The 57,671-nt window shown below is 62.0% G+C and carries 44 protein-coding genes and 1 tRNA gene (1 of these 45 running past the window's edge); 23 read left to right on the top strand and 22 right to left on the bottom strand.

What is annotated here, in order from left to right:
* The 7 genes from ACQ4WN_RS23625 to ACQ4WN_RS23595 all read left to right on the top strand — a co-directional run.
* Positions 1 to 1,016, top strand: the 3' portion of a protein-coding gene (locus ACQ4WN_RS23625) for a CHASE2 domain-containing protein (RefSeq protein WP_436553717.1). Its footprint begins 1,258 nt before the window's first position; only the last 1,016 of its 2,274 coding nucleotides appear in the window; its start codon lies off the left edge, out of view; it ends in the stop codon at positions 1,014 to 1,016.
* Between the two features lie 210 nt (positions 1,017 to 1,226).
* Positions 1,227 to 2,843, top strand: coding sequence for a ShlB/FhaC/HecB family hemolysin secretion/activation protein (locus ACQ4WN_RS23620; protein ID WP_436553716.1), 1,617 nt, complete (start codon positions 1,227 to 1,229; stop codon positions 2,841 to 2,843).
* Positions 2,844 to 2,859: 16 nt separating this feature from the next.
* Positions 2,860 to 7,980, top strand: a complete 5,121-nt coding sequence (locus tag ACQ4WN_RS23615) for a two-partner secretion domain-containing protein (RefSeq protein ID WP_436553715.1) — start codon at positions 2,860 to 2,862, stop codon at positions 7,978 to 7,980.
* On the top strand, positions 7,949 to 8,683 hold the full coding sequence (locus tag ACQ4WN_RS23610) for a FecR family protein (RefSeq protein ID WP_436553714.1): 735 nt from the start codon (positions 7,949 to 7,951) through the stop codon (positions 8,681 to 8,683). Before ACQ4WN_RS23615 ends, ACQ4WN_RS23610 begins: the two co-directional genes overlap by 32 nt.
* A gap of 104 nt (positions 8,684 to 8,787) precedes the next feature.
* Positions 8,788 to 11,211 (top strand): heavy metal translocating P-type ATPase, encoded by a 2,424-nt coding sequence (locus tag ACQ4WN_RS23605; protein ID WP_436553713.1) that lies wholly within the window; start codon positions 8,788 to 8,790, stop codon positions 11,209 to 11,211.
* Between the two features lies 1 nt (position 11,212).
* A complete protein-coding gene (gene cueR, locus ACQ4WN_RS23600; RefSeq protein WP_436553712.1) occupies positions 11,213 to 11,632 on the top strand; it encodes a Cu(I)-responsive transcriptional regulator in 420 nt (139 codons plus the stop codon).
* Between the two features lie 21 nt (positions 11,633 to 11,653).
* Positions 11,654 to 12,376 (top strand): glutathione S-transferase, encoded by a 723-nt coding sequence (locus tag ACQ4WN_RS23595; protein WP_436553711.1) that lies wholly within the window; start codon positions 11,654 to 11,656, stop codon positions 12,374 to 12,376.
* A 49-nt stretch (positions 12,377 to 12,425) separates the two neighbouring features.
* Here the strand turns inward: ACQ4WN_RS23595 and ACQ4WN_RS23590 are convergent, their stop codons facing one another.
* Both ACQ4WN_RS23590 and ACQ4WN_RS23585 read right to left on the bottom strand, forming a co-directional pair.
* Positions 12,426 to 12,626: a heavy-metal-associated domain-containing protein gene (locus ACQ4WN_RS23590; protein ID WP_436553710.1), complete on the bottom strand. Its 201-nt coding sequence runs from the start codon at positions 12,624 to 12,626 to the stop codon at positions 12,426 to 12,428.
* An 83-nt stretch (positions 12,627 to 12,709) separates the two neighbouring features.
* Positions 12,710 to 13,651, bottom strand: a complete 942-nt coding sequence (locus ACQ4WN_RS23585) for a bestrophin family protein (protein WP_436553709.1) — start codon at positions 13,649 to 13,651, stop codon at positions 12,710 to 12,712.
* A gap of 457 nt (positions 13,652 to 14,108) precedes the next feature.
* Between ACQ4WN_RS23585 and ACQ4WN_RS23580 the strand changes: the two genes are divergently transcribed.
* Positions 14,109 to 15,791, top strand: coding sequence for a serine hydrolase (locus ACQ4WN_RS23580; RefSeq protein ID WP_436553708.1), 1,683 nt, complete (start codon positions 14,109 to 14,111; stop codon positions 15,789 to 15,791).
* Between the two features lie 156 nt (positions 15,792 to 15,947).
* Entirely contained in the window at positions 15,948 to 17,315 is a 1,368-nt protein-coding gene (locus ACQ4WN_RS23575) for an NAD-dependent succinate-semialdehyde dehydrogenase (protein WP_436553707.1), read from the top strand.
* 113 nt (positions 17,316 to 17,428) lie between these two features.
* On the opposite strand, the gene ACQ4WN_RS23570 is transcribed toward ACQ4WN_RS23575, so the two are convergent.
* From ACQ4WN_RS23570 to ACQ4WN_RS23520, 11 genes are all read right to left on the bottom strand, one after another.
* Positions 17,429 to 17,689 carry a hypothetical protein gene (locus ACQ4WN_RS23570; RefSeq protein WP_436553706.1) on the bottom strand — a complete coding sequence of 87 codons (261 nt, stop codon included), beginning with the start codon at positions 17,687 to 17,689 and terminating at the stop codon, positions 17,429 to 17,431.
* A gap of 201 nt (positions 17,690 to 17,890) precedes the next feature.
* The gene (locus ACQ4WN_RS23565) at positions 17,891 to 19,696 is read right to left on the bottom strand and encodes a PhoH family protein (protein ID WP_436553705.1); all 1,806 of its coding nucleotides are present in this window, start codon (positions 19,694 to 19,696) and stop codon (positions 17,891 to 17,893) included.
* A gap of 311 nt (positions 19,697 to 20,007) precedes the next feature.
* Positions 20,008 to 20,478: a peroxiredoxin gene (locus ACQ4WN_RS23560; protein ID WP_436553704.1), complete on the bottom strand. Its 471-nt coding sequence runs from the start codon at positions 20,476 to 20,478 to the stop codon at positions 20,008 to 20,010.
* Positions 20,479 to 20,553: 75 nt separating this feature from the next.
* Complete coding sequence (locus tag ACQ4WN_RS23555; RefSeq protein ID WP_436553703.1) at positions 20,554 to 21,513, bottom strand: polysaccharide deacetylase family protein; 960 nt, start codon at positions 21,511 to 21,513, stop codon at positions 20,554 to 20,556.
* On the bottom strand, positions 21,513 to 22,565 hold the full coding sequence (locus ACQ4WN_RS23550) for a bifunctional UDP-4-keto-pentose/UDP-xylose synthase (RefSeq protein ID WP_436553702.1): 1,053 nt from the start codon (positions 22,563 to 22,565) through the stop codon (positions 21,513 to 21,515). Before ACQ4WN_RS23550 ends, ACQ4WN_RS23555 begins: the two co-directional genes overlap by 1 nt.
* A 21-nt stretch (positions 22,566 to 22,586) precedes the next feature.
* Positions 22,587 to 23,504 (bottom strand): formyltransferase, encoded by a 918-nt coding sequence (locus tag ACQ4WN_RS23545; RefSeq protein WP_436553701.1) that lies wholly within the window; start codon positions 23,502 to 23,504, stop codon positions 22,587 to 22,589.
* Positions 23,504 to 24,499 (bottom strand): glycosyltransferase, encoded by a 996-nt coding sequence (locus ACQ4WN_RS23540; protein WP_101484665.1) that lies wholly within the window; start codon positions 24,497 to 24,499, stop codon positions 23,504 to 23,506. The genes ACQ4WN_RS23545 and ACQ4WN_RS23540 overlap by 1 nt, the downstream gene beginning before the upstream one ends.
* A gap of 11 nt (positions 24,500 to 24,510) precedes the next feature.
* Positions 24,511 to 25,647 (bottom strand): DegT/DnrJ/EryC1/StrS family aminotransferase, encoded by a 1,137-nt coding sequence (locus tag ACQ4WN_RS23535; RefSeq protein ID WP_436553700.1) that lies wholly within the window; start codon positions 25,645 to 25,647, stop codon positions 24,511 to 24,513.
* Between the two features lie 203 nt (positions 25,648 to 25,850).
* Positions 25,851 to 27,524: a glycosyltransferase family 39 protein gene (locus ACQ4WN_RS23530; protein WP_436553699.1), complete on the bottom strand. Its 1,674-nt coding sequence runs from the start codon at positions 27,522 to 27,524 to the stop codon at positions 25,851 to 25,853.
* Positions 27,521 to 27,913 (bottom strand): Mth938-like domain-containing protein, encoded by a 393-nt coding sequence (locus ACQ4WN_RS23525; protein WP_436553698.1) that lies wholly within the window; start codon positions 27,911 to 27,913, stop codon positions 27,521 to 27,523. Before ACQ4WN_RS23525 ends, ACQ4WN_RS23530 begins: the two co-directional genes overlap by 4 nt.
* Positions 27,910 to 28,152 carry a hypothetical protein gene (locus ACQ4WN_RS23520; protein ID WP_436553697.1) on the bottom strand — a complete coding sequence of 81 codons (243 nt, stop codon included), beginning with the start codon at positions 28,150 to 28,152 and terminating at the stop codon, positions 27,910 to 27,912. The genes ACQ4WN_RS23525 and ACQ4WN_RS23520 overlap by 4 nt, the downstream gene beginning before the upstream one ends.
* A 182-nt stretch (positions 28,153 to 28,334) precedes the next feature.
* On the opposite strand from ACQ4WN_RS23520, the gene ACQ4WN_RS23515 reads away from it, so the two are divergent.
* Together ACQ4WN_RS23515 and ACQ4WN_RS23510 are read left to right on the top strand one after the other, a co-directional pair.
* Positions 28,335 to 29,564 (top strand): pyridoxal phosphate-dependent aminotransferase, encoded by a 1,230-nt coding sequence (locus ACQ4WN_RS23515; RefSeq protein WP_436553696.1) that lies wholly within the window; start codon positions 28,335 to 28,337, stop codon positions 29,562 to 29,564.
* Positions 29,565 to 29,650: 86 nt separating this feature from the next.
* The gene (locus ACQ4WN_RS23510) at positions 29,651 to 30,973 is read left to right on the top strand and encodes a homoserine dehydrogenase (protein ID WP_436553695.1); all 1,323 of its coding nucleotides are present in this window, start codon (positions 29,651 to 29,653) and stop codon (positions 30,971 to 30,973) included.
* A gap of 64 nt (positions 30,974 to 31,037) precedes the next feature.
* Here the strand turns inward: ACQ4WN_RS23510 and ACQ4WN_RS23505 are convergent, their stop codons facing one another.
* The 4 genes from ACQ4WN_RS23505 to ACQ4WN_RS23490 form a co-directional block, all read right to left on the bottom strand.
* Positions 31,038 to 31,403, bottom strand: a complete 366-nt coding sequence (locus tag ACQ4WN_RS23505; protein WP_436553694.1) for a ribonuclease E inhibitor RraB — start codon at positions 31,401 to 31,403, stop codon at positions 31,038 to 31,040.
* A 142-nt stretch (positions 31,404 to 31,545) separates the two neighbouring features.
* Positions 31,546 to 32,106 (bottom strand): outer membrane beta-barrel protein, encoded by a 561-nt coding sequence (locus ACQ4WN_RS23500; protein ID WP_436553693.1) that lies wholly within the window; start codon positions 32,104 to 32,106, stop codon positions 31,546 to 31,548.
* Between the two features lie 168 nt (positions 32,107 to 32,274).
* On the bottom strand, positions 32,275 to 33,774 hold the full coding sequence (locus tag ACQ4WN_RS23495) for a sensor histidine kinase (protein WP_436553692.1): 1,500 nt from the start codon (positions 33,772 to 33,774) through the stop codon (positions 32,275 to 32,277).
* A complete protein-coding gene (locus ACQ4WN_RS23490; RefSeq protein WP_436553691.1) occupies positions 33,771 to 34,505 on the bottom strand; it encodes a response regulator in 735 nt (244 codons plus the stop codon). The genes ACQ4WN_RS23495 and ACQ4WN_RS23490 overlap by 4 nt, the downstream gene beginning before the upstream one ends.
* Before the next feature lie 202 nt (positions 34,506 to 34,707).
* Here ACQ4WN_RS23490 and ACQ4WN_RS23485 point away from each other — a divergent pair, with 202 nt between their 5' ends.
* From ACQ4WN_RS23485 to ACQ4WN_RS23465, 5 genes are all read left to right on the top strand, one after another.
* A complete protein-coding gene (locus ACQ4WN_RS23485; protein WP_436553690.1) occupies positions 34,708 to 35,772 on the top strand; it encodes a porin in 1,065 nt (354 codons plus the stop codon).
* 3 nt (positions 35,773 to 35,775) lie between these two features.
* Complete coding sequence (locus ACQ4WN_RS23480) at positions 35,776 to 36,756, top strand: Bug family tripartite tricarboxylate transporter substrate binding protein (RefSeq protein ID WP_436553689.1); 981 nt, start codon at positions 35,776 to 35,778, stop codon at positions 36,754 to 36,756.
* 45 nt (positions 36,757 to 36,801) lie between these two features.
* On the top strand, positions 36,802 to 37,899 hold the full coding sequence (locus ACQ4WN_RS23475; protein ID WP_436553688.1) for an ABC transporter substrate-binding protein: 1,098 nt from the start codon (positions 36,802 to 36,804) through the stop codon (positions 37,897 to 37,899).
* Positions 37,900 to 37,968: 69 nt separating this feature from the next.
* Positions 37,969 to 39,759 carry an ABC transporter permease gene (locus ACQ4WN_RS23470; RefSeq protein WP_101482233.1) on the top strand — a complete coding sequence of 597 codons (1,791 nt, stop codon included), beginning with the start codon at positions 37,969 to 37,971 and terminating at the stop codon, positions 39,757 to 39,759.
* A gap of 21 nt (positions 39,760 to 39,780) precedes the next feature.
* Positions 39,781 to 40,854 carry an ABC transporter ATP-binding protein gene (locus tag ACQ4WN_RS23465; RefSeq protein WP_436553687.1) on the top strand — a complete coding sequence of 358 codons (1,074 nt, stop codon included), beginning with the start codon at positions 39,781 to 39,783 and terminating at the stop codon, positions 40,852 to 40,854.
* 75 nt (positions 40,855 to 40,929) lie between these two features.
* Here the strand turns inward: ACQ4WN_RS23465 and ACQ4WN_RS23460 are convergent, their stop codons facing one another.
* The 3 genes from ACQ4WN_RS23460 to ACQ4WN_RS23450 are packed head-to-tail and all read right to left on the bottom strand — an operon-like array spanning position 40,930 to position 42,578.
* A complete protein-coding gene (locus ACQ4WN_RS23460) occupies positions 40,930 to 41,715 on the bottom strand; it encodes a DUF2145 domain-containing protein (RefSeq protein ID WP_436553686.1) in 786 nt (261 codons plus the stop codon).
* Positions 41,716 to 41,719: 4 nt separating this feature from the next.
* Positions 41,720 to 42,130, bottom strand: coding sequence for a hypothetical protein (locus ACQ4WN_RS23455; protein WP_436553685.1), 411 nt, complete (start codon positions 42,128 to 42,130; stop codon positions 41,720 to 41,722).
* A 25-nt stretch (positions 42,131 to 42,155) separates the two neighbouring features.
* Positions 42,156 to 42,578 carry a hypothetical protein gene (locus tag ACQ4WN_RS23450; protein WP_436553684.1) on the bottom strand — a complete coding sequence of 141 codons (423 nt, stop codon included), beginning with the start codon at positions 42,576 to 42,578 and terminating at the stop codon, positions 42,156 to 42,158.
* A gap of 161 nt (positions 42,579 to 42,739) precedes the next feature.
* On the opposite strand from ACQ4WN_RS23450, the gene ACQ4WN_RS23445 reads away from it, so the two are divergent.
* The gene (locus tag ACQ4WN_RS23445; RefSeq protein ID WP_436553683.1) at positions 42,740 to 43,483 is read left to right on the top strand and encodes a helix-turn-helix domain-containing protein; all 744 of its coding nucleotides are present in this window, start codon (positions 42,740 to 42,742) and stop codon (positions 43,481 to 43,483) included.
* A 22-nt stretch (positions 43,484 to 43,505) separates the two neighbouring features.
* On the opposite strand, the gene ACQ4WN_RS23440 is transcribed toward ACQ4WN_RS23445, so the two are convergent.
* Both ACQ4WN_RS23440 and ACQ4WN_RS23435 read right to left on the bottom strand, forming a co-directional pair.
* Positions 43,506 to 44,966 (bottom strand): DUF3999 family protein, encoded by a 1,461-nt coding sequence (locus ACQ4WN_RS23440; protein ID WP_436553682.1) that lies wholly within the window; start codon positions 44,964 to 44,966, stop codon positions 43,506 to 43,508.
* Positions 44,963 to 48,145 carry a DUF2339 domain-containing protein gene (locus tag ACQ4WN_RS23435; RefSeq protein ID WP_436553681.1) on the bottom strand — a complete coding sequence of 1,061 codons (3,183 nt, stop codon included), beginning with the start codon at positions 48,143 to 48,145 and terminating at the stop codon, positions 44,963 to 44,965. Before ACQ4WN_RS23435 ends, ACQ4WN_RS23440 begins: the two co-directional genes overlap by 4 nt.
* Positions 48,146 to 48,390: 245 nt before the next feature.
* Between ACQ4WN_RS23435 and ACQ4WN_RS23430 the strand changes: the two genes are divergently transcribed.
* The 6 genes from ACQ4WN_RS23430 (at position 48,391) to ACQ4WN_RS23405 (ending at position 57,428) form a co-directional block, all read left to right on the top strand.
* Complete coding sequence (locus ACQ4WN_RS23430; protein ID WP_436553680.1) at positions 48,391 to 50,277, top strand: MFS transporter; 1,887 nt, start codon at positions 48,391 to 48,393, stop codon at positions 50,275 to 50,277.
* Positions 50,278 to 50,732: 455 nt separating this feature from the next.
* Positions 50,733 to 51,941: an efflux RND transporter periplasmic adaptor subunit gene (locus tag ACQ4WN_RS23425; RefSeq protein ID WP_436553679.1), complete on the top strand. Its 1,209-nt coding sequence runs from the start codon at positions 50,733 to 50,735 to the stop codon at positions 51,939 to 51,941.
* Positions 51,942 to 51,956: 15 nt separating this feature from the next.
* Positions 51,957 to 55,121, top strand: a complete 3,165-nt coding sequence (locus ACQ4WN_RS23420) for an efflux RND transporter permease subunit (RefSeq protein ID WP_436553678.1) — start codon at positions 51,957 to 51,959, stop codon at positions 55,119 to 55,121.
* Position 55,122: 1 nt separating this feature from the next.
* The gene (gene adeC, locus ACQ4WN_RS23415) at positions 55,123 to 56,571 is read left to right on the top strand and encodes an AdeC/AdeK/OprM family multidrug efflux complex outer membrane factor (RefSeq protein WP_436553677.1); all 1,449 of its coding nucleotides are present in this window, start codon (positions 55,123 to 55,125) and stop codon (positions 56,569 to 56,571) included.
* A gap of 62 nt (positions 56,572 to 56,633) precedes the next feature.
* The gene (locus tag ACQ4WN_RS23410) at positions 56,634 to 57,248 is read left to right on the top strand and encodes a TetR/AcrR family transcriptional regulator (RefSeq protein WP_436553676.1); all 615 of its coding nucleotides are present in this window, start codon (positions 56,634 to 56,636) and stop codon (positions 57,246 to 57,248) included.
* A gap of 103 nt (positions 57,249 to 57,351) precedes the next feature.
* A tRNA-Pro gene (locus ACQ4WN_RS23405) sits at positions 57,352 to 57,428 on the top strand.
* The last annotated feature ends 243 nt before the right edge of the window (positions 57,429 to 57,671 follow it).

Here is a 57,671-nt window from a genome sequence, read left to right as displayed (position 1 = left end):
CCTTGACTATCGCCATCAACCTGGTCCTGTACACCGTGCACGATCTGGTGCTGGGCGGGGCCGTGCAGCTACTGCTGATTGTTGCGCTGTTCATCGCCAACCTGGCCTGGGGTTACTTTTTCGAAGTGCGCAAGGGACGCGCGCTGGTGGCGCGCTTCGGCGAATATGTGGCGCCCGAGCTGGTGGCCGAGATGGCCGACGATCCGCAACGCTACACCATGGAGGGCGAGAACCGCGAACTGACGGTGCTGTTTGCCGACGTGCGTGGTTTCACGGCCATTTCCGAGCAGCTGGCACCGGCCGCGCTGCGCGAATACATCAATCTGTACCTGACGGCCATGTCGGAAGATATCCGCGACAGCCATGGCGGCACCCTGGATAAATACATCGGCGACGCCGTGATGGCGTTCTGGGGCGCGCCCGTCGCCTTTGCCGACCACGCCCGCCGGGCCGTGGCCAGCGCCCTGCTGATGCAGCGCAGCGCAGCGCAGCTGAATGGCGAGTTTGCCGCGCGCGGCTGGCCGGCGCTGTGCATCGGCATTGGCATCAATACGGGTGCCATGCATGTGGGTGACATGGGCTCGCGCATCCGCCGCGCCTATACTGTGATGGGCGACAGCGTCAACCTGGCCGCGCGCCTGGAAGGCGCCAGCAAGCTGTATGGCGTGGGCATCGTCGTGGGCGAAGCCACGCGCGCCGCGGCGCCGGACTTCCTGTACCGCGAACTCGATCGCATACGCGTGCTGGGCAAGCAGGAAGCGGTGGCCATCTTCGAGCCGCGCTGCCTGCTGGCCGACGCCTCAGCCGCCGAGCTGGCGCAGCTGGAGCGCTGGCATGCAGTGCTGGCATGGCTGCGCGCGCGCGACTGGGCGGCCGCTGGCGCGCAGCTGGCACGCTTGCAGGCGGACTTTCCCGGCGACAGCCTGTACCACCTGTACGCGGCACGCCTGGAGCGCTATCGCAGCATGCCGCCGCCCGCCGACTGGGATGGCGTGACCGTATTGCATACCAAGTAAGCCTGACGTCGTGGCGGGAAATGCACGCAACGGCGGCATTTTTCAGCATGGTGGCACACTGTTTGCTGCACTGCGATGAAATTCAGCGAGAAATATTAGAAATTTCTGACTGGAAACTAAAAGCCGTCTAAAATTTGCCTTCAATCCATTGCCGGATACGCTGGCGCCTGCGGGCCGCGCGCTTGTCCGGTTACACAAGAAATCCTACACATGAGATATCGTTTGGTGCACCTGCTAGCGGGTTCCGCGCTGCTGTTCGCCGTCGGCGCCGCCGACGCTGCCGCTGCCGTTCCTATGGATGATGCTGCTCCTGCCGTGCAGGAGGACGGTGTGCCGCGCTTTGATATCCGCCGCTTCGACGTCCAGGGCAACACCCTGCTCACGCAAGCGCAGATGCAAGTCCTGCTGGCACCCTATGTGGGAACGCAGCGCGATTTTTCCGACATTGCCCGCGCCGTCGAAGTGCTGGAGGGGGCTTACCGCGAGCGTGGTTACAGCGCTGTGCGGGTGCAAGTGCCCGAGCAGGAACTGGAGCGTGGCGTGGTGCGCCTGAGCGTGCTGCAAACGCCACTGGGCAAGCTTGCCATCAACGGCAATGCCTATGTCGATGAGGCCAATGTGCGGCGCGCCTTGCCGGCCTTGCGCGAAGGCGAGACGCCGAACTTGCCGACCCTGTCGCAAAGCCTGAAGCTGGCCAATGAAAACCCGGTGCGCAAGATCGAAGTGCGCCTGCAGGCCGACGAGCCGGCAGGCGCCATCGACGCCATCGTCACGGTGGCCGATGAAAAGCCCTGGAAAGCCATGCTCAACGTGGACAACACGGGCAATGCGCAGACGGGCAAGACGCATGTGGGCGTGGTGCTGCAGCATGCCAACCTGTTCGGGCGCGATCATGTCGCCAGCCTGCAATATACGAGCAGCCTGGAAAAGCCGGACAAGGTGAGTGTATATGGCGCCGGCTACCATTTGCCGCTGTACGCGCTGGGCGACTCGATGGATTTTTTTGCCAGCTACTCGAACGTCGATTCGGGCAGCATTTCGGCCGGTATTTTCGATCTGGCCGTCAGCGGCCAGGGCAGCATGGCCGGCATCCGCTACAACCAGAACTTTGCCCGCAGCGGCGATTTCGAACCCAAGCTTGTGTATGGCATCGATTACAAGGCATACCGCAACAGCGTGCAATGGTTCGGCATGGAACTGGGCGCCGACGTCAGCGTGCACCCGCTCAGCGTCAGCTACATCGGCAACTGGACTTTGCCCACGGGCGAGACCAGCGTGGCGCTCACCTTCGCGCACAACATTCCCGGTGGCAAGCATGGCGCGCAAGCCGATTTCGACCGCGTGCGCGCGCATGCCAAGGCGGCCTACAATACCGTGCGCCTGAGCGCCAGCACAGGACGCGTCCTGGCCGACGACTGGCAATGGCGCGCGCTGCTCAACGCGCAAGTTACGCCGGACGCGCTGGTGCCGGGCGAGCAGTTCGGCGCCGGTGGCGCCGCGTCCGTGCGCGGCTTTGCCGAGCGCGAGGTAGCCAATGATTCGGGCGTCAACCTGAACCTGGAACTGTATACGCCGAACTGGTGCGGCCAGGCGTTGGGCTACCAGTGCCGCGCGCTGGCTTTCTATGACACGGCCTGGTTGCGCCGCAACCATGCGCTGCCCGGCGAAAGCGCTTCGCAAGGCATCAGCAGCGGCGGCCTCGGCCTGCGTTTGCTGCTGAGCCGCTACGCCAATCTGCAACTCGATTACGCGCATGTCGTCAATGGCGGCGACACGCGAAAGCGGGGCGCCAAGCGCCTGCATTTCCGCCTCGCCCTGGCCTACTAGCATCAGGATGAACACCATGCACAATCACATCCAGCACGCCTCCGCTTTCATCCTGACGCCATCCTTTTCGTCACCGTTTGCGCCGCCCCTGCGCCGCACGGCGCTGGCGCTGCTGCTGGCCGGCTGTTTCGGCGTGGCGCAAGCCAACCCCGTCTTGCCACAGGTGGTGAATGGACAGGCAACGTTCAACCAGCAGGGCAATGTGTTCTCGATCACGAATACGCCCAACACCATCATCAACTGGCAGAGTTTTTCCATCCATGCGGGCGAAATCACGCGCTTCATCCAGCAAAACGGCAATAGCGCCGTGCTCAATCGCATCACGGGACAAGACCCCAGCAAGATCCTGGGCGCGCTCGAATCGAATGGCAAGGTCTTCCTGATTAACCCGAACGGCATCGTCTTCGGCCAGGGCGCGAAAGTGGATGTGAACGCACTGGTGGCCTCCAGCCTGGGCATGTCGAATGACGATTTCCTGGCCGGCAAGCGCCAGTTCGCGGCAGGCAGCGTGGCCGGCGGCGTCAGCAATGCGGGCGTGATCAATGCGGGCAAGGGCGGGCAAGTGCTGCTGATCGCACCGAACGTGGAAAACACGGGCATCATCACGGCGCCGAACGGCGAAGTGATCCTGGCCGCCGGGCGCAGCGTGCAGCTGGCCGACCCCGGCAATCCGCAATTGCGCGTGCTGGTCTCGGCGCCAAACGACCAGGCGCTGAACCTGGGACAGATCATTGCCCAGGGCGGCAGCATCGGCATGGCCGGCGCGCTGGTCAGCCAGCGCGGCGTGCTCAACGCGAACAGCGCCGTCGTCGGCGAGCATGGCAAGATCGTCCTCAAGGCCAGCGGCAAGGCCTTGCTCGAAGCGGGCAGCGTCACCAGCGCCACGGGCGCGGCCGGCAAGGGCGGCGAGGTCATGGTGCTGGGCGAACAGGTAGGTTTGCTGGGCAATGCGAGCATCGATGCCAGCGGTGCCACGGGCGGCGGCACGGTCTTGCTGGGCGGCGATTACCAGGGCAAGAATGTGGCCGTGCAAAATGCGCGCCAGGTGCTGGTCGGCAAGGACGCCAGCGTGCATGCCGATGCCATCGACAGCGGCAACGGTGGCAAGGTCATCGCCTGGGGTGACGAGTCGGCGCAGGTGCACGGCAGCCTCTCCGCGCGCGGTGGTGCGCAGGGCGGCGACGGCGGCTTCGTGGAAACTTCGGGCTATCACTTGGCGGTCGATGGCATCCGCGTCGATACCAGCGCCCGCTCCGGCAGAGGCAAGCGCGGTAGCTGGCTGCTGGACCCATTCGATATCGATGTCGTGCAGGGTAGTGGCGGCAGCCTCGAAGACGTCGACCAGTTCATGGAGGGCCTGCCCGCCAGCAGCACCAGCATCGGCGCCGATACCATTTCCGCCGCCAGCAGCAATGTCATCTTGCAGGCCCAGCACCGTATCAATTTCAGCGCCGTCGTCGACATCCTCAAGCCGGGCGTCGGCCTGAGCGCGACGGCCGGTGAAACGATCAACGTGTACGCGTCCATCACCACCAATGGCGGCAACGTGAGCCTGTCGGCGAACGACGCCAGCAGCGGCGCTGCAGCTGGTCCCGGATCGAACGTCAACCTGTACGCGCCCATCACCAGCAAAGGCGGCAATATTTCGCTATCCGGTGCCAGTGTGGCGGGGGCCGCTGTGGTCAATGCCGGCAATGGCAATCTGAGCTTGCGCGCGAATGAAGCGCTGGGCAGTATCAGCCTGTCAGGCGGTGCCAAGCAGCTCCGCGGCAGCGGCATCGCCGGCCAGACGGTGACCTTGCAGGCCGACAATATCACCCTTGACGGCGGTATCGATGTCGGCGGCACGGCTGGCGGCGCGCATGTCATCATCAAGCCCCTGAGCAGTTCGCGCAGCATCGACCTGGGCAGCAACTCCGATGCCGGCCTGGGCCTGACGGCAGCCGAGTTGGCCGGCATCTCGGCCTCGAAACTGAGCATCGGCGATGGTCCAAATACAGGCGGCATCCACATCACGAGTGCGCTCGCCTGGACAGGAGATCTGCACCTCAATGCAGGGTCCACCATCACGGCCACGGGCGCCGTGACGGTGGGCGGCAGCTTTGTGCTGGACGGCGGCAGCTGGGTGCAAAACGCGGCGGGCCTGCCAGGATTTAGCGCCAGAAACTTTTCCATCGGCAGCGGCGCCAGTTTCCTGCGCGTGGCCGGTGGCGACGGCGGCACGTCCTCACCCTATCTGATCGCCGATATCTATGGCTTGCAAGGCATCGCCAGCCTTGGCCTTGGCAACAGCTATCGTCTGGCCGGCAACATCGATGCCAGCGGCACCGCAAACTGGAACAATGGCCTGGGGTTTGTGCCGGTTGCCACCAGCGGCAGCGGTTTTTCCGGCGTGTTCGATGGTGCAGGATTTACGCTCAGCAATTTGAAAATCGACCGCAGCCTGGCCCCCGGTTCGGCCGCTGGCCTGTTCGGCACCGTACAGGGCGGCACCTTGCGCAACCTGACCCTGAGCGGCGGCAGCGTCACCGGCACGGCGAACGTGGGCGCGCTGGCGGGTAATGTCGTCAGCGGCAGTGTCAATGGCGTGAACAGCAGCATGACCGTCAGCGGCCAGCGCAATGTCGGCGGCCTGGTGGGCAGCAATGGCGGCGCCATCACCTTGTCCGCCAGCAGCGGCGCGGTCACCGGCGTGAATGCCGATGGCGGCGGTGCCATCGGCGGCCTGGCGGGATGGAATGTGTCTGGCGCCAGCATCGCGACCTCGTACGCCACCGGCGTGGTGACGGGCGCGCGTGAAATGATTGGCGGCCTGGTGGGCAACAACCAGGGCGCGCTGAGCCAATCGTATGCCACCGGCAATGTCAGTGGCGCGCGCAGTATCGGCGGCCTGGTGGGCCTGAACGGCGGCAGCATCAATGATGCGTATGCCAGCGGCGCCGTGGGCCGGGCAGGCATTGCCGATTCATCGTTGGCCTGGGAAAATATGGGCGGACTGGTTGGTGAAAGTACGGGCAGCGTCAGCCATGTCTTCAGTAGCGGTGCCGTGAACGGCGACGGCTACGCGGGAGTCGGCGCGGTAGCCGGCCGCGTGTCTGCCGGCTCCCCGTTCGGCTATGGCTTTTTCAATGCCGATACCTCGCTGGTGCAAATCGGTGGCGGTGGCTCCAGCGGCCGCAGCACGGCGCAGATGAAGCAGCAAGGCAGTTTCAACGACTACAATTTCAGCAGCGTGTGGCGCATCTACGAAGGCTATACGACGCCGATGCTGAAGGTTTTCCTGAAGCCGCTGCAAGTGAACCTCGCGGGCAACGCAGCGGGCAAGGTCTACGATGGCCAGCTGGCCGCCTTCCTCGGGTCGCTAGCCTATGTGGGGCTGCTCGACGGTGATACGGGCGTGAATGGCAGCCTCGGCTACGGCAGCAACGCGCGCAATGTGGGCAACTATGCAGCGACGGGCCTGTGGTCGACCAAGTACGACATCAGCCTGGGCGGCACGACGACCTTCGCCATCACGCCGCGCGCGCTGACCCTGGCAGGCGTGAGCGCCGCTGGCAAGGTGTATGACGGCAGTCGCAGCGCAGCCGTCAGCGCGTCGGTGAACGGCGTGCTGGGCCAGGATGTGGTCAGCGTGGTGGGCGGCAGCGGCAGCTTTGCCGACAAGAATGCGGGCGCGGGCAAGCTGGTGACGGCCAGCGGTTTCCACCTGGCCGGCGCCGATGCGGGCAACTACACGCTGGAGACGACGGGTGCTACGACGCAGGCAACGATTGCGCAAAAACAATTGTCCACCTGGATCGGTAGTGGCAACGGCTTGTGGAGCGATGCAGCCAACTGGGACGGCGGCGTGGTGCCGGAAGGCGCAAACGTGCTGGCAGTGGATTTCTCCCGCAGCAAGGGCATCGTTACCTACAGCGCGGCGGCCGGCAGTACCATTCTGAAAAACCTGACTTCCGCAACGGGCTTGCTGCTGACGGGCGGCAGCCTGACCCTCGGTGAAAGCGCGCTCGACCTCTCCGCGCTGAGCGGCCTGGCCGGCCTGGAAATCAACGGTGGCAGCTTGCTGCTGAACGGCAGCCTGTCGGCGGACCGTTACGCGCAAGGTGGCGGCGTGCTGAGCGGCAACGGCAACTTGCTTGTCGCCAACAGCTTCAGCCAGGCGGCCGGCGCCATCCGGCTGGCGGGCCAGCTGGCCATCACGCAAGCCCAGGGCGACTTGCGCTTTGCCAGCCTGGCGGCGAACGATGTGCGGCTGAGCGCACTGAACGGCACCATCGGCCAGGTCGGTGCGCTGCGCGCCAGCAGCCTGACGGCGCAGGCGAGAAATGGCATCGTGCTGGGCAATACGGGCAACGAGGTGGGCAGTTTTACTGCCAGCAATAGTGCAGGGGGCGGCATCGCGCTGAACAATACCTCGGCGCCGGGCACCTTGACTTTGGGCACGCTGACCACGGGGGCGGGCAATATCGCCATCGACAACACGGGCGGCATCGCGGCTGGCAATATCCATGCGAATGGCGGCAACGTGAGCTTGACGGCGCACAGCCCCGTCACCGTCAACGGCAAGATCGAGGGCAATGACATTGCGCTCAATGCCAGCACGGACGTGGTGCTGGGCGATGGCGCGCAGCTGGCGGCGGCGCGCGATATCAGCCTGGTGGCGGGAGGCGATATTCGTGTCGAGGGCAATGCCAAGGTCCTGGGCGGCGGCAATTTCAGCGCCAGCGCGGGGACCAGTGTGCGCTTTGCCGACACGGCCAGCGTCGCTTTACCGGCTGTGGCCAGCATGAGCGTGCTGGCGAAAACGGGCAGCCTCACGGGTGGAGCGGGCGTGCGCATCAACCGTCAGCGGGCGAACGTCAGCTTGCTGGCGCCGAACGGTGCGGTGGCCATGCCGGACGTCATCTTCCTGCCCGCGACGAGCGTCGACAAGTCCATCGTCAACGTCATCAACGTCGGCATCAATGAGACCTTGAGCATCATCAAGCAGGCTGAGCGTGCGAACGGAACGTCCATTTTCACGTCATCAGTCAAGCCCGATGACAAGGTGAAGGACGACAGGGATGTCGCTACCTCCCCAGGTAACTCAACAGGATATACAAAAAATGGCACTGCTAAAAAAACATACTGCAACTAAGGCCCTGTTATGGCTGGTCCTGACGTGCCTGGGCGCGCACGCCTGGGCCGGGCAGGTGGCGGGCACGGTGATGCAGTTGAGTGGTCCGCTGATGGCCAGGAAGGCGGATGGCAAGGTGAAAATCCTGGCCATCAAGTCCGAGGTCGAGCAGGGCGATACCTTGTTGACGGAAAAAGAGACCTATGCCTTGATCAAGCTGATCGACAATAGCGAAATCACCTTGAAACCGAGTACCAGTTTCGTGATCGAGCAATTCAGCTACACGGCCGAGCAGCCCGATGGCGACCATGCCATCTTCAGCTTGCTCAAGGGGGGCTTGCGTTCCGTCACGGGACTGCTGGGCAAGCGCAACAAGGAGCGCTTCGAGATGAAGACGCCGGCGGCTACCATCGGTATTCGCGGCACAATATTTATTGCCGAGTATATTGCCCCGTCGACGCCTGCATCGTCGGCGCCAAAGGTTCCCGGCCTGTATGTGCAGGTGCTCGATGGCCTGATTCATGTGACCAATCCTGCAGGTTCGCAAAATTTTGCCGCCGGCCAGTTCGGCTTTACGCCCAACTTCAAGCAACCGCCCGTGTTGTTGCCCGTCGATCCTGGCATCAAGTTCACGCCGCCGCCAGTCTTTTCAGCATCGCCATCGAGCTCAGGCAGCGCTGCAGGCGGCAGCAAGCCTGCCGCCATCGATTGCGTGGTGCGCTAAGCTGTTTCCTGCAAGTCCGGCACAGCTGACAAATAGGGCTTGACCTTCCCATCGTTGGATAGCAGATCCTGATCCTATTCGTTAATCTTCGTACAGGATCTGCCATGAACCAGAGTGCACTCGCTCCCGCTACTTCCCCTCCCGCCGCCGCGCATGCGCAGGCGCTGGCTATCGAAGGCATGAGCTGCGCCTCGTGCGTGGGCCGCGTGGAAAAGGCGCTGGCCGCCGTGCCCGGCGTGATCCAGGCCAGCGTCAACCTGGCCACCGAAGTGGCCAAGGTCACGTCCAGCGCGCCAATTCCCCTGGCCACCCTGCAGGCGGCCGTGGAAAAGGCTGGCTATACGGTAGCGCAGCGCGAGATCGACCTGAATATCGCCGGCATGACCTGCGCCTCTTGCGTGGGCAGGGTGGAAAAAGCCTTGCTGAAAGTGCCGGGCGTGCTGGCCGCCAGCGTCAACCTGGCCACGGAAAGCGCGCGCATCAAGGTGACGGGCGCCCTGGAGGCAGGCACCCTGATCGCCGCCATCGACAAGGCCGGCTATGCCGCCACGGTGCCCGCCGCCAGCCAGGCCAGCGCGCCTGCCGCAGCGCCCAGCCGCGACGGCATGAAAGTGGCTTTTGCGGCCGTGCTGGCTTTCCCATTGATGTTGCCCATGCTGCTCGAGTGGGCCGGCATCCATTTGATGCTGCCCGGCTGGCTGCAATTCGCGCTGGCTACGCCCGTGCAGTTTTACTTTGGCGCGCGTTTCTACAAGGCTGGTTGGAAGGCGGCCCGCGCGGGCAGCGGCAATATGGATCTGCTGGTGGCGCTGGGCACGAGCGCCGCGTATGGCTTGTCCGTCTACCAGTGGCTGACGGCGGGCGAGATGCTGCCGCACCTGTATTTCGAGGCATCGGCCGTCGTCATTACCCTGGTGTTGCTGGGAAAATGGCTGGAAAGCCGCGCCAAGCGCCAGACGGCTTCTGCCATCCGCGCGCTGCAAGTCTTGCGTCCCGAATCGGCCCGCGTGCGACGCGACGGTGTCGAGATCGACTTGCCAGTGGTGCAGGTGAAAGTGGGTGACCTGGTGGTCATCCGCCCTGGTGAACGGGTGGCCGTCGATGGCGTGGTGGTGGAAGGCGCCAGCCAGATCAACGAATCGCTGATCACGGGCGAAAGCTTGCCGGTCGACAAGCATGTGGGCGACAGGGTCACGGGCGGCGCCATTAATGCCGATGGCTTGTTGCTGGTGCGCACGCAGGCCGTGGGTGGCGAGACGACCTTGTCGCGCATCATCCGCCTGGTGGAAGACGCGCAGGCGGCCAAGGCGCCCATCCAGCATCTGGTTGACAAGGTCAGCGCCATCTTCGTGCCCGTGGTGCTGGTGCTGGCGCTGCTGACCATGCTGGGCTGGTGGTTTGCTACCGGTGAGCTGGAAAATGCCATCATCAATGCCGTGGCCGTGCTGGTCATCGCTTGCCCATGCGCGCTGGGCCTGGCCACGCCGACGGCCATCATGGCCGGCACGGGCGTGGCTGCCCGCTACGGCATTCTGATCAAGGATGCGGAAGCGCTGGAAGTGGCGCACGCCGTCAACACCGTCGTGTTTGACAAGACGGGCACCTTGACCATCGGCAAACCAGCGCTGGCGGCGATGCATGCGCACGGCATCGAGGATACACGGCTGCTGCAACTGGCAGCCAGCATCCAGCGCGGCAGCGAGCACAGCCTGGCCACGGCCGTGCTGGACGCGGCCAGCACGCGCCATATCGATCCCTTGCCAGCCACGGCCCTGTCGGCTTTGCCGGGCCGCGGCCTGGCGGCCCACGTCGATGGCCTGGATTTGAAATTGGGCAGCACCCGGCTGATGCAGGAGTTGCATGTGGACATGGCGCCGCTGGCCAGCCAGGCATTGGCGCTGGAAAACACGGGCAATACGATCTCGTGGCTGGCTTCGGGAACACAACTGCTGGGATTGTTCGCCTTCAGCGACCAGGTCAAGCCGAATGCGCAGGCGGCCATTGCCCATCTGCACAGCCTGGGCATCCGCACGGTGATGCTGACCGGGGACAATCAGGGCAGCGCCGACGCCGTCGGCAAGCTCTTGGGCATCGATACGGTGGCGGCGAAAATGCTGCCGGCCGATAAAACCGCTAAAATCATGGCACTGAAAGGCGCGGGTGCCAAGGTGGCCATGGTAGGCGACGGCATCAACGATGCGCCTGCGCTGGCGGCCGCCGATGTGGGTATCGCCATGTCGACGGGCACGGACGTGGCCATGCATGCGGCCGGCATTACCCTGATGCGCGGCGATCCGGCCCTGGTGGCGGACGCTATCGATATCTCGCGCCGCACCTACAGCAAGATACGGCAGAATCTGTTCTGGGCATTTATCTACAATATGATCGGCATTCCGCTGGCCGCCTTCGGCTTGCTCAACCCCATGGTGGCGGGCGCGGCGATGGCCTTCAGTTCGGTCAGCGTGATCAGCAATGCCCTGTTGCTGCGCCGCTGGAAAGCGCGCAGCTCGCATACCAAGGAGTCATAGGATGAATATCGGCCAGGCGGCAAGCGAGACGGGCGTATCGGCAAAAATGATACGTTACTACGAAAGTATTGCCCTACTAAAACCCAGCGCGCGCAGCGACGCCGGTTACCGCATCTATACGCCGAACGACTTGCACGCCTTGCGTTTCATCAAGCGCGGGCGGGGGCTGGGTTTTTCGCTGGAACAGATCCGCGAGCTGCTGTCGCTGTGGCAAAACGACCAGCGTGCCAGCGCGGATGTGAAAGGCATCGCCCTGGCGCATGTCGCCGAGCTCAATACACGCATCGCCGAACTGACGGAAATGCGCGATACCCTGGCCAACCTGGCGCAATCGTGCCACGGCGATGACAAGCCCGATTGCCCCATCCTGCAAAGCCTGGGGCTGGCTGGCGAAACGGAAGTGAAAGCTTGCTGCCATTGATGTAAATCAACGGAGGTGTGTATGGCGTATGAACTATATTACTGGCCCACGATACAGGGGCGCGGCGAATTTATCCGATTGGCGCTGGAAGAAGCGGGTGCCGACTACCGCGATATCGCCCGCTTGCCCGAGCGCAAGGGACAGGGCATGCCGGCCATGCTGGCATGCCTCGATGGCGACAATACGCCACATGCCGCCTACGCGCCGCCCGTGCTGCGCGACGGCGAGGTGCTGATCGGTCAGACCACGAATATCCTGTTGTACCTGGGCCGGCGCCTGGGCCTGGCGCCGCGCGCGGAAAGCGGCCGCCTGTGGCTGAACCAGCTGCAGCTGACGATGGCCGACTGGCTGACGGAAGTGCATGACACCCACCATCCGCTATCGATGAAGCAATATTATGACGAGCAGAAACAGGCGGCCATGCTGCGCAGCGCGGATTTCCGCGAAACACGTTTGCCCAAATTCCACGATTATTTCACCCAGGTCTTGCTGAACAGCCGCGGCCATTATCTGCTGGGTTCAAAACTCACGTATGGCGACCTGTCGCTGTTCCAGATGCTGGCCGGACTGCGCTATGCGTTTCCGCAAGCCATGGCGCGCCTGGCGCCCCGGTATCCTGCCCTGTTCTCGCTGCACGATGCCGTGGCGGCGCGGCCGCATATCGCCCGCTACCTGCAATCGAAACGCAGAATCGCGTTCAATGAGGAAGGCATCTTCCGCCACTACCCCGAGCTGGACGGGTAAACAGAAACAGCCGGCGCGAAGGCCGGCTGTCTTGTCGACGCCACTGCTGTTACTGCGCGCTGGTGACGGGGTAGCCCGCCTCCACGATGGCGGCGCTGATGGCGACCAGTTCGGCAGGCGATTCCACCGTGACGCGCTTGCTGGCCAGGTCGATCTGCACCTGTGCGGCAGGATCGATGCCGTGCACCGCTTTCGTGACCGAGCCGACGCAATGGCCGCAACTCATGTTTTCAACTTGTAACTGATACATGGCAAGCACTCCTTGAATGATTAAGTGCACCCACTGTAAGCCTTCCCCCGATGGTAAGGTCAAGGGAAAAGCTGGCGTGTGGATCAATTCAGCATGAAGTCGATAGCTTGCATGGGCGGCGGCACATTCTCATCCTGCACCGATTCGCGCAAGCTGATTTCGATGGCGCGGCACATGGCCGACAGGGGCAGGTCGTTGGCATCTTCGCCGAACGGTTCCTCGATCTCGTCACCCAGGGCATCGAGGCCAAAGAAGGTATAGGCGACGATGGCGACGACGAAGGGCGTCATGAAGCCCAGCGAGTCGACCAGGCCGAAAGGCAGCAGGAAACAGTACAGATAAGCCGTGCGGTGCAGCAGCAGCGAATACGAGAAGGGAATCGGCGTGCTGCGGATGCGTTCGCACGAGGCGCCCGCCGCTACCATGGCCGAGACCGTGTTATCGATCTGTGCGGTGAGGATGCTGTCGATACGGCCCTGCCGGACGCAGTCGGCCAGGTCGTGGCCCATTTGTAGCATTAGGTAGTCGGACGGGTTCGCGGCCTTGCATGCCGTTTCCCATTCGGCCGGGAGCAGCAGCGGCTGCAAGTCGGCCGGTCCGCGCGTGTTGCGCAGCTGGTGGCGCAGGGCGTGGCAAAAGGCGATGGCGCGGTAAATCATGCGCACGCGTACATCGTTCAGGCCCAGCCGGGCGTGGGCTGGCGTATCGCTGCGTATCATGGTCTGGCACTGGCGCGAGAAATTACGGCTGCGCAACACCAGTTCGCCCCACAGCTTGCGCGCTTCCCAGTAACGGTCATAGGCGGCCGTGTTGCGAAAGCCAAGGAAGATGGCCAGCGGCAAGCCAATCAGGGTAAACGGGATGGTGGTGAGGATGACCTTGTGGTCGAACAGGGTGCCGTGGCACCAGGTGACGAGGGTGGCGATCACGGTGTTGACGATGAGGGTGGTGCGGATGCGCGGCAGGACGGAGCCGCGCACCACCAGGAAAAGCCGTAGCGCCGATGGACGCTCGCGCACGATCATGCTGTGCTCCCGGCTTGGGGCCGGTGATTCGTAAGGGGGGAAAGACAGAATGGTAAATACCGGGAACAAAAAGCCCGCTGTGGGTGCGGGCTGAGCAGGGTGTGCATGGGAAGCAGTGTAGGGGAGACGCCTGGAGTATAGGCCGCTGTTTCGCTTCCAGCCAATTCACAGTGGAGATAGGTGTTATTCATTTCATGAATGAATATTTCATTTATAAGTGTGTGAATTTCAGCGTAGCACTGAGTCGAGCATACGATAGCTAGCCCAAAAATCATGGCGGCAAGCTGGCGTGCATGGCGACGCGTGACAAAGGGAGAGATTTGCCGCAGGGACGTCTGTTAGGCTGGCTGAGCGAAATGGAAATATTTCCTATGGTAAATCCATCATCCCCATCATCCCGATAGCCGCCGCCAGGGGCTTGGTCAGCTTGTGTATCCTTCCTATGAAAGTGATTAGCATGTTTAAAGTTTCCAGTCTGTGCCTCGCCGCCCTGATCCTGTTGCAAACACCGTCCACCTGGGCTGACCAGCCCGCTCCACTGAGCCAGCAGCAGCAAGCGCTGGCCGCGCACATCGATGCCAGCATCGCTCCGTATTACAAGGCCACGGAACCTGGCGCCGTGGTCATCGTCGTCAAGGATGGCCAGCCCCTGTTGCGCAAGGCGTATGGCCTGGCCAGCGTGAAGGATGGCCAGCCGCTGACGCCTGACATGTCGCTGCGCCTGGGCTCCATTTCGAAACAATTCACGGCCGTCGCCATCCTGCTGCTGGCCGACCAGGGCAAGCTGGCCATCACCGATGACATCACGACATTCCTCCCCGATTACCCGACCCACGGCAAGAAAATCACGATCGAGCAGCTGCTCGCGCATACGTCCGGCATCCACGACTACACAAGGAAGCCAGAATTCGTACCCAACAGCACGAAAGACTTGAGCGTGGCGCAGATGATCGATTTCTTCAAGAACGATCCGCCTGACTTTGAGCCGGGCACGCAGTGGAGTTACAGCAGCTCTGGCTATTTCCTGTTGGGCGCCATCATTGAAAAGGCTGCGGGCCAGCCGTATGCCACTTTCATGGAACAGCAGATCTTCGTGCCGCTGGGCATGAACGACACAGCCTATGAAGGCCACGAACGCCGGCCAGCCAAGCGCGCGGCCGGGCATATCCGTTCGGGCGAGGCCTATGTGCCGAACCTGCCCTTGAGCATGACGCAGCCGTATGCAGCCGGCGCGCTCGTTTCCACCGTGGACGACCTGGCGCGCTGGGACGCCGCCATCTCCGACGGCAAGCTGCTCAAGGCCGCCACCTGGCAGCAAGCGTTCACGCCGGCCAAGCTGAACGATGGCAAGGCGACCCGTTCCGGCTTGGGATGGAAGGTGGGAACCTGGCAAAACACCCCCGTCATCCACCATAGCGGCGGCATCAATGGCTTTGCCACGTATGCGATGCGTTTGCCGAAGGAAAAAGTCTACGTGGCCGTGCTGGAAAACTCGGATACGGGCCTGGTCGATCCCGATGTGGTCGCCCGCAAGGCGGCCGCCATCGCCGTCGACCGGCCGTATCCCGAGATCAAGGTCATCACCCTCAAGCCTGCCATTCTCGATGCGTATGCTGGCGTGTACGCCATCAATGACAAGGCCGGCTACACGCTCCGCAACTTCGAGGGCAACTTGCTGCTGCAGCGCACGGGCCGCCCCGCACAGCGACTGCTGGCCTATTCGCCCAATGGTTTTTTGATTGAAAATACGCTCACCACAGCCGAGTTCGAGCGAGGTCCCAAGGGTGAGGCGCAGCTGATCCTCAACGATGGCGGCGAATCGAAGTCCGTGCACGAGCGGGTCAGCGCCGTCAAGCCGGCACGTACGGTGGTCGCCATGACGACTGCGCAATTCGATGCCTACGTGGGCAGGTATGCGCTGGCGCCCGAGGTTTACCTGGAGGTGACGCGCGAAGGCGACAAGTTCTTCGCCCAGGTGACGGGTTTCCGCAAGCTGGCCATGCTGCCGATGAGCGAGACGGCTTTCTTCTCGAATGAAGTCGATGCGGAAGTGCGTTTCAGCAAAGATGCCGATGGCAAGACGCAACAACTGGTGCTGCGCCAGGAGGGGCAGGATATGCGGGCCAAACGCGTGAACTGAGCTTTCCCGGCTGATTTTCCATCCGTCCACAGGCGCCGCAAGGTGCCTGTTGTCATTGACCGTTATGTTCGCGTGCGTACTGTCGCGCTGCCAGTCCTCCAGCATACTGCCCAGCTACCCCACGCAATCCCGGGGTGCCACGACCAAGGAAACCAGATGAGCTATCAGACCACGAATCCCTACAGCGAACAGATCGAGCAGACTTTCACTCCGCATAGCGATGCGCAAATGGACAATATATTGGCCCAGGCCGCCGCCACCTTCGAGAGCGACTGGCGCCAGCGCAGCTTTGCCGAGCGCAAGGCGGTGGTCAAGAAAGCGGCCATGCTATTGAAAGAACAACGCGATAGCTTCGCCAAATTGATCACCGTGGAAATGGGCAAGCTGTTCCAGGAAGCGCAGCAGGAAGTGTCGTTGTGCGTGCAAATCCTCGACTACTACGCCGATAATGCCGAGCAATTCCTTGCGCCCAAGCAACTTGACGTCAAGCGCGGCGCGGCCAGCGTGGAAATTGCGCCGCTGGGCGTGATCTTCTGCGTCGAGCCGTGGAATTTTCCGTACTACCAGCTGGCCAGGGTCGCTGGTCCGAATTTGATGGCGGGTAATACTTTGGTCGTGAAACACGCGTCCAACGTGCCCCAGTGCGCACTGGCCTTTGAAAAGCTGTTCCTCGACGCGGGTGCGCCAGCAGGCGCCTACACTAATGCATTCTTTTCCAGCGAGCAAGTGGCCACGGCCATTGCCGATCCGCGCGTGCAGGGCGTGGCGCTGACGGGCAGCGAGCGCGCCGGCGCCTCCGTGGCGGCCACGGCCGGCAAGGCCCTGAAAAAAACCACGATGGAACTCGGTGGCAGCGACGCCTTCATCGTACTGGACGACGCCGACATGGACCTGGCCGTCAAGCTGGCCGTCATCGGCCGCATCCAGAATGCGGGTCAGGTATGCGACGGCTCGAAACGCTTTATTCTGCTCGACAGCATTGCCGATACCTTCGTCGAACGCTTCCAGGCAGAACTGGCCAAGCTGCAGGCAGGCGACCCCATGGATGCCGCCACTACCCTGGCGCCGCTGTCGAGCAAGTCGGCGTTGGACCTGGCCGTCAAGCAAGTCGGCCAGGCCGTGGAGGGCGGTGCGAAATTATTACTGGGCGGCAAGCGTATCGAGCGCGCCGGCTACTTCATGGCGCCGACCATCCTCACCGAGGTGACGCCAGGCAATCCCGTCTACTACCAGGAGTTCTTTGCCCCCGTCGCCATGATCTTCCGCGTCAAGGATGACGACGCGGCGATCACCCTGGCCAACGATTCGCCATTCGGCCTGGGCGGCACCATCATCACGGCAGACGTTACACGCGGAAAGCGCCTTGCCAGCCGCATCGACACGGGCATGGTGTTCATTAATTCCCCGGCCATCACGGCGCCGGATCTGCCATTTGGCGGCGTGAAACATTCGGGTTATGGCCGCGAATTGTCCGATCTGGGCATCATGGAATTCGTCAACCGCAAGCTGGTGCTGGTCGGCTGACCGGGCGACCTCGGGGGCGCTGCATCAGGCCCCCAGCGCTTGCCAGCCATACCAGCCGAACGCCGCCGCCCACGCCAGCAAGATCGCCAGCCCCGGTAGCAATAGCCACTTCGCTACCGCCTCTTCCCACGCCACATAGCGCTTGCCGCGCGCGCGATGGCCAGCAGCACCTGCTTCCACAAGGGCTGGAAGTGATAGCTGTCGAGGCAGGGATCGTCGTCATACAGCGTTTCCTCGCGCGTATCCTTCAGGAGCGCATTGCCGGCCAGGGGCAGCAGCCTGGCGTGGACTTTTCCCCACGTCAGCACGGTGGGACCCACGCCATAGCTGATGCTGCGCACGGTGATGCCACCTGCGCGAGCGCACGCGGCCATGGCGGAAACGTGGATGAGCATGAAAAAGATAAGGCAGAGCAGCAACTGAAAGGCAGGATGCATCGGGTGAGCTGTCCAGGAGGAAAGAGAGCGGTATTGGAACATGTCGCAGGGCAAAGTCGCGCACATGAAAAAAGCCCCGCCTGCATCGCTGCAGACGGGGCTTTCTGTTGTGGAAGCGGCTTGCGCCGCCCGATCAACTTACAGTACTTCGCTGGCGTGGTCGGCCAGGCGCGAACGCTCGCCGCGTGCCAGGGTGACGTGGCCGCTGTGGGTCCAGCCCTTGAAGCGGTCGACCACGTAGGTCAGGCCGCTGGAGCCTTCCGTCAGGTACGGCGTGTCGATCTGGGCGATGTTGCCCAGGCACAGGATCTTCGTGCCGGGACCGGCGCGCGTGACGAGGGTCTTGACTTGCTTCGGCGTTAAGTTTTGCGCTTCATCGATGATGAGGAACTTGTTCACAAACGTGCGGCCGCGCATGAAGTTGAGCGACTTGATCTTGATGCGCGAGCGGATCAGGTCCTGCGTTGCCGCACGGCCCCATTCGCCGCCATCGGAGTCGGACTTGTTCAGCACTTCCAGGTTGTCGTCGAAGGCACCCATCCATGGCGACATCTTTTCCTCTTCCGTGCCTGGCAGGAAACCGATGTCTTCGCCGACGGGCACCGTCACGCGGGTGACGATGATTTCATTGTAGAGCTTGGTTTCCAGCACTTGCGCCAGGCCGGCGGCCAGGGCCAGCAGGGTCTTGCCGGTACCGGCCTGGCCCAGCAGGGTGACGAAGTCGCATTCCGGATTCATCAGCAAGTTCAGGGCAAAGTTCTGCTCGCGGTTGCGCGCCGTCACGCCCCACACATTGTTCTTCGTGTGGCTGAAGTCGCGCAAGGTTTGCAGCACGGCCGTCTTGCCGTTGATCTGTTTCACCTGGCCATAGAACGGCGTTTCGCCGTTTTTCGGTTCCAGGTAGATGAACTGGTTGACCAGCAGCGATGGAATGAAGGGGCCCGTCACGCGGTAGAAGGTGGAGCTGTAGCCGTTCTTGCTTTCCTGCCACGATTCCATGTCCTTGCCATGCTTGTTCCAGAAGTCGTCCGGCAGCTGCACGATGCCCGAGTACAGCAAGTCGGTGTCTTCCAGCACATGGTCATTGAAGTAATCTTCGGCCGGCAAGCCCAGGGCGCGCGCCTTGATGCGCATGTTGATGTCTTTCGACACCAGCACCACGGGGCGGCCTTCCTGTTCCGATTCCAGCGAACGCACGACGGCCAGGATCTGGTTGTCGGCCTTGCCCACTGGCAAGCCAGCCGGCAGGTCGGCGCTTTGCAAACGCGTCTGGAAGAACAAGCGGCCCTTGGCATCCTTGTTGCCCAGCTTGGACAGCAAGATGCCGTGCTCGATGGCGTCGTCATCCGTGTTGCTGATCAGCGCATCGAGGGTACGCGAGACCTGGCGTGCATTGCGCGCCACTTCCGTCATGCCCTTTTTATGGTTGTCCAGCTCTTCCAGGGTCATCATCGGCAGGTACACATCGTGTTCTTCGAAGCGGAACAGCGACGATGGATCGTGCATCAGCACGTTGGTGTCGAGCACGAACAACTTGCTGATGCCGCGCTGGTCGGCGGCGCGGCTGGCGGACGACTTGAGTTGCACTTCGACAGGCTTGTGCTTGGCCGGATGCGGCTGCTCGGCCTGCTTGACGGACTTGATCGGCGTGACCTTGCCTTTTGCCGCCGGCGCGGCTTTGACAGGGACTGCAGGTGCGGCAGCCGGTACGGCAACGGCTGGCGCAGGTGCCGGCTTGGCAACCATCAGGGCCGCCACTTGCTTGATCTTCGTGGCCGCATTGCGGACCGGCTTGGCAACTTCGGCGATCGCCGCTTCAATGATCGGTGCAGCCACTTTCTTGGCTGCCGGGGTTTTGGTGGCCGGGCGCGCTGCGCCTGCGGTTGGATAATCTTGGGTGGCCAGGATGGTGGCTGGCTTGCTCGGTAATTTTGGCAGTGGCATCAGGATCTCAATCAAAAAATTTCTGGAATGAATCGCCCATGGGCAGCCAGCTTCTGGCGGCACTTCTCATGGGGTGGATGCGGGGGAACAACAATGCTATAGGACGAGAAACTGCCGGAAGGCCGGCAGCATGGCCGGTCATGGACGCCATCGGAGGGCTACAGGCCCGCCTGGCGGAGTGGGTGGAGGCGCTTCGTTGACTCAAAATGGCGATAGGTACCGTGAACTGAACTGCGGTTGAGCTAAGGTTGAGATAATGTCGAACTAAGCTGGCTGGATGCCGACAACGCACATGTGATCAAAACAGACGATCAATTCAGACGCGCCACGAATTCCAGCACTTCTTCCACGTGAGTTGCGACCTTCACGCCTCTCCATTCTTTCACCAATCGGCCCTGGGCGTCAATCACAAACGTGCTGCGTTCGACGCCACGCACCGTCTTGCCATACATCTGTTTCATCTTCATGACGTTAAACAGCAGGCAAACGGCTTCGTCCGGGTCGGAAATGAGCTCGAATGGCAGTTCCAGCTTGGCTTTGAAGCTTTCGTGCGAGCGCAGGGAATCGCGGCTGATGCCGTAGACTTCCACGCCGGCGGCGACAAATTGCGGATAGGCGTCACGGAAGGCGATGTTTTCAGTGGTGCAGCCGGGGGTGTTGTCCTTTGGATAGAAAAACAGCACCGTGGCCTTGGCCGGACGGCCCAGCAACTGAAAGGTCTTGCCGCTGGTCATGGCGGCGCTAAAGTCGGGTATGCTAACGAGGGATTGGCTATCAGCCACAGGTTCTCTCCTGAACGGTGATCATCAGCGCTGTTTTTTTATCTGGCAACGCATCCAGGTGCAACAATACAGCATTCAGGCAGCTTTGCCCTGCACAATCAGGCGTCCCGAACGTCCGGGCAACTCATCCCAGGTGATGGGGCAAACGGGCAAGTCCGACTCTTTTATCTTTTCATAATAATCGCCCATCGCTGCAAACTGGTAGCCCTGGGCTTTCCAGCCAGCCAGCAATTGTTCGAAAATGGGGGCGAGTTTCTGTCCTTCAAGTTCCGCATGCAAGGTATATACGTGGTCGCGGGGATTGTCCGCCGTCAGCGACAATATATGCGCGGCAACATTGCCAGTCGTGATCAGCTTGCCGTCGATTTCGCAGCCCAACAACTCATCCAGGGTGGGCAGGGTGGTGGGCAATTGCACGCACTGCAATATGGTGTTGCCGTTACGCACGCGGTGCGGACCATTGCCCGGATGCAGCATGGCGCCGCGCGCGTCGAGCATGGCGCGGCCGTCGGAGGCAAAGCGGTAGCCGGCCGTGTCGTGCTCGACAAAGGCGCTGACATTCATTTGCCAGCCGGCCGCGCCATGCGTGTGCGGTTTGGTGCCAAACACCTGTTCGTAGCGGTTGGCGGCCTTGCGCATCATGTTGATGGTCCAGGCGGCGTTGTGCTTGGCTACGTTGTCTTGCCACAGGGTGTGATCCCAGGTGTGGATGCCGCACTCGAAACCGGCATCGCGCACGGCGCGCAGTTGCGCCGCGCATTGCTTGCCGATATCGGGTCCCGGCAGCAAGGTGCCGTACATCAATGTTTTCAAGCCGTAGTGCTCGACCACCGAGGTGCGCGATACCTTGCTGAAAAAGCCGGGCCGCAAGGCACGCCGCAGGGCCCAGCCCGTGTGGTCCGGGCCCAGCGAGAACAGAAACGTGGCCTTGGCCTGGTGCGCGGCCAGCATGCGCACCAGATTGCCCATGCCTTCACGGGTGCCGCGATAGGTATCGACGTCGATTTTCAGGGTCAGGAACGGCTTGTTCAACATTAATCCATCAAGGCTTTGGCTTCGGCTACCTGGCTGCGGTAGGCATCGAAAATATTGCGCAGGGAATCGGCCATGGTGGTGCTTGGCGCCCAGCCCAGTTCTTCGCAGGTATTCGTGATTTTCGGCACGCGGTTTTGCACGTCCTGGTAGCCGGCGCCGTAGTAGGCACCCGAAGTCGTTTCCACGATTTTCACGTGTTTCGCGCCTTCGGCGTATTCCGGGTACTCGGCGGCCAGGGTCAGCATCATGCCGGCCAGGTCGCGGATCGAGTAGTTATTGGTCGGATTGCCAATGTTGTAGATCTTGCCGCTGGCGATGCCATTCTTGTTGGCAATAATGCGGATCAGTGCATCGATGCCGTCGTCGATATAGGTGAACGCGCGTTTTTGCGCGCCGCCGTCGACCAGCGAGATGTTCTCGCCGCGCACGATGTGGCCGAAGAATTGCGTCACCACGCGCGAGGAACCTTCTTTTGGCGTGTGAATCGAATCGAGGCCGGCGCCGATCCAGTTGAATGGACGGAACAGGGTGAAGTTCAAGCCTTCCATGCCGTAGCCCCAGATCACGCGGTCCATCAATTGCTTGGCGTTCGAATAGATCCAGCGCGGCTTGTTGATCGGGCCGCAGATCAGTTCCGAGTTTTCCGGATCGAATTCTTCGTCGTGGCACATGCCATACACTTCCGAGGTCGACGGGAAGACCAGGTGCTTGCCGTACTTGGCGGCCGAGCGCACGATAGGCAGGTTCGCTTCGAAGTCCAGTTCAAACACGCGCAGCGGCTGCTTGACGTAGGTCGACGGGGTGGCGATGGCCACCAGCGGCAGGATCACATCGCATTTCTTGACGTGGTACTCGACCCATTCCTTGTTGATCGTGATGTCGCCTTCAAAGAAGTGCATGCGCGACTTGTAGTTGTCATCTTCCAGCAAGTCCGTGATGCGGTCCGTGTTCATGTCCATGCCGTAGACATGCCAGTCGGTGGTTTCCAGGATGCGCTTGGACAAGTGGTGGCCGATGAAGCCGTTGACGCCTAAGATGAGGACTTTTTTCATGTGAGATTCTCTTGAGTGATATCAGTGTGTGCTGACGCGGGCGGTCAGGCTTGCTTGCAATTGCTGAGCCGAAATTGGCTCCCCGGCAGCCCTCAGCGCGGAAATGGCCAGCATGCGACCGTCTCCGCAGACGCCAAAGATGCAATTATCCACTACCGCCAAGCCCACTGGCAAACTTCCTGCCGAATGCTTGCTCAAACGGGCTTGTTCGATGGTGTAAATAACATTGTTGACTTCGGTAAACGCGCCGGGATAGGGCGGCGCGACGGCCCGGTGCAGGTTGTATACCTGTTGCGCAGGTAATTTCCAGTCGATGCGGCCATCTTCCGGCTTGCGCCCGCCAAAATACCCGCCCTGGCGTAAATCGTTGAGCTGGCGTGGCGCCGTGCCGTCCAGCAAGGCTGGCAGCACGCCCCACAGGGTTTGTTCCGCCGCCACGGTGACTTTGCCGAACACTTCAAACGCCGTGTCGTCGGGCAGGATGGGTACGGCCGTTTGCGCCACGATGGCGCCGGCGTCGGGCTTGACCGTCATCTCATGCAGGGTGGCGCCCGTCTCCGTGGCGCCATGCAGCACGGCCCAGTTGACGGGCGCGCGGCCGCGGAACTGCGGCAGCAGCGAGCCGTGCATATTGTAGGCGGGCGCGACTTCCAAGATGCTAGCGGGCAACATGTGCCGGTAGTAAAAGCTGAACAGCATGTCCGGTCTTGCCGCCTGCACCTGCGCCAGCAGTTCCGGCGCGCGCGCGTCCAGAGGCGTGATGCAGGGGATGCCTTCAGCCTGGCACAGGCTGGCGACCGATTCGAACCACAGGTTTTCCGTGGGGCTGTCTTCATGCGTGACGACCAGGGCGATATCGACGCCACCGGCCAGCAACACCTTGATGCAGCGCACGCCCACATTGTGGTAGCCGAAGACGACGGCGCGTGGGGCGCCCATCAGCGGCCCACCTGGCGCTTTTCCAGGCGCACATACGATGGCGCCTCGGCTTCCGCCTGGGTCATGCCGTCCTGCAAGATGGTTTGCACCACGTAGCGGGGACGGGCACGCACTTGCTGGAAGATGCGTCCCACGTATTCGCCCACCAGGCCGATGCCGAACAGGATCACGCCCATGAAGAAGAAGGCGATGGCGAACAGGGTAAACACGCCTTCGGCCTCAGCGCCCAGCAGGAAGCGGCGCACCAGCAGGAAGATCACCAGCAATGCCGAGCCCAGCGACATTGCCATGCCCAGCATGGAAAAGATTTGCAGGGGAATCAGCGAAAAGCCCGTGACCAGGTCGAAATTGAGACGGATCAGGCTGTACAGCGAGTATTTCGATTCGCCGGCAGCACGTTCTTCATGCTCGACGGTAATTTCCGTAGGCTTGCGGGCAAACGTGTAGGCCAGGGCGGGCACGAAGGTGTTGACTTCGGCGCATTGGTTGACCAGGTCGATCACATTGCGGCCATACGCGCGCAGCATGTTGCCCTGATCGGTAATTTTGATATTCGTGATCTTTTCACGCAGGCGGTTCATCATTTTCGACGCCAGCGTGCGCCAGGCGGAATCTTGCCGCTTGCGCCGGATCGAGCCCACGTAATCGTAGCCTTCGCGCATCTTTGCCACCAGGTTGCCGATTTCTTCAGGCGGGTTCTGCAGGTCGGCGTCGAGCGTGATCATGATCTGCCCGCGCGAGGCTTCAAAACCCGCCAGGATGGCCATGTGCTGGCCATAATTGCCATTGAACAAGATCACGCGCGTGACGTCGGGGCGCTGGCGGAATTGTTCCGCCAGGATGGCCACCGAATTGTCGCGGCTGCCATCGTTGACGAAAATGATTTCGTAGCTTGTTTGCAAGGCATCGAGGGCCGGATACAGGCGGGCGAACAGGCTGGCCAGGCCATCCTGCTCGTTGTAGATTGGAATGATAATGGACAGTTCAGGTTTCATCGGTACGCTGCTCATTTGATGAGGATGGATTTGACGGTGGCGACGGCCCGCTCCACGTCCTGTGTCGTCATGGCGTAGAACATCGGCAAGGTCACGGTCAGGCGGCCGATCTTTTCCGAAACGGGGAACATGCCCTCGGTAAAGCCGCGTTCGCGGTACATGGTAAACAAGTGGATCGGTGCGTAATGATAGCCCGTTCCCACGTTTTGCTGCGCCATTTGCTGCATGAACGCGGCCCGCGTGCCGGGGCCGTTGTCGGGCAGGATGATCTGGAATAAATGCCAGTTGCTGTTGTCGAAATCCTGTACGGGCAGCTGGGCGCCGCTCGCCGCTTCGAAGTCGCTGCCGAATTGCGCGAAATAGTGGCGTGCCAGCGCGCGGCGGTGGGCCGTGATGGCGTCGATGTTGGCGAACTGGCCCAGGCCGATGGCGGCCATGATGTCGCTCATATTGTATTTGCCACCCAGCACATCGACGTCGATGCCGTCGACGCCGCTGCGCGTGACGCCCTGCAGCCGGTACTTCTCGGCCAGCCTGGCTTCTTCCAGGTTGTTGAGGACGAGGCAGCCGCCCTCGCCCGTGGTGATATTCTTGTTGGCCTGGAAGCTGAACGAGACGAAGTCGCCAAACGCGCCGATGCGCTTGCCTTTCCAGGTGGAGCCGAACGCTTGCGCCGCGTCTTCCACGACTCTTAAATTGTACTTTTCAGCAATCGCGTACAGGCGGTCCATGTCGACAGGCAGGCCCGACAGGTAGACGGGGATGATGGCTTTCGTGCGGGGCGTGATGGCCGCTTCAAGCTTGTCGAGGTCGATATTGCGCGTGACGGGGTCGATGTCGGCAAACACGGGCGTGGCGCCCACTTCAATAATGACGTTGGCCGTCGCCACCCACGACACGGGCGTGGTGATGACTTCGTCGCCAGGGCCAATGCCGGCGATGCGCAGCGCGATTTCCATGGTGCAAGTACCCGAATTGAAGGTACGCACGGGGCGCCCGCCGAAATATTCGGACAGCTGGGCTTCGAAGGCTTGCACTTTCGGGCCGCTGGTGATCCAGCCCGAGCGCAGCACCTCGCCGACGGCGGCGATGGTTGCTTCATCGATGGTGGGTTTGGAGAAAGGTAAAAAGGGCAGGGTAGAGGTCATGGGGCGCGGTTCTTGGATCTGTATTTTGTCAGGGTATCGGTGTCGCCGAGGCTGCCAATGCGGTCAACGTCCGCAGGCAGGCATGGCTATTTTATATCGGCAGTATGGCGGCGTAGGCGGTTCAGCGGTGAAAAATCCTGCTGATGCGGGGGCGGGGCAAGGTGGCCGTGGGCTATCCGTGCTGCCGCCGCCCCTTTAAATATTTATTTGTTGGCAATGACCATGCGGCGCGCATCCTTGGCAATGACACGCATGGGTACGCCACGTTGTTGCAAGTCCTTGTAGCGGTCCAGGCTGATAATGGCCATGTCGCGCACGCCGGCGTTGGCATCGGTCGTCCACTGCGCGATGAAAGGCTCGATGGTCGGGATGGACAGTTCAGGCTGCTGTTTCAGGCCAAACGTAAATTCATCCCAGTAATCGACGAGGATCACGGGCCGCTGCAGATAATAGGTCAGCGATTGTTCATAAATGCCGACCGAATAGAGCTTGGTGTCGGCCGTCAGTTCGGCCTGGATCTGCGGCAGCAGGTCGGTGCCTGCGCGGTTCTGGCCATACAGTTCGGAGCCGGCCAGGATGCAGTGCGTGGCCAGGAAGCCGGCGCCGGCGATCGTCAGCACGGTCATGTCGCGGCGCAACTGGCGCGCATGCAGCAAGGCCAGGGCGCCGCCGGCCAGGGCGAAGAAGCCGGCCGCCATCACCCACGCCTGGTAACCCTTCAGCGCTGCCAGTTCTGCCGGATCGCGTCCGCTGGCGCGATTGAAGCCGATCGGTGCACCGATCAGGATGGCCGCACCCAGCACGCACAGCAGGCCGGCGGCCAGCATGCGCTGGCGCCGCGACGCCGATTCCAGGTACAGCCCCACCATCAAGGCCAGCGCCGGGAAGATGGGCACGATATAGCCAGGCAGCTTCGAGGTCGAATAGCTGAAGAAGAAGAAAATGAAGACGGCCCATACCAGCAGCATCAAGCGTGGCTGGAAGGCGCCATCCTGGCGCTTGAAGGCGGCAGCCAGGCTTTGCGGCAGCACGCCTATCCATGGCAGGATGCCGGGAATGAGCAGGACCAGGAAGTAGTACCAGGCGCCTTCGCGCTTGTGACCCTTCATCAGGAAACGCTGGAAATGCTCGTGGATGAAGAAGAAATGCGGCTGCTCCGGATTGCGCAGGGCGACCAGCACGAACCAGGGCGTGGCGATGGCAAAGAACACCAGCAAACCCTTAACCAAATGCAAACGCGTCCAGATGCGCCAGTCGCGCGCGCACAGCGAATACAGCACCAGCACGGCGCCCGGCAAGACGATGCCGATCAAGCCCTTGGCCAGCACGGCCAGCGCCATGCCAGCCCAGCATACCAGCATCCAGTTGCGGCGCTCGGCGGGGGAGGCTTCGTCGCGCTGGGCCACCAGCAGGCTGGTCAGCACGATGGTCATCATGCCCGACAGGCCCATGTCGAGCGAATTGATCTGGCCGGAAGCGAGCCAGAACAGGCTCGACGCCAGTACCAGGCCAGCATACAAGCCCACGCGCGGACCGAACACTTTCTTGCCCGCATAGGCCGTCATGCACACGCCGATGATGCCGCACAGGCCAGTCCACAGGCGTGCCTGCCATTCGCCAAGGCCGAAGGCGGCGAAGGTCAGCGCATTCATCCACGTTTGCAGCGGCGGCTTTTCAAAGTACTTGATGCCGTTCAGGCGCGTGGTGACCCAGTCACCCGTGACGAACATTTCGCGCGCCATCTCGGCATAGCGGCCCTCGTCGGGCGGCACCAGGGTGCGTACGCCCAGCGCGTACAGGGTGACGACGATGAAGATGCCCAGCAGGGACCACATCAGCAGCCGCGAGCTGTGCAATTCGTTGACGTTGATTTTCATTGGGCGCTGCCTGCGCCGGGAGCCAGGATCAGGGCCAGGGTGACTTTGCGGCCTTCGCCCATCAGGATGTTATAGGTGCGGCAGGCTGCCTGGCTATCCATGCACTCGACGCCGATGCGGCGCATGGTCAGCGCGGCCGTCAGCTTCGGATGCACGAAACGCTGGCGCTCGCCCGTGCCGAGGATCACCACGTCGGGCGCGTCGGCCAGGATTTGCGCGAAATGCGCCTCGCTCAGCTGCTCGAAACTGCCTGCATCCCACGCCCGTGGCGGCATTTCCGGCATGACGATCAGGCTGTAGTTATATGACTGGGCATTGATTTCCACGCCATTTTCATCGTAGCCTGTGACGGTTTGGTATTGTTGGGTGCTGCTGGCATGCAGTTTCATGGCGATGTCGGGGGCTGTTCGTGTCGGTTGATCGGTGCGCGCGCTGTCCGGATGTGCGTTGCGGCCAAGGGCGTAAGCATGCCATAAATGGCAGAAAAGAGCGACTGAAAAGCAACATCCTTTCCGATTTGCAATTTATCGGCAATTTTTTGGTGCAACAGCGGCAGGCTGCGCTTGCCATAGTAGTAGGCAAAGATTAAGAGAAGATGAAGAGCTTCCGGTGGAAAAAGCACGCGCATGCCGGCCGGCGTGGCATAAACGGCGCGAAATGCTGCAATTTGCCATGTTTAATTTGATAAAATGGCCTGCTTTCGGCGAGAATGGTTGTTCTCGCATTGCAGTCTCACGGGTTCACAGTTCTGGCGCGGCTTTCATGCTGCAAGCGTAGGCCGGCCGCGCCGCATCACGACAGGGATTTATTTTGCGACCGATTCAGAAATCGAATAAATTGGCGGACGTCTGCTACGACATCCGCGGCCCGGTCCTGGAAAAATCCAGGCAAATGGAAGAAGAAGGCCACAAGATCACCAAGCTCAATATCGGCAATCTGGCCGTATTCGGCTTCGATCCGCCTGATGAAATCGTGCGCGATATGATGCTCAATTTGCAGAACGCGGCCGGCTACACGGATTCGAAAGGCATGTTCGCGCCGCGCAAGGCCGTCATGCACTACACGCAAGGCAAGAATATCGCCGGCGTGACCATCGATGACATTTACCTGGGCAACGGCGCTTCCGAACTGATCGTCATGTCGATGAATGCGCTGCTCAACAGTGGCGACGAAGTGCTGGTGCCGGCGCCCGACTATCCGCTGTGGACGGCCGCCGTCAGCCTGTCGGGCGGCAATCCCGTGCATTATGTGTGTGACGAACAGAACGAATGGTATCCCGATATCGAGGACATGCGCCGCAAGATCACGCCGCAGACCAAGGCCATCGTCGTCATCAACCCCAATAATCCCACCGGTGCGCTGTACCCGGTTTCCGTGTTGCAGCAGATCGTCGACCTGGCGCGCCAGCACCAATTGATCATTTTCGCCGACGAGATCTACGACAAGGTGCTGTACGACGAAGCCGAGCACGTGTCGATCGCCTCGCTGGCCGACGACGTGCTGTTCATCACCATGAATGGCCTGTCGAAGAATTACCGCTCCTGCGGCTACCGTTCCGGCTGGATGGTGGTGTCGGGCGAAAAGCGCCACGCAAAAGATTACATCGAGGGCCTCAACATGCTGGCCTCGATGCGGCTATGCGCCAACGCACCGGGGCAGTTTGCCATCCAGACGGCACTTGGCGGCTACCAGAGCATACAAGACCTGGTGGGGCCCGGCGGGCGCCTGTTGAAACAGCGCGACCTGGCACACAAGCTGCTGACCGATATCCCGGGCGTCACCTGTGTCAAGCCGAAGGCCGCGCTGTACATGTTCCCGCGCCTGGACCCGGAGATCTACCCGATCGCCGACGACCAGCAGTTTGCCTATGAATTGCTGGCCGAAGCCAAGGTCCTGATCGTGCAGGGCACGGGGTTCAACTGGATCGCGCACGACCATTTCCGCGTTGTCTTCCTGCCCAACTCCGATGACCTGACCGAGGCCATGGGGCGCATTGCGCGCTTCCTCGAAGGTTACCGCAAGCGTCACGGCCGGGGCTGAACCAGCCAGCAGCAATCTCGATCAACCATACCGATCAACCTGGCGCCGCCCAAGGGGGCGCCACTTATGAGCAGTCAAGTACAACTATGAAATCCATCAAGATCGGCCTGCTGGGCCTGGGCAATGTCGGGTACGGCACGTTCAGCGTCCTGAAACGCAACCAGGAAGAAATCAAGCGCCGCGCGGGACGTGGCATTGAAGTCGTCGCCGTCGCCGTGCGCGACGTGGCGCGCGCCGAAGCGCTGGTCGCCGGCGCCTGCAAGGTCGTCAATGACCCGCAGCTGATCGTCAACGATCCCGAGATCGACATCGTCGTCGAACTGATCGGTGGCTACGACCTGTCGAAAACCCTGGTGATGCAAGCCATTGCCAACGGCAAGCACGTGGTGACGGCCAACAAGGCCCTGCTGGCCGTGCATGGCAACGAAATCTTTGCCGCCGCCCAGGACAAGGGCGTGATGGTGGCATTCGAGGCGGCTGTCGCCGGCGGCATCCCCATCATCAAGGCACTGCGCGAAGGCTTGACGGCCAACCGCATCGAATGGATCGCCGGCATCATCAACGGCACCACCAATTTCATCCTGTCCGAGATGCGCGACAAGGGCCTCGATTTCGCCACCGTGCTGAAACAGGCGCAGGCACTCGGCTACGCCGAAGCCGATCCCACCTTCGACATCGAAGGCGTCGATGCCGCGCACAAGGCCACCATCATGTCGGCCATCGCCTTCGGCATCCCGGTGCAGTTCGACAAGGCTTACGTGGAAGGCATCAGCAACCTCAATGCCGTCGACATCCGCTACGCGGAGCAGCTGGGTTACCGCATCAAGCTGCTGGGCATCACCAAGCGCGCCACCGTCAATGGCGTGGAAGGCATCGAGCTGCGCGTGCATCCGACCCTGATTCCGGCCAAGCGCCTGATCGCCAACGTGGAAGGCGCGATGAATGCGGTGCTGGTACACGGCGACGCCGTCGGCGCCAGCCTGTACTCGGGCCGCGGCGCGGGTGCCGAGCCGACCGCCTCGTCGGTGATCGCCGACCTGGTCGACATTACGCGCCTGGCCACGGCCGATCCGGAACACCGCGTGCCGCACCTGGCGTTTCAGCCGAATGCGATGACCGATATCGCGATTTTGCCGATGTCGGAAATCACCACCAGCTACTACCTGCGCATGCACGTGGCCGACCAGCCTGGCGTGCTGGCCGACCTGACGCGCATCTTGGCCGAACGCGGCATCTCAATCGACGCCATGCTGCAAAAAGAACCGGCCGAGGGCGAGACGCATACGGACATCATTATGCTGACGCACCAGACGCAGGAAAAGAACGTCACGGCCGCCATCGAAAAAATGGAAGCACTCAATAGCGTGGTGGGTACGGTGACCAAGATCCGCCTGGAAAACCTGAGCTGATTTTCACAAGGCTGCATGCAAAACGGCGCCCGCGGGCGCCGTTTTTTTTCATGCGCACACTGTCTTACAGTTGCGGCACGTCGGGCGCGCCGACCGGACCCACATCCATGCCGTCATAGCTGGCCAACTGGTTTTCCTGGGCAAACACCATCAGTTCGCCATTGCGTGCATGCAGGCTCTCGACGTCATGCACTTCGGCTTTTTCCACGTGCAGCACCCACACGGGGGCGGCGGCCGGGTCATCGAGCTCGGGCTGGTACAGTTCCACCGGGCGGTAGCCCTGCAGTGCCAGCAAGGTGGCAGCCTGCTCCAGCGGCTCGGATGTGGGGTTGGTAAAGTAATAGCCCCACAGCAGCGGCTGGGACAGATCCCAGGGCGCGTTTTCGGCGATATTGGCGAACAGTTCGGTTACGTCTTCTTTGGTCATCATGGCGGGGCTTTCAGTCAATTCCAGGGCGCGATCTTAACATCGGTGACGGTGACGCGCCACGCGCGCATAAAAAAACCGGCTTGGCAGCCGGTTCTTTTGTCAGCCCTTACAAGGGCTGGAGTCTACTTCGCGCAAGCGTGAATTAGAACTTGTAGCGCAGGCCGATCGACAGCAGGTCGGCTTTCAGTTTGGTGCCGTCTTCGCTCGCTACTTTGCCGAAGTTTTCGTATTCCGCAACAGCCGACAGGTTTTTGTTGATGTTGTAAGCAGCGCCGATGCCAAAGATGGCGGAGGTTTTGTTTTTCGATTCGCTGTCACGCAAATTCAATACGCTGAAGTTGATCTTGGTGCGGTTTTGCGCAACGCCAGCCTTGGCGAACAGCGAGAACTGTTCGTTCAGTGGCAGGGTGCCGGTGGCGGCAACGTAGAATGCGTGGTTTTTCACTTCCAGTTTCGCGACGCCGTCGTTTTGCGTCAGTTTGCCGAAGTCAACATAGCCAGCTTCCGCGCCAAAGTTCTGCGTGAAGTCGTAGCCAGCGTACGCCTTGTAGCCGGTGTCGCTCTTCTTGATCGAACCTTCTTCATCCGACAGTTTCAGTTCCGAACGGCCGACGTTAGCGCCGATGTAAGCGCCTTCAGCTTGGGCGAACAATGGGAATGCCAGGGCGGCGCCGACGACTACTGCAAACAATTGCTTTTTCATATTCATCCTAGATAATTAATGCGGAGAGACTGTCTCTCCGCTTAATGGGAGCCGAATTGTATAGGGAGAAATATGTTTACGTAAGGCAATTATTTAAAAAATATTGGAAATAAATCATGTGTTGTTTTAGGGCAACATTAAATATTCAAGACATATCTGCGCGGCGCCTCATGTGGCAGTGCTGAAATGCACGCTGACCTTCAATCCGCGTCCGTTGGCCGCCGTGGCCAGTTCCAGGCTGGCGCCATGCAGGGCGGCGATGTCGCGCACGATGGCCAGGCCCAGTCCCGCGCCGCCAGGGTTGCTCTCAAGCGCCGCGCCAACCCGGTAGAACGGTGTAAATACCCGTTCGCGTTCCGCGGGCGCGATGCCGGCGCCGCTGTCTTCCACCTCCAGCACCGCGCCTTGCCCCGTCTGTGCAGCACGCACGCGCAGGATCACACTGCCGCCCTGCGGCGTGTAGCGCAGGGCATTGTCGACCAGGTTGGCCAGCAGTTCGTGCAGCAGCAAGGCCTGGCCATGCACGGGCGCGTCGTCGGGCGCTTCCAGCGATAAATCGATATGCTTGCCGACGGCAGCCATGGCCATTTCCAGCCCTACTTGCTGCGCCGCGTCGCGCAGCGAAACGGTATCCATGGTCAGGCTGTCGCCGCCATGCTCGATGCGCGCCAGGGTCAGCAGGCGGTTGGCCAGCAGCACGGTCGAATCGGTGGTAGCGGCGATCGAGCGCACGATGTTGCGCAGGGCGGCCATGTCCGGCGGCGTGCCTGCCTGGCGGTCGCATTCGCGCAGGGCCAGTTCGGCCTGGGTTTTCAGCACCGTCAGCGGCGTGCGCAGCTGGTGCGAGGCGTCGGCGATGAAACGGCGCTGGCTGGCGATCAGTTGCTGCAGGCGCGACATGGAGCCGTTCATGGCGCTCACCAGCGGGCGCATTTCCTTGTGCACCAGCTTGGGATCGACGTCGGACAGGTCGGACAGGGTGCGCGTCTCGACTTCCGTTTTCAGGCGCATCAGCGGCCGCAGCACCAGGCGCACGGCAAACCACACGAGGGCGCCCATCACCAGTATCATCGCCGCTTGCCAGCTCAGGGTATCGAACAGGATCTGGTTCGACAGGCCGCGCCGCGCATCGAGCGTTTCAGCCACCTGTATCAGGGCGATGCCGCGCATCGAATCGTCATACACGGGTTGCAGCAGGGCGGCGATGCGGATCGGCTTGCCGTGGTAGTCGGCGTGGTAGAAGCGCACCAGGGCTGGATAATTCTGCGAGCGGGGCACGTTTTTCGGCACGGGCGGCAAGTCGCCATAGCCCGATACCAGCTCGCCGTGGATGCCCGTGACCTTGTAGTAGATACGGCCCAGGGTGTCGGTCTCGAAGCTGTCGAGCGCCACATAGGGCACTTCGGCCACCACCTTGCCGCCGACGATGGAGACGCGCTCGGCCAGCGCCCGCGTCGACGCCAGCAGCGAGCGGTCGTAGGCCATGTCGGCCGCGTCGAGCGCATTGCGGTAAACAAAAAAAGCGTCGAGCAGCACCAGCATCACCAGCGGGATGAGCAGCCAGCGCAGCAGCTGGCTGCGCAGGCTGCCCAGCGGCCGTCCCTGCGCCCAGCGCCGGCGCAGGCGCTCGAACAGTGGCAGGCGCAGGTGTTGCGTGGAGGCGCTCATTTTGGCGCGGCCGGCGCCATGGCGCTGCGCGGCTGCAGCAGGTAGCCGATGCCGCGCAGGGTGGTGATGACGGCGCCGTCGGGCGCGCCGCTTTCCACGCCGTTTTCCACGCTGTTTTCCAACTTCTTGCGCACGCGGTGGATATATAGTTCAATGGCGTCCAGGTTGACGTCGTCGGCCAGCGCGAAGACTTCATCGAACAGCTTTTCCTTCGATACGGCGCGCCCGGAGCGCGTGATCAGCGCTTCGAGCACCGCGTGTTCGCGTGGCGTCAGGGGAAAAGGGGTGCCTGCATAGCTGAACATGCGCGTGACGGTGTCAAAACTGAGCGCGCCGCAAGTGTGCACGAGCGCTTCGTTGCCCTGGCTGCGGCGCAGCAGAGCTTTCACGCGCGCTTCCAGTTCGGCCAGTTCGAACGGCTTGGCCATGTAATCGTCGGCGCCCAGGTTCAGGCCCTGCACTTTTTCATCCAGGCCGCCGCGCGCCGTGAGTATCATGACGGGCGTCTTGCCACGCGTGCCGCCGCGCGCGCGCAGGCGGCGCAGCACGTCCAGGCCATCCATCTTCGGCAGGGTCAGGTCGAGCAGCACCAGCGAGTATTCCTGCGTGTGCAGCAGGGCGTCGGCATCGGCGCCGTTGTGGGCGGTCTCCACCGTCAGGTGCGCGTCGCGCAGGGCCTTTGCCAGCCAGTGCGACAGCTCCAGATGGTCTTCCACTAATAATATGCGCATGGTCTCCGCCATTCGTTGAAATGATGCAGTGTAAGCCCGACGGCAGGGGCGGCGATGAATATGTTGATGTCCGTTGTGGCTGGCCGGCGACACCTGTCATGCTGAAAGCGAATTGAAAGGATGGCGATCATATAGTGTGATCCTGATTCATGAAATGGATCAGGCATATCACCAATAAATATATCTTAGGGAGACACTTTACATGAAGAAAACTGCATTCTCGCTGGCCTCCATGGCGGTGCTCGCCGCCGCAGCCGGCGTTGCCCAGGCACAGTCGAACGTCACTGTCTATGGCTTGCTCGACGTCGGCGTCGACAACACCAGCAATGCATCTGCATCGAAAGGTTCGGTCAGCCATGTCAGCTCCGGCGGCATGAACACTTCGCGCTGGGGCATCCGCGGCAACGAAGATCTGGGCGGCGGCTTGAAAGCCGTTTTCAACCTGGAAGGCGGCATCCTGATGGATACAGGCGCTGCGGATGGCGCGTTGTTCAAGCGCCAGGCTTACGTGGGTCTGGAAGGCAGCTATGGCCGACTGGTGCTGGGCCGCTCGTTCACCACCGTGTATGACTTCGTGCTGCCGTTCGATCCGATGGGCTATGCGCCTTACTATTCGTGGGCCACCTCGGCCAACGCCAGCGGCCCAAGCAAGTACGGCATGACGACCGCGTTCGACAACCTGGTCAAGTACTCGGGCACGGCCGGCGACTTCAAGTTCGGTGCCTCTTACGGCTTCGGCGAGCAAGCGACAGGTGCCCAGGATAGCGCCAAATTCTCTTCCGGCGTGACCTACACGGCCGGTCCGGTGAGCCTGCTTGCTACGTATGAGCGTGTCAACGGCAATTCAATTGTCGGCGGCGCGCGCGACAAGACCACCTCCTATCACCTGGGCGCGATGTACAACGAAGGCCCATGGAAGGTGCAGGCCGTGGCGCGCGACTACAAGCTCGATCCGGCCGCAGCCGGCAAGCCTGACGTGCGCGGTACCCTGTACTGGGGCGGCGTTAGCTACCTGACCACGCCGCAAGTCACGCTGACGGGCGTCATTTACTACCAGGACGTGAAGAACGTGGCGGCCAACACGGATGCCGATCCGATCATGTACGTGGCGCGCGTGCGCTATGCGCTGTCCAAGCGCACCGACTTGTACGTGGCTGGCGCCTACGCCAAGGCCAAGCATAACCAGCTGGTCAGCCTGTCGCGCGACGATGCCGGTTTCGATAATACCCAGCGCGGCGTGATCGCCGGCATCCAGCACCGCTTCTAAGCCATGACGATGCTGCGCTCCCTGTTCCTGTCTTTGCTGTGTCTGCTGCCTGCCGTGGCGGGCGCGCAAGCGTCCGCACCGGCCGAGTGCGTGGTGCCGTCCAAACCGGGCGGCGCCATGGACCTGACGTGCAAGCTGGCGAAAAAAGGCCTGGCGCAGGAGGGCGCGGCGGGTGTGGCGGGCCCAATGCGCGTCAGTTATCTGCCCGGCGGCATCGGCGCCGTGGCCTGGCACTCGATGGCATCGCAACGACGCCGCGCGGAAGCGAACACGCTGGTGGCGTTTTCGGGCGGTTCGCTGCTCAACCTGGCGCAGGGCAAATTTGGCAATGCGAAGGCGGGTGACGTGCGCTGGGTGGCAGCGCTGGGCGCCGACTACGGCATGATTGCCGTGCGCAGCGATTCGCCCTACAAGAGCCTGGCCGACCTGATCGCCGCGCTGCGCCAGCATCCGGACAAGGTGCTGATCGGCGTCTCCGGCACCATCGGCAGCCAGGACTGGCTGAAGATGGCACTGCTGGCACGCCATGCCGGCATCGATCCGAAGGTGCTGCGTTTTGTTGCGCTCGAAGGCGGCGGCGAAGTGTTTACGGCGATGCAGGCCGATTATGTGCAGGTGGTCTCGGGCGACACGTCAGAGGCCACCCTGAACGCCAGCGCCAACCATGCGCGCGTACTGGCGGTGCTGTCGGAAAAACGCCTGCCCGGCGTGCTGGCGAACGTGCCGACGGCGCGCGAGCAGGGCTTCGACGTGGTCTGGCCCATCATCCGTGGTGTGTGGATGGGACCCCAGGTGCCGGAGGCTGACTATCAGCGCTGGGTGGCCACCTTTGACCGCGTCATGGCCACGCCGCAGTTCGCCGAGTGGCGCGCGCAGGCCGGCCTGTACCCATTCGCCCTGACGGGGCCGAAGCTGACCGCGTATGTCAAGAAGGCGGTCGACGAGTATGCCAGGCAGGCGAATGAGCTTGGCCTGATGCGCTGAACGACATCCTATTAAAAAAATCTATTCATAGACGGAGACAACCCCATGCAAACCAAGACCCTGCTTCAAGCCACCCTTGCCACCGCGTTTGCCAGCCTGGCCGGCGCCGCTTTCGCGCAAGTGCCGGCCGGCTATCCGGCCGACTACCAGAAGATCATCGACGCGGCCAAGAAGGAAGGCAAGGTGGTGATTTACAGCGCTACCGACAGCAAGGCTGCCGCTCCGCTGATCAAGGATTTCAGCGCCCTGTATCCGGGCATCTCGGTCGAATACAACGACATGAATTCCACCGAAGTGTATAACCGCTTCATTTCCGAAGTGGCCGCCGGCGGCAACACGGCCGACGTGATGTGGTCGTCGGCGATGGACTTGCAGATGCGCCTGGCTTCGGACGGCTACGCCCTGAAATACAAGTCGGTCGAAGCGGCGAAGATTCCCGGTTGGGCCATGTGGGATGACCAGGCTTACGGCACCACGTTCGAGCCGGCCGCCATCGTCTACAACAAGCGTTTGCTCGACGCCAAGGAAGTGCCGAAGAATCACGATGACTTCGTCAAGCTGATCGCGACGCCGAAATTCAAGGACAAGGTCACCACCTACGACATCGAAAAATCGGGCGTGGGTTTCATGTTCATGGCGCAGGATGCCAAGGAATACCCGCAATTCCTGGCGCTGCAAAACGCGTTTGGCACGGCCAAGGTGCGCGTGCAGTCGTCGACGGGCACCATGATGGAGCGCATCTCGTCGGGTGAAAACCTGATCGGCTACAACGTGCTGGGCTCGTATGCGCTGGTGCGCGCCAAGACCGATCCATCGATCGGCGTGGTACTGCCCAAGGATTACACGCTGATCCTGTCGCGCGTGCAGTTCATCAACAAGAACGCGAAGAACGTCAACGCCAGCAAGCTGTGGCTCGATTACATTTTGTCGCACCGCGGCCAGACCATCATCGCCAACGGCGCCAAGCTGTTCGCGATTCGCGCCGACGTCACGGGTGAAACCACGTCGGCTGAACTGATCAAGCAAATCGGCGCATCCAACGTCAAGCCGATTCCCGTGCACCCGATCATCCTGCAATTTTTGGGACCAGCCAAGCGCATGGCCTTCTTGAAGCAGTGGAAAGAGACAGCCGGCAAGAAATAACGCCGTCCTGGCCGTCCGCAGGCGCGTGTCCGCGGACGGTTGCCGTACCCTTCATTCATTGGATTCATCATGCAAACTGCCATCTTGCCGCTGCCTGCACGGTCGCGCTCTCCCTTGTCGCGCCTGAACTGGTCGCGTGGCGTGGTCGTGACGATCACGCTGATCGCCATCTTCCTGCCGCTGTTCCTGATTTTTTATCAGAGCTTTTTGAACGCGCCGTTTTTCATGCCCGTGCGCGAATTCGGCTTTGACTCCTACCGTTTCATCTTCGATGATCCCGATTTCGCCATGGCCTTCAAGAATGGCCTGATGCTGGCCTTCGGCCTGACTGTCATCGCCGTGCCGCTGGGCGGCATGCTGGCCTTTCTGATGGTGCGCACCGATTTGCCCGGCCGCGGCTGGGTGGCGCCCATGCTGCTGGTGCCCATATTTGTCTCGCCGATGGTGATGGGCTTTGGCTACGTCGTCTCGATGGGGCCCGTGGGCTTTTACTCGATCTGGGCCAAGGAGCTGCTCGGCTTCGTGCCCTGGAATATTTATTCCTTCACCAGCATCGTCATCATCGCCGGCCTGACGCACGTGCCGCACGTCTATCTGTATGCATCGTCAGCCCTGAAAAGCCTGGGCTCGGACGTGGAGGAAGCGGCCCGCGTGGCGGGCGCCTCGCCGATCCAGGTGATGCTCAATGTGTCGCTGCCGATGATCATGCCGGCGCTGGCGTATGCGGGCGTACTGGTGTTCTTCCTCGGCTTCGAAGTGTTCGGCCTGGTGCTGGTGCTCGGTGATCCGGAAGGCCATCTGGTGCTGCCGACCTATCTGTACAAGCTGACGAACAAGCTTGGCACGCCGTCGTATCACCTGATGGCCGCTGTCGCCGTCTGCCTGGTGATGGTGACCATGCCGCTGGTGATGATACAGCGCTGGCTGCTCAAGTCGGCCAACAAGTATGTGTCGATCAAGGGCAAGGGCGCGCGCAGCAAGGCCATGCCGCTGGGCCGCTGGAAGTGGCTGGCCTTTGCCTTGCTGGCCGGCTGGCTGATCTTCACCATCATCCTGCCGTTGACGGGCATCGTGCTGCGCTCCTTCGTGCAGTACTGGGGCGAAGGCGTGCACCTGGCCGACGTGCTGACCCTGCAGCATTTCCGCGACATTTTCGACCAGCCGTCGCTGGTGCGCGGCATCGTCAACACCATCCTGATCGGCGTCGTCGGCGGCGCGCTGGCTGTAGGCTGCTACAGCTTCATCGCGCTGGCCATGCACCGCAAGCAGGATGGCATCACGCGCCTGCTCGACTACAGCGTGCTGGTGCCGCGCGCCGTGCCGGGCCTCTTGGCCGGTCTGTCGTTCCTGTGGGTGTTCCTGTTCGTGCCGGCCTGGCTTGACGGCATGCTCAAGGGCATGGATAACGGCGTGGCGCTGTGGCTGAGCGGGCATGTGATCCCCGTGCTGCGCGAAGTGCGCTCGACCATTTTCGCCCTGTGGCTGGCGTATTCGGTGGTGTGGATGGCCTATGGCATGCGCCTGATTTCCACCGCGCTGCTGCAGGTGGGTCCGGAACTGGAAGAGGCGGCGCGCGCCGTCGGCGCCAGCCGCGGCCAGGTGACGCGCGACGTGACACTGCCGCTGATCAAATACGGCTTGCTGGGCGCCTGGCTGATGGTCTTCCTGATCTTCGAGCGCGAATATTCGACGGGCGTGTACCTGCTCTCGCCGGGCACGGAAGTGATCGGTGCCATGCTGGTATCGCTGTGGGCCGGCGGCTCGACCGACCTGGTGGCGGCGCTGTCCTTCATCAACATCACCCTGGTGGCCATCGGCCTGGGCATCGCGCTGCGCTTTGGCGTGAAGTTACATAACTAATACAAAGACTGAGACCACATCATGAATGAATTGACCGTCAATGAATTGCACCTGGACTATGGCACCGGCGCTGCCGCCAACCAGATACTGAAGGGTGTTTCGATGCACCTGCAAAAAGGCGAAGTGGTCGCCCTGTTGGGGCCTTCGGGCAGCGGCAAGACCACCCTGCTGCGCGCCGTCGCCGGACTGGAAAGCCCGAAGGCGGGCACTATCCAGATCGGCGAGCGCAATGTCTACGATGGCGCGAAACACTTCGAGATGCCGGCCGAGCATCGCAACCTGGGACTGGTGTTCCAGTCTTACGCGCTGTGGCCGCACAAGACCGTGTTCGACAACGTCGCCTACGGCCTCAAATTGCGCAAGATGGGCAGCACGGAGATCGCCGCGCGCATCAAGGAAGTGCTGACGCAGCTGGGCCTGGGTCACCTGGGCGAACGCTATCCGCATCAGCTGTCCGGCGGCCAGCAGCAGCGCGTGGCGATCGCCCGCGCGCTGGTGTACAACCCGCCCGTGATCCTGCTCGACGAACCGTTGTCGAACCTGGACGCCAAGCTGCGCGAGGAGGCGCGTGCCTTCCTGCGCGAACTGATCGTGCGCCTGGGCCTGTCGGCCCTGATGGTGACGCATGACCAGGGCGAGGCGATGGCCATTTCCGACCGCATCCTGCTGCTCAATAACGGCAAGATCGAGCAGCAGGGTACGCCGCAAAGCATGTATGAAACACCGGACACCCTGTTTACGGCCGAATTCATGGGCAGTAACAACCGTCTGCCCGGCAAGGTGGTGCAGCGCGACGGCAACCAGGTGCGCCTGCTGGTCGACGGCGCCTCCATGCAGGGCGTGGCGCGCGGCGCCAACGTCGGTACGGACGTGACCACCATGATCCGCGTCGAGGAGGTGAAGATCAGCGCCACGCAGGTGGACAACGCCATCGAGCTGCCGCTGCTGACCTGCATGTACCTGGGTGACCGCTGGGAGTGCCTGTTCGAGCGCGCTGGCGCAGAGAACATCAGCCTGCGCGCGTATTCGCGCCACAAGCTCGAAGCGGGCAAGTACTGGCTGCACATGCCAGCCGATAAGCTCTGGGTGTTTTAACGGTGCCTGGGTGGCCAAGCGGCGCGCCATCTGTGCCGCGCTGGCCATCGGGCTGTTTCGCCTGCTGTAGCGTACCTAATTCCCCCGCACGACGATTTCCTGCGCCTTCGATTCGCGCTGGCGCATGAAGCGCACGATGGAGTCGACGGTGACGACGTCGATCTGACGCGTCATGCGGCGCTCGAACGGGTGATCGTCAAAAGCAATATTGGCACGGAACATGCGCGCGCCCAGGCGCGTGGCGGCGGGGATGCTGAGCGTTTGCGGCGCGTAGCTGGCGCTGCGCAGCCACGTTTGCGCTTCGGCGCGCGTTTCAATCTTGCCGGGCTCGTTGCTGGCAGCGGCCAGGGTTTCCAGCACCCACTGGTTCGAGTTCTGGTATTTGGTGGAAAACGGGTAGGCCAGCATATTGTAGTGCGCCTCATGCAGGCGCTTGGGCGTGTTCGACGTCAGCAGGCGCGCCAGTTGCTGCTGCGTATCCTGGCCGGGAATCAGGATCAGGGTTTCATACATGAACACATCATCCATGAAGAAATTGCCCAAGCCTTCGTTGTACAGCGACGATTGCGCGGTGCCGCATTCATTGAGTTCATGCACCACCAGCCAGCGGCCCTTCGGGTGGTCGCGCCAGGCCAGCGCCATGTGCGAATAGCGCACATTGTATTTCGACAAGTCTTGCCCGGCGCGCGCCAGCAGCGCCACCTGCGCGCCCGAGGCATCGAGCGCCTGCAGGGTCTTTTGCGCCAGGTCCATCGATTTGACGAGGGTGGTCGCATCCGTTTGCTTTTCCTCGCACGAGCGCCCCGCATGGGCGGTACCGGCCAGGGCCAGGCTGATGATAATGGCAGTCAGGCATTTCATGGGTTCACGCTTTCGAATGGTGGAGGATGGCCTGGCCGGCCGCGTTCGGCACATAGGCGATGGCCTTGCCCGACAGGACCAGCATGTGGCCCGTCGAGACGGCCACCACATTGACCACCGTGCCGGCTGCCAGCGACAGGCCTTGCGTGGCTTTCTGGCTCAGCTTGACGGAGGCCGTGGCGGCGGAGGACGCGCCTTTGGCCATGCTTTTGAGCACCAGGACGCTGCCGTCGGCGACGTCTTCCACCTTGTCGATGACGACTTCACCGGCGGCGGCCAGCGCCGACATGGAGCCGACCAGTACGATGGCCGAGGCCATGCTGGCATTGTCGGACGCGTTGGTGGTATCGGAGTTGGCGGCCTGGACATGCAGAGTAGCGGCGCACAGCACGGCGATGGCGAGCAGATGTTTCATGGGATAGTGGCTTTTCATCGGTGATTTACACTTTTGAGTGGTGCAGCAGCACCTTGCCCAGTTCGTTCGGGATGAAGGCGATGGCCTTGCCGGACATGACCAGCATGTGGCCGGTGGACAGTGCCACTACATTGACCACGGTGCCGGCCGCCAGCGACAGACCCTTGGCCGCTTGCGCGCTCATCTGGATGGACGCGCCGCCCGCTTCGGAAGCGCCTTTCAGCACGATGACGATGCCTTCGCCCACCGTTTCCACGCTGGCGACGACCACCTGGCCGGAAGCGACCAGCATCGACATGGAACCTGCGACGACGACGGCGGAACCCTGGCTGAGGTTTTGCGAGCCATTCGACAGATTTTCGGACGCGGCAGCGTGGACCAGGCCGGGAGCGGCCACGGAGAGCGTCAACAGCGACAGGGACAGGCAGAGGGGCAGCAAGCGTTTCATGTGTTTCTCCTTCAAGTGTGCCAAGTGGCAACGCCATCATTGTAGACTGTGGGCAATTGGTCAATGAAAACGCTACTCGTAGCGGGCAGGCATACCGCAGGTAGCGTATTGCGCTACTTTTTTGCCGCCAGAACCGATGCTATTTTTATAAAAGGAAATGCATGCCGCAAACCCACGCCCTGATCGAAGCCTTGAAACGCCTGTTGAAAGCGCGCGCCGTCACATATGCCGAGCTGGCCCAGCGCATCGGCGTGTCCGAAGCCAGCGTCAAGCGGATGTTTTCGCAGAAGCAATTCACCCTGCAGCGGCTGGACCAGATACTGGTGGCCGTGGGCAGCGATTTCCAGCAACTGGCGATGGCCGTGCAGGCGGCCCATGCCGCACCAACCCTGATCACGGGGCTGACCTATGCGCAGGAAAAGGAAATCATCGAGGATACCCGGCTGTTCGTGGTGGCCGTGTCCGCGCTGAACCTGTTGCCGCTGGAGCAGATTGTCGCCATCTATGACATCAGCGAGGCGCAAGCCGTCAAATACCTGCTGCGCCTCGACAAGATCGGTTTCCTGGAACTGCTGCCGAATAACCGGGTCAAACTGCTGGTGGCGCGCACGTTTGCATGGATACCGAATGGCCCGATTCATTCCTATTTCAAAAAGGAAGCGTATGGTGATTACCTCAATTCGCAATTCGATGGCGAGACAGAATTGTTGCGCCTGGTGAACGTGATGTTGTCGAAGAAATCCACCGCAGCCTTGCTGGAGCGCTTGAAGCAAGTGGCGGTGGAGTTTTCTCAGCAGCACCAGGAAGACGCGCGCCTGCCTGGCGAAGAGCGCCTGGCCATCAGCTTCATGCTGGCGGCGCGGCCGTGGATGCCGCAGACGTTCAAGGCGCTGCTGCGGCAGTAGCGGTGGCGATGTCGCGGCCAGACTAATGCTCGTGCTTGTCGGGACTTCCTTGTTCCTGTTTCATCTGCGACAGCAAGCGCCAGGCAAAAAAGCCCAGCACGGCCACGCCCAGCAACAGTGCGGCCCACAGCGCGGTCAGGCGCAAGCCTGCGCCGTCCGGCGTCTTCTCGATGGGGGCGTCGCTGGTCAGCGCCACCACCCTGCCCGCCGTGGCGACAGGCAGCGCCAGCAATTCCTCCTGCGTGAAGCCGGGAGCGACCTGCGACAGCGGCAGCGCTGCCGGCGTTGCGCCATTCCTGCCGAAGACCAGTTGATACGGCCCCTTGCCGCTGGCCAGGAATATCAGGCTGGCCGGTGTCCAGCCCAGGCGCAAGACGGAGTTGAGGTTCGGGTTCGTGCCGCTGTGATATTGCGGCCGCAGCACCCATTGCGCCGTTTGCACGACGGGCATGGCCAAGTCGCCGGAGACCCGTTCCTTGCCATCCATGTTGATACGATAGAACGTCGTGTTGAGCAGTGGTTCGAAGTCGGCGGCCTGCGTGCTGCGCGCTTGTGGGCGCAGACGCAGGCGCTGGCGCTGGCGCGGCACCTCGCTTGCCGCGTGATACACGCCCAGGGTGACAGGCATGGACGTGTTGCCCTCAGCTAACTGCAAGCCGATGCTGTCGGCGGGAATAGCGATTGGCGTCGCATACAGGCGCTCGTCGACGCTCTTGCCTGGCGTCCCTTTTAATGCGATGGTGGCGCGCGGTAAGGCAACGGCCGTGACACTGAGCTGCTGCGCGGCGATGCCGGCGAAAGTGATGGGATCGCCGTACTGCCAGCTCAGCCGCGCATAACGGAAGGCACGCGGTGCGAATTCGATGCGGTCGTTGGCCAGGGTTTGCGTGTCGCTGTTGCGCAGCCAATTCAGGGTGGTGGTGGCGATGGCATCCCATTGTTTCAAGTCGTCGCTTACCTCCAGCAGTACTTGCGCATGGTAGTTATCGATTCCTGGCGGCAAGGTAAAATGCAGGGCGCCGATGCGGCTATCCTTGGCGGGCGGGCCCGCATCGAGGATCAGCCCCTGCAAGCCCGGCGCCGCATCGGGCGTACTGCCGCCACGCGCCGTGACCGACAGCAGGCGGCCGTCATTGCCGGTACGGATATCCACATTGTCCAGTTCGTAGTAGCCGATGTTTTTGCCGGTGACGGGAAAGATGTGCATGGCAAGCGTGTCGCGTTGCGTGCGCGATTGCGCGGGCGGGGCCGTCAGGGAGAAGGCCAGCGACTTGCCGGTACTGTCGAATAGGCGCACGTCGGCCAGGCTGGCCGAGCGCGCATGCAGGTACACGTCGGTGGGGATGCTTATGCGGCTCAGGCCGGCACCAGGCTGTGGCGTCAACGCGATGCTCCAGCGATAGTCTTGTGGCCGCTCCTGGCCAGGCGCGGCCAGCGCGGCGCCTGCCGTCAACACGATGCTGAACATGAGTGAGGTTTTCATGCTGCTCCCGGTTGGGGTTCGGCTGGCGCTGGCGCGGCAGCCTTGGGGAAGGGCGCCAGGTAGCCGATCAAGACCATCAGCAAGCCGACACCGACAAAGGAGATGATGCGTTCGATGCCGCCCACGTTCGACAGGTCGATCAGGAACAGTTTCAGCACGACCAGCCCCAGCAGCACGGCGCCCATGCTCCATTGCTGGCGACGCTGCTGGCGGGCCGCGTGGCGCATCAGCAGCAGAGCCGTGACGCTCCACACCAGCGACAGCATGGCTTGCACGAATTGCGAGGCCAGCATGGCGTCAAAGGTGTACGGCACGCCCAGGTAGTGCGACACCGTGCGCAGCAGCATCAGGTTGAACCAGACATACACACAGCAGGCGGCCACGGCTGGCAAACGCGCTTGCCACAGGGCGGGCAATGGCACTTGTTTCGCTGGCAGCAAGCGGTAGCTGGCGATAGCCAGCAAGATGGCGAAGCCCGTGCTCAAGTCCAGCGGATTGAGCAGTGGCAAATAGGGCAGCGGTGCCATGGCGCCGTCGTCGACAATATTCCACGCGGCGATCAGCAGCAGCGACCACAGCGCGCCCAGCGGTATCAAAGTGCGCTGGTACCACGCGGCAATCGGCGCCACCGGCCAGGCGCCTGCGCGGCAGCGACGGATCAGCCAGGCGAGTGTCAGCATCATGGCCCAGGCCGGCAAGTAGCGGGCCCAGGCGGGACTGACGCTGGCTTCGTGGCGCGCCAGCCAGGTGCTGACCTGCATGGCGCCCACGGGCCACAGCATCAGCCATGGCGCGGCCGTGCGCTGCGTATGTAGCAGACGCAGCGCACGCATGTCGAGTTGCCAGCCCGCTTGCGGCCAGGCCAGCAGCAAATATTCGCCGGCCGCCAGGGCACAGGCCAGGGCCAGCCAGCTCAAGCCGGTCGGCAGGTAATCGCGCAGATACAGCGCCAGCAGCAGGTTGGCGCTCCACAGGCCCAAACCAAGCCAGGTAGCCACGCTGAACCAGCGCAGCTGCGGCCAGTCGAGGCGCCGCGCCAGGATGGCGAACACGGGCGTCGTGACGCACACGGCGATCAGGTACAGCGCCAGCCAGTGTTCGCCCGCATGCGGCTGCATCGTCAGGTCGCCGTCGATCAGGCGCAGCAGCCAGCTGACGAGTGGCATGAGGATGGCGGCAAACCACAGCAAGCCGCTCCAGACCAGCAGCGGGCGCGCGACCAGGGCCAGCAGCGCGTCGCCGCCACGCGCACGCAGCGCCAGGAAACGGGCGCTGGCAAAGGCGGCGGCACCCAGCAGCAGCGCGCTGAGGAAGGAACCGTCGAACAGGCTGGCCGGGTGCTGGTCCCAGGCCCAGCTGGCGCGGCTGAGCATGACCATGCCGGCCAGCACCTGCACGGCCAGCAGCAGGGCGCGCGGCGCATGCCATTGTTCGCGCCGCGCCAGCACCGCCAGCAAGGCGGCCACGCCCAGGGCGCTGACGGTCAGCAGGTTCAGTTGCGTGGCGGCATCCGTGCGCAGCAGGATTTCGCTCCAGAGGCCGCCCAGCAGCCAGGCCGTGGCGGCGGTCAGGAACAGCACGGACAGGCTGCTCATGAATTCCGGATACAAGTGGCTGGCGTGGCGGCGGAAGTTGTAGGCCATCACCAGCGCGGCGGCTGCCAGCAGCACGCAGCCGAGCCAGATGTTGGCGTGCAGGGCAGTTGCTGTATCGAGTTCCTGCATGGCAACGAGGAAGGAAATCCAGGCGGCCGCCTGCACCAGCAGGCCGAAGGCCCAGGCCAGGGTCTGGCGCTGGCGCAAGCCGACCCAGACGATGCCCGCGCCTTCCAGTGCCCAGGCGGCAGACGTCCAGCGGCCGTCAAGGGCGAACGGGATGGCCAGCGTACCAAACACGATGCCCAGGGCCAGGAAGGCTTCGGCCAGCAGGCGGAAACCGTTCCTGCGCCAGAGCGCCATGGCCAGTCCCGTGTAGCCCAGGCCGGCAAGCAGCGCGGAAAACGCCAGTCCAAAGTGAAAGTGCTGGACCAGGCCGTATTGCAAGCCCATGGCCGCCAGTGGCGTGCCGAAGACGAGCGTGCCATCCACGTAATGCTTGAGGCGCGGCGCCTGGCGCGCGCAATAGGCAATCGCGATGCCAATATAGAACAGCACGAACAGGATCAAAAACAGTTGCGTCGACAGGTAGTGCTCGGGCGTGTAGCGCAGCAGGCCCCAGGTGGTGGCGACGACAAAGGTAAAGCCAAAGCTCAGCACATTCAGGACGCGCCAGGCGCGTTTCAGGGCGATGGCGAAGACGCCCGTGTTGAGCAGCGCGTAGTAGCTGAACAGGCCGATATGGTTACCGCTGCCCGTCGACACGAGCAGGGGCACGGCAAAGCCGCCGACGATGCCGAAGACGGCCAGCCAGACGGCGTTTTGCAGCACGGCCAGCAGGCAGGTGAACGCCGTCAGCACGAACAGCACGGCAAACGCCAGGCCCGCCGGGATCAGTTCATACAGGCGGAAGGCGCCAAACGTCACCAGCATCAATATCGCCAGCGCCGTACCCTGCAGCGGCAAGCTGATGCCGGGACGTTTGAGTCTGATGCGCCAGGCCCAGGCCAGCAGGGCGATGTCAGCCAGCGCGATGCCGGCCAGGCGCAGTTCGATGGGCAGCGTGACCTGCGCCGACACGTACTTGAGCAGGAAGCTGACGCCGAGGAACAGGATCAGCAAGCCCAGCTTGGCGACCAGGTTGCCGGTAAATAACCAGTTCTTCGCCTTGGCAACGAGGCCGTCCGGGTGCGCGATCCAGGATGGGGTGTTGGGGGCGGCAGGTGCGGGCCTGGCTGGGGCCGGTGGTGCCGATGGTGCGGGTGCGGATGTGGTGGCTGGAGCGACCTTTGCCAGTTCGACCGGCTCGATCACGGCCGCATGCGGCACGGGGGCGGTTGGCGGCACCGGTGCAGGCGCGGAAACAGGGGCAGGCACAGGCACAGCACGCTCCACGGCGGGCGCGGTAGCTGGCGCCTCGTCGTGGCCTTCCAGCGTTTGCAGGCGCTTGTGGATGCTATCGACTTCCTTGCGCAAGCGGGCCGTCAGCAACTCCAGATCGGCAACTTTTCTGCGGTACTGCAGCACCAGCACGAAGCCTGTAATCAGCAAGCCAAGGATGAACAGCGTGATCAATCCAAACATGGGGTAGCTTTCCTGGAAGAGCGGGGCAAGGGCACCCACGGTATGCGCACATTACCTTATTATCAAGAATCAGGCGATTTTTGTCGTGCCAGGGCAAGTGTCAGGAAACGTGTGCGGCGGCAAAGCGAGCATGACGCGGCAGGCTGTTTTTCGTATTGACGCCGAACAAGATGACGACATTCAGATTGTCGTGCGCAAGATAGTGCTGTATTTTAGCAATTCCTTAATTGCCAGTTCCCCATGCCATGAGTCAAAGCAGCCAGTTTTCCTTATTGTCGCAACGTCGTTTCGGGCCCTTCTTCTGGACCCAGTTCTTTGGCGCCTTCAACGACAATCTGTTCAAGACGGCCCTGATGGTGATTCTCGCCTATGACGCGCTGAGCTGGACCACGCTAGACCCGTCCACCATCACCAACCTGATTCCCGGCCTGTTCATTTTGCCCTACGTGGTGTTTTCGGCCACTGCCGGCCAGTTGGCGGACAAATTCGAAAAGGCGGGCCTGGCGCGTTTCGTCAAATGGATGGAACTGGCCATCATGGCCGTGGCAGCCACCGGCTGGATGACGCATACCCTGTGGCTGCTGGTGGCGGCCGTGGTGGGCATGGGCGTGCATTCGACCCTGTTTGGTCCCGTCAAGTATGCGTATCTGCCGCAGCAGTTGAAACCCGAGGAATTGGTTGGCGGCAATGGCCTGATCGAGATGGGCACCTTTGTCGGCATTTTATTGGGCGAAATCCTCGGCGCCGTGCTGATCGTGCACAAGCCGCTGGGCGTGGAACTGGTGGCCGGCGCAACGATTGCCGTGGCCATATTCGGGCTGATCGCCAGCTACCGCGTGCCGCGTACGCCCGCGCCCGAGCCGGAACTGAAGGTGAGTTTGAACTTTGTCGCCGAATCATTCCGCAACCTGAATTTCTCGCGCAAGAACCGTCCCGTCTTCCTGGCCATGCTGGGCAATTCCTGGTTCTGGTTTTACGGTGCCCTGATCCTGGCGCAGTTCCCCGTGTATTCGAAGGATTTCCTGCATGGCGACCACAGCGTGTTCGTGCTGCTGCTGACGGTGTTTTCCGTCGGCATCGGCACCGGTTCGCTGCTGTGCGAACGCCTGTCCGGCCACAAGATCGAGATCGGCCTGGTGCCGTTCGGGTCCATCGGCCTGTCGCTGTTCGGCATTGACCTGTATTTCGCCAGCAATGCGTATGTGAATACGCACGTGGTCGACGCGCTGGCGTTCGTCAGCCAGGCGGGCGTGCCGCGCATCTTGCTCGACATCGTCATGATCGGCGTATTTGGCGGCTTCTTCATCGTGCCTCTGTTCGCCCTGATCCAGACGCGCTGCGACCCGAAACACATTTCGCGCACGATTGCCGGCATGAATATCTTGAACGCCCTGTTCATGGTGGCGGCGGCCGGCGTGGCCATCGTGCTGCTGGGAAAAGGCTTTAGCATACCCCAGCTGTTCCTCGTCACGGCCATTCTGAATGCGCTGGTGGCGGCCTACATCTTTTCGCTGGTGCCGGAATTTCTCATGCGCTTCCTGGCCTGGATACTCATCCAGACGGTGCACCGCGTGAAAGTCGTCGATGGCGAGCGCATCCCCACGGAAGGCGCGGCCGTGCTGGTGTGCAACCACGTCAGCTATGTGGACGCCATCGTCATCATGGCGGCCAGCCCGCGCCCCATCCGTTTCGTCATGGACCACCGCATCTTCAAGATGCCGCTGATGGGCTGGATTTTCCGCACGGCCAAGGCGATTCCCATCGCGCCGGCCAAGGAAGATCCTTTCCTCATGGAAAAGGCCTTCATCGATATCGCGCAAGCGCTGCACCAGGGTGAACTGGTATGCATCTTCCCTGAAGGCAAGCTGACGCGCACGGGGCAGCTCGGCGAATTCAAGGGCGGCATCGCCAAAATCGTCGAGCGCAGCAAGGTGCCCGTGATTCCGCTGGCCCTGCGCGGCTTGTGGGGCCATCTGTTGAGCCACCGCAATGGCCATTTGTTCGAGCGCGCTTTCAAGGCGGGCTTGCGATCGCGGTTGTCGCTGGCCGTGGGCATGCCCGTGGCGCCCGAGGCCGCCACGCCGGAATTGCTGCAGCAAAAGGTGCAGGAATTGCGCGGCAAGTGGAAGTAAACGCTATTTACGCACTTTTACCCGCGTAACAGCCCCCGCCAACTGCGCCAGGGGCTGTTGCAGCGGGGTGGCGATGGCGGCGAAATCCACCGGTTTCGTCAGGTGATGAGCGTAACCAGCCTGTTCCGTGCGTGAGCGCGTGGACAGTGTTGCGTGCGCGATCACGGCTTCAGCAAAAAACGCATTACCCTGCTAAAGTAATCATTCAATCCAACTTTCCCGCATTGCCGTTTTGCCGCCGCCCGCCAGTTTCCTGTTCGACCTGGCTGATGTGCAGACGCTGTCGCTGTCTTCTTCTTATTGCTCCATTGATAATTTAATTCGCTTCATAGTTGCTATGTTTCAATTGTAACGATGCTTGACGATTTTAGAATGATCGTTCATTCTTTGATCTGCGTTAATAAATTTCCTCATTTCTAACGACACTAGCCAGCATATTTTTCAGAAAGTCCAAGATGCAACCAACCTTTTCATTGACGTCGCCGCGTACGAGCGGCGCTATTGCCGTTCTGTGCGCCACTGTAATCATGGCCGGCTGCAGTAAAAAACAGGAAGCACCTCACGCGCAGCAAGCGCCACAGGTGGTCGTGTTTACTGTTAATCCGGCCGCGTTGCCGATGAGCGCAGAATTGCCCGGCCGCACGAATGCCTATCAGGTCGCCGATGTGCGCCCGCAAGTCGGTGGCTTGATCCAGAAGCGCCTGTTTGTCGAGGGTAGCGATGTGAAAGCGGGCACGGCCCTGTACCAGATCGATTCGGCCACCTACCAGGCTGCCACTAATTCGGCCAAGGCCGCGCTGTCGAAAGCCAGGGCCAACCTGCTGACGGCTGGTCCGAAAGCGTCCCGCTACAAGGAACTGGTTGCCATCGAAGGCGTAAGCCGCCAGGAATACGATGATGCCATCGCTGCTTTCGAACAAGCCAAGGCAGACGTCGAGTCCGCTACCGCGGCACTGGAATCGGCCAACATCAACCTGAAATACAGCACCGTGACGGCACCGATCAGCGGCCGCACCAGCCGCTCCTCCGTGACGGCCGGCGCGCTCGTCACGGCGGGCCAGGCCGAAGCGCTGACGACTGTGCAGCAACTCGATCCGATCTATGTCGACGTGACCCAGTCGAGCACCGACCTGCTGCGCCTGAAACGCCAGATGGCTGACGGCTCGCTGAAGAAAGTGGGCGAAGGCCAGGCCAAGGTCGACCTGATCCTGCCGGACGGCAGCAAGTACAGCGAAGCGGGCAAGCTGCAGTTCTCTGGCGTGACGGTCGATCCGACCACCGGCAACGTGATCTTGCGCGCGCTGTTCCCGAACCCGAAAGGCGAATTGCTGCCAGGCATGTACGTGCGTGCGAAGCTGGAAACGGGCGTGGATGAAAAAGCCATTACCGTGCCGCAAGTGGGCGTGACGCGCAACCAGAAGGGCCAGGCCACCGCCTTGATCCTGAACAAGGAAAACAAGGTCGAGCAGCGCGTGCTGACCACAAGTGGTACGGTCGGCAACGACTGGCTGGTGACGTCCGGCCTGGCCGCAGGCGACCGCGTGATCGTGGAAGGCTTGCAAAAAGTCAAGCCAGGTGCCCCAGCCGTCGCCGTACCGGCCAAGGCTGCTGCCGCGCCTGCCGCTGCCGCTTCTGCCGCCGCACCGGCTGCCAGCGCCCACTAATTCAGGAGAATATTAATGGCCCGTTTTTTCATTGATCGCCCGATTTTTGCGTGGGTGATCGCGATCGTCATCATGCTTGCCGGCGTGATTTCGATCCTCAGCCTGCCGATCGCGCAGTACCCGAGCATCGCTCCGCCGTCGATTTCGATCAGCGGCTCCTACCCTGGCGCCTCCGCCAAGACCGTGGAAGATGCCGTCACCCAGGTCATCGAACAAAAGATGAAGGGTATCGACGGCTTGCGCTACATGGCCTCGTCGAGCGATGCCACTGGCGGCATCAGCATCACGCTGACGTTTAGCAGCGGCACCAATCCCGACATCGCCCAGGTGCAGGTACAGAACAAGCTGCAGCTGGCCACGCCACTGCTGCCGACAGCTGTCACCCAGCAAGGGCTGGTCGTGTCGAAAGCCACGAAGAACTTCCTGATGGTGTTCGGCTTCATTTCCGAAAACGGCAAGATGGACCAGACCGACTTGAGCGACTATGTGGCCGCCAACGTCGTCGATCCGCTCAGCCGTGTTGCCGGCGTGGGCGATGTGACACTGTTCGGTTCGCAGTACGCCATGCGTATCTGGCTCGACCCTGCCAAACTGCAAAGCTTCAACCTGACGCCGGCGGACGTGATCACGGCCGTGCAGGCGCAGAATGCGGAAGTATCGGCCGGTGAACTGGGCGGCACGCCGTCCGTCAAGGGCCAGCAGCTGAACGCCACCGTGTCGGCGCAGAGCCGCTTGCAAACGGTTGAGCAGTTCGGCACCATCTTGCTGAAAACCACCACCAACGGTGCGATGGTGTACCTGAAGGACGTGGCCAGCATGGAACTGGGCCGTGAGAACTACAACACCGTGGCCCGCTACAACGGCCATGCAGCCACCGGCGTGGCGATCAAGCTGGCGACGGGTGCGAATGCGCTCGATACGGCGAATGCGGCGAAAGCCATGCTGGGCAAGCTGAGCAAGCAATTCCCTGAAGGCATGAGCTACCAGGTAGCGTTCGACACCACCCCGTTCGTGAAACTGTCGATCGAAGAAGTGGTCAAGACCCTGGTGGAAGCGGTCATCCTGGTATTCCTGGTGATGTATCTGTTCCTGCAAAACTTCCGCGCCACCCTGATCCCGACCATGGCTGTGCCGGTCGTGTTGCTCGGTACCTTCGGTATCCTGAATGCGTTCGGCTATTCGATCAACACGCTGACCATGTTCGCCATGGTGCTGGCGATTGGTTTGCTGGTCGATGATGCCATCGTGGTGGTGGAAAACGTCGAGCGCGTGATGAGCGAAGAGGGCTTGTCGCCGCTGGAAGCAACGCGCAAGTCCATGACACAGATCACGGGCGCGCTGGTCGGTATCGCCATGGTCCTGTCGGCCGTGTTCGTGCCGATGGCCTTCTTTGGCGGTTCGACGGGCGTGATTTACCGCCAGTTCTCGATCACGATCGTCTCGTCGATGGTGCTCTCCGTGGTCGTCGCGCTGGTATTCACGCCAGCCTTGTGCGCCACCCTGCTCAAGCCGGTAGAGAAGGGCCATCACGCCACCAACAAGGGTTTCTTCGGCTGGTTTAACCGCAGCTTCGACAGCAGCAGCAACAAGTACCAGGGCCTGGTCGGCAGCATGATCCGCCACCGCGCCCGTTCGATGCTGTTGTATGTCATCTTGCTGGCCGGCCTGGTATTTGTCTTCATGCGCTTGCCGACCTCCTTCCTGCCGGAAGAAGACCAGGGCATCCTGTTTACGCAGATTCAATTGCCGACGGGCGCCACGCAAGAGCGCACCCTGAAAGTGATCGAACAGGTCGAAGACCACTTCATGAACAGCGAGAAAGACAACGTCGCTTCCGTGTTTGCCGTCGCCGGTTTCAGCTTCGGCGGTAATGGCCAGAACACGGGTATCGCTTTCGTGCGCCTGAAGGACTGGTCGTTGCGCAAGGACGTGGCGCAGAAAGCGCCGGCCGTGGCCGGTCGCGCCATGGGCAAGTTGTTGCAGATCAAGGATGCGATGGTGTTTACGTTCGCCCCGCCTGCCGTGCTGGAACTGGGTAACGCCACCGGTTTCGACATGCAACTGCAGGATATCGGCGGTGTCGGCCATGACGCCCTGATGGCCGCGCGTAACCAGTTGCTGGGCATGGCGTCGCAGAATCCGGCCATGGTGGGCGTGCGCCCGAACGGCCAGGAAGATACGCCGCAGTACAAAATCGACATCGACCAGCAGAAAGCGACCGCGCTGGGCTTGCAGATCTCGGAAATCAACCGCGTGCTGAGCGTGGGCTGGGGTAGTTCGTATGTGAACGACTTCCTCGACCGTGGTCGCGTGAAGAAAGTCTTCATGCAAGGCAATGCCGAATCGCGCATGCTGCCGGAAGACTTGAACAAGTGGTTTGTGCGCAATACTGCTGGCCAGATGGTGCCGTTCTCCGCCTTTGCCACCGGCAAGTGGATTTACGCGTCGCCACGCCTGGAACGCTACAACGGCTTGCCGTCGGTAGAGATCCTGGGTACGCCGGCACCGGGCCAGAGCACGGGCGCCGCCATGAACGCCATGGAAGCGATGGTGGCTCAGTTGCCGCCTGGCATAGGCTTCAGCTGGACCGGCGTGTCGCTGGAAGAGCGTGAATCCGGTTCGCAGACGCCGCAGCTGTATGCGCTGTCGCTGCTGATCGTCTTCTTGTGCCTGGCTGCGCTGTATGAAAGCTGGTCGATTCCGTTCTCCGTGCTGCTGGTCGTGCCGCTGGGCGTGATCGGTGCCGTGCTCGGTACGTGGATGTTCGGCCTGTCGAACGACGTATACTTCCAGGTGGGCTTGCTCACGGTGGTGGGCCTGTCGGCGAAGAACGCGATTCTGATCGTCGAGTTTGCCAAGGAAATGCAGGAATCGGGCATGTCGCTGCTGGACGCGACCTTGCATGCGGTGCGTCTGCGTCTGCGTCCGATTCTGATGACCTCGATTGCCTTCGGCCTCGGTGTGTTGCCACTGGCCATCTCCAGCGGCGCCGGTTCCGGCAGCCAGAACGCCATCGGTATCGGCGTGCTGGGCGGTATGTTGACGGCCACCTTCCTCGGTATCTTCTTCGTGCCGGTGTTCTTCGTGCTGGTGCGCGGCTTCTTCTCGAAGCCGGCTGCGCCAGCCACGTCGGCGACGCCTGGCTCGCCAGCCGTCACGCTTTCCAAGGATGCACATTAATATGAAAAAATCGCTACTCTCCATGGCGGCACTGGCCTTGCTGGCCGGTTGCAGCCTGGCTCCCACGTATGAGCGTCCGGCAGCGCCGGCGCCCACGGCGTGGCCGACGGGCCCTTCCTACAAGGCCGACACGGCCGCCGCCGACGCCAAGCCGGTGGCGGACGTCGCCTGGCGCGAGTTCTTTGCCGATGCGCGCCTGCGCCAGGTACTGGAACTGGCGCTGGCCAACAACCGCGACCTGCGCGTCTCGATCCTGAACATCGAGAAAGCGCGCGCCACGTATGGCATCGAACGCGCCGCCCTGATCCCGACCCTGTCGGCTTCGGGCGGTCAGTCGGCCACCCGCGTGCCGAAGAACGCCAGCGCCAACGGCGAAGCGTCCATCAACCGCCAGTACACGGCGAACCTGGGCGTGTCGGCGTACGAGCTGGACTTCTTCGGCCGCGTGCGCAGTCTGTCCGATAGCGCGCTGGAGCAATACCTGGGCACGGAAGAAGCACGTCGTGCGCAGCAGATCAGCCTGGTGGCCGAAGTGGCCAGCACCTATCTGAACCTGGTGGCCGACCAGCAGCGCCTGCGCGTGGCGCAAGATACCTTGAAGAGCCAGCAGTCGTCGTATGACCTGGCCGTGCGCCGCTTCAGTGCCGGTGCGACTTCCGGCCTGGACAAGTACGATGCCCAGACCAGTGTCGAGTCGGCCCGTTCCGACGTGGCTGTATTCACGAGTCAGGTGGCGCTGGATCAGAACGCGCTGGTCCTGCTGGTGGGCGGCCCCGTGCCGGCTGACTTGCTGCCGCCAGCCGAGTTCGGCGCCGTGACGGCGCTGACGGATATTCCGGCTGGCGTGCCGTCGGACGTGCTGCAACGCCGTCCCGACGTGCTGGCGGCCGAACGCACCCTGCGCGCCGCCAACGCCAACATCGGCGCGGCGCGCGCGGCCTTCTTCCCGCGCATTTCGCTGACGGCGACGGCAGGTTCGCTCAGCGACAACCTGTCGGGCCTGTTCAAGGCGGGCAGTGGCACGTGGAGCTTCATTCCGCAGATCAGCTTGCCGATCTTCGATGGTGGCGTGAACCGCGCCAACCTCGATATCGCCAAGGTGCAGCGTGAAATCTCCGTGGCGCAATACGAAAAGGCGATCCAGGTCGCCTTCCGTGAAGTGTCCGATGCGCTGGCCCAGCGCGGCACCATCGACGAGCGCCTGCAATCGCAGGTCTCGCTGGTCGAAGCGTCGACGAAGAGCTACACCATCCACGACGCGCGCTACAAGCAGGGCGCCGAGTCCTACCTGAACGCCCTGGTGGCCCAGCGCGCGCTCTACACGGCGCAGCAAAGCCTGATCACGGCGCGCCTGGCCAAATCGACCAACCTGGTGACCTTGTACAAGGTGCTGGGCGGCGGTTGGCAGCCTGAGCAGACAGCCGTTGCGGCGGCTGGCAGCGTCCAATAATCACGGGGACGCCGACGCCGGCCTTGCCCGCAAGGGCAGGGCCGGCGCGCTACTGGAAAATCATGAACCAAGTTGAAAAGAAGCATCCCGATCCCGAACGCGCCAACACGCGGCGCAAGCAGGTGCTCGATGCGGCGGAGAGTTGTTTCAGCCGCCGCGGCTTCCACGGCGCCAGCATGGCCGAGATATCGAAAGCGGCCGGCATGAGCGCGGGCCACATCTATAATTATTTTGACAGCAAGGATGCGATCATCGCCGCCTTCGTCATGAAGAACATGGAGCGGGTCACCAACCTGATGCAGGACCTGGCGCAGCGCGAGGACCCGCTGCAGGCCGTGGTCGACAATGCTGGCGAGCATGTGCTGGAAAGCCTGGATCCGAAAACCTGGGTGATGCCGCTGGAAATCTTTGCCGAGGCTTCGCGCAACCCCGCCATCGCGGAAATGCTGCACTGCGCAGATGTGCGTTCGCGCAAGCTGTTTCTTTCGATCATACGCGATGCGCGCATCAAGCGCGGCTTGCCGGCCGACGAAGAGATGCTGGAAGGGCGCCTCAATACCATGATCGCCATGTATCAGGGCTTGCCCGTTCGGCTGGTGCATAATCCCGAGGTCAAGGTCGAACCCTTGATCGCCGGTTTCCGCATCGTCCTGACGGCATTGCTGCTGGGCGAGTAGAACGCTTCCCACCGGGCTGAAAAAAAACTTTGCGCAGTTCACTATGAATCATGCGCAAAGCATGGCAAAAACCTAAAAGCCTCTGCTATAATTCTCACCTCGTCGGGGCGTAGCGCAGCCTGGTAGCGTACATGCATGGGGTGCATGGGGTCGGAAGTTCGAATCTTCCCGTCCCGACCATTGGATTCAAGCAGTTACAGCGTAAGCTGTATAGAAACCCAGCACTGTATATTAGACAGTTGTCTAATATCGGTGCTGGGTTTTTCCGTTTACGTGACGTATGATTTTCGTTGCAGCATGCCGATGTCCGCTATCGGCCCAGGCTGTGTAAAAACTCAAATATAGTTGCATGTGGCCGAACTGCGCGTGGTTGCGGCCGTGTCGCGGGTTGACGAGGCGTTAGGAGAGCCGTTTCTGTTTTCT

Source organism: Janthinobacterium pasteuri (genome assembly GCF_051380775.1).
In the GTDB taxonomy this organism is placed as follows: Bacteria; Pseudomonadota; Gammaproteobacteria; order Burkholderiales; family Burkholderiaceae_D; genus Janthinobacterium.
This window is presented reverse-complemented; position numbering and strand designations above follow the sequence as displayed.

Coding starts and splice junctions, on each gene's coding strand:
- ACQ4WN_RS23540 (WP_101484665.1), bottom strand. CDS start 24,499: ATGAAACCTGAACTGTCCATTATCATTCCAATCTACAACGAGCAGGAT.
- ACQ4WN_RS23605 (WP_436553713.1), top strand. CDS start 8,788: ATGAACCAGAGTGCACTCGCTCCCGCTACTTCCCCTCCCGCCGCCGCG.
- ACQ4WN_RS23550 (WP_436553702.1), bottom strand. CDS start 22,565: ATGAAAAAAGTCCTCATCTTAGGCGTCAACGGCTTCATCGGCCACCAC.
- ACQ4WN_RS23475 (WP_436553688.1), top strand. CDS start 36,802: ATGCAAACCAAGACCCTGCTTCAAGCCACCCTTGCCACCGCGTTTGCC.
- ACQ4WN_RS23490 (WP_436553691.1), bottom strand. CDS start 34,505: ATGCGCATATTATTAGTGGAAGACCATCTGGAGCTGTCGCACTGGCTG.
- adeC (WP_436553677.1), top strand. CDS start 55,123: ATGAAAAAATCGCTACTCTCCATGGCGGCACTGGCCTTGCTGGCCGGT.
- ACQ4WN_RS23495 (WP_436553692.1), bottom strand. CDS start 33,774: ATGAGCGCCTCCACGCAACACCTGCGCCTGCCACTGTTCGAGCGCCTG.
- ACQ4WN_RS23440 (WP_436553682.1), bottom strand. CDS start 44,966: ATGAAAACCTCACTCATGTTCAGCATCGTGTTGACGGCAGGCGCCGCG.
- ACQ4WN_RS23580 (WP_436553708.1), top strand. CDS start 14,109: ATGTTTAAAGTTTCCAGTCTGTGCCTCGCCGCCCTGATCCTGTTGCAA.
- ACQ4WN_RS23595 (WP_436553711.1), top strand. CDS start 11,654: ATGGCGTATGAACTATATTACTGGCCCACGATACAGGGGCGCGGCGAA.
- ACQ4WN_RS23610 (WP_436553714.1), top strand. CDS start 7,949: ATGGCACTGCTAAAAAAACATACTGCAACTAAGGCCCTGTTATGGCTG.
- cueR (WP_436553712.1), top strand. CDS start 11,213: ATGAATATCGGCCAGGCGGCAAGCGAGACGGGCGTATCGGCAAAAATG.
- ACQ4WN_RS23500 (WP_436553693.1), bottom strand. CDS start 32,106: ATGAAAAAGCAATTGTTTGCAGTAGTCGTCGGCGCCGCCCTGGCATTC.
- ACQ4WN_RS23410 (WP_436553676.1), top strand. CDS start 56,634: ATGAACCAAGTTGAAAAGAAGCATCCCGATCCCGAACGCGCCAACACG.
- ACQ4WN_RS23470 (WP_101482233.1), top strand. CDS start 37,969: ATGCAAACTGCCATCTTGCCGCTGCCTGCACGGTCGCGCTCTCCCTTG.
- ACQ4WN_RS23535 (WP_436553700.1), bottom strand. CDS start 25,647: ATGACCTCTACCCTGCCCTTTTTACCTTTCTCCAAACCCACCATCGAT.
- ACQ4WN_RS23590 (WP_436553710.1), bottom strand. CDS start 12,626: ATGTATCAGTTACAAGTTGAAAACATGAGTTGCGGCCATTGCGTCGGC.
- ACQ4WN_RS23480 (WP_436553689.1), top strand. CDS start 35,776: ATGACGATGCTGCGCTCCCTGTTCCTGTCTTTGCTGTGTCTGCTGCCT.
- ACQ4WN_RS23450 (WP_436553684.1), bottom strand. CDS start 42,578: ATGAAACGCTTGCTGCCCCTCTGCCTGTCCCTGTCGCTGTTGACGCTC.
- ACQ4WN_RS23530 (WP_436553699.1), bottom strand. CDS start 27,524: ATGAAAATCAACGTCAACGAATTGCACAGCTCGCGGCTGCTGATGTGG.
- ACQ4WN_RS23505 (WP_436553694.1), bottom strand. CDS start 31,403: ATGATGACCAAAGAAGACGTAACCGAACTGTTCGCCAATATCGCCGAA.
- ACQ4WN_RS23545 (WP_436553701.1), bottom strand. CDS start 23,504: ATGGGCGCCCCACGCGCCGTCGTCTTCGGCTACCACAATGTGGGCGTG.
- ACQ4WN_RS23570 (WP_436553706.1), bottom strand. CDS start 17,689: ATGGCCGCGTGCGCTCGCGCAGGTGGCATCACCGTGCGCAGCATCAGC.
- ACQ4WN_RS23575 (WP_436553707.1), top strand. CDS start 15,948: ATGAGCTATCAGACCACGAATCCCTACAGCGAACAGATCGAGCAGACT.
- ACQ4WN_RS23485 (WP_436553690.1), top strand. CDS start 34,708: ATGAAGAAAACTGCATTCTCGCTGGCCTCCATGGCGGTGCTCGCCGCC.
- ACQ4WN_RS23585 (WP_436553709.1), bottom strand. CDS start 13,651: ATGATCGTGCGCGAGCGTCCATCGGCGCTACGGCTTTTCCTGGTGGTG.
- ACQ4WN_RS23520 (WP_436553697.1), bottom strand. CDS start 28,152: ATGCGCGTGCTTTTTCCACCGGAAGCTCTTCATCTTCTCTTAATCTTT.
- ACQ4WN_RS23615 (WP_436553715.1), top strand. CDS start 2,860: ATGCACAATCACATCCAGCACGCCTCCGCTTTCATCCTGACGCCATCC.
- ACQ4WN_RS23555 (WP_436553703.1), bottom strand. CDS start 21,513: ATGTTGAACAAGCCGTTCCTGACCCTGAAAATCGACGTCGATACCTAT.
- ACQ4WN_RS23620 (WP_436553716.1), top strand. CDS start 1,227: ATGAGATATCGTTTGGTGCACCTGCTAGCGGGTTCCGCGCTGCTGTTC.
- ACQ4WN_RS23420 (WP_436553678.1), top strand. CDS start 51,957: ATGGCCCGTTTTTTCATTGATCGCCCGATTTTTGCGTGGGTGATCGCG.
- ACQ4WN_RS23455 (WP_436553685.1), bottom strand. CDS start 42,130: ATGAAACATCTGCTCGCCATCGCCGTGCTGTGCGCCGCTACTCTGCAT.
- ACQ4WN_RS23435 (WP_436553681.1), bottom strand. CDS start 48,145: ATGTTTGGATTGATCACGCTGTTCATCCTTGGCTTGCTGATTACAGGC.
- ACQ4WN_RS23565 (WP_436553705.1), bottom strand. CDS start 19,696: ATGCCACTGCCAAAATTACCGAGCAAGCCAGCCACCATCCTGGCCACC.
- ACQ4WN_RS23510 (WP_436553695.1), top strand. CDS start 29,651: ATGAAATCCATCAAGATCGGCCTGCTGGGCCTGGGCAATGTCGGGTAC.
- ACQ4WN_RS23465 (WP_436553687.1), top strand. CDS start 39,781: ATGAATGAATTGACCGTCAATGAATTGCACCTGGACTATGGCACCGGC.
- ACQ4WN_RS23445 (WP_436553683.1), top strand. CDS start 42,740: ATGCCGCAAACCCACGCCCTGATCGAAGCCTTGAAACGCCTGTTGAAA.
- ACQ4WN_RS23425 (WP_436553679.1), top strand. CDS start 50,733: ATGCAACCAACCTTTTCATTGACGTCGCCGCGTACGAGCGGCGCTATT.
- ACQ4WN_RS23430 (WP_436553680.1), top strand. CDS start 48,391: ATGAGTCAAAGCAGCCAGTTTTCCTTATTGTCGCAACGTCGTTTCGGG.
- ACQ4WN_RS23525 (WP_436553698.1), bottom strand. CDS start 27,913: ATGAAACTGCATGCCAGCAGCACCCAACAATACCAAACCGTCACAGGC.
- ACQ4WN_RS23460 (WP_436553686.1), bottom strand. CDS start 41,715: ATGAAATGCCTGACTGCCATTATCATCAGCCTGGCCCTGGCCGGTACC.